The organism is Kribbella sp. NPDC054772 (assembly GCF_053611945.1).
Genome location: NZ_JBSHBJ010000034.1, coordinates 4883 through 62304, shown reverse-complemented (window position 1 = coordinate 62304; position 57422 = coordinate 4883). Strand labels below are relative to the sequence as shown.

Sequence of the window (57422 nt, the reverse complement as noted above, 5' to 3'; positions counted from 1 at the left end):
TGGCTCCGTCCAGGACGCGGAGCTCGACGAGAGAAGTGGCCACTACGCTCCCATCGCGTGGTAGCCACCGTCGACGTGCACGATCTCGCCGGTGGTCGCGGGGAAGAAGTCACTGAGCAGGCCGACGATCGTACGGCCGGTCGGCTCCAGGTCGGACGGGTCCCAGCCCAGCGGGGCGCGGTCCAGCCACGGCTCCTCGAACTTCTCGAAGCCCGGGATCGCCTTCGCGGCCAGCGTCTTCAGCGGACCGGCCGACACCAGGTTGCAGCGGATCCCCTGTGCGCCGAGATCGCGCGCCAGGTACCGGTTGGTGGACTCCAGGGCCGCCTTGGCGACCCCCATCCAGTCGTACCCGGGCCAGGCGACGGTCGCGTCGAACGTCATCCCGACGACGCTGCCACCGCGGCCCATCAGCGGCGCGCAGGTGACGGCCAGCGCCTTCAGGCTGTACGCCGACACGTGCACCGCCTGCGCCACATCGTCCCACGGCCCGTCCAGGAACTTGCCGCCGAGGATCGTCTCCGGGTTGCCGTAGGCGATCGAGTGCACGACGCCGTCGAGCCCGTCGACGTGCTCGCGGACGGCATCCGGGAGCGCGGCCAGGTGCTCGGCGTTCGTGACGTCGAGCTCCAGCACCGGCGGCTCGGTCGGCAGCCGCTTCGCGATCCGCTTGGTGATGCTCAGCGCACGGCCGAAGTTGGAGATCAGCACGGTCGCACCCTGCTCCTGCGCCACTTTCGCGGTCGCGAAACCGATCGAGGAGTCGAGCGTGACGCCCGCGACCAGGATGCGTTTGCCGTCGAGGATGCCCACCGGCATGCCCTTTCTCGTCGAGATGAGTTAGTTGCCCATGCCGATGCCGCCGTCGACCGGGATCACCGCACCGGTGATGTACCCGGCCTCCTCCGACGACAACCAGCGGACCGCGTTCGCGATCTCCTCGCTGAGCCCGAACCGGCCGAGCGGGATCTGGCTCAGGTACTGCTTCTGGGTGTCTTCCGGCAGCACCGCGGTCATGTCGGTCTCGACGAACCCGGGGGCGACCACGTTCGCGGTGATGCCCCGGCTGCCGAGCTCGCGCGCGATCGACCGGGCCATCCCGATCAGGCCGGACTTGCTGGCCGCGTAGTTCACCTGGCCCGGCGAGCCCAGCAGGCCGACCACCGAGGAGATGAACACGATCCGGCCCTTGCGCAACCGCAGCATGCCCTTCGCGGCGCGCCGGGCGACCCGGAACGAGCCGGTCAGGTTGGTCTGCAGCACCGTGTCCCAGTCGTCGTCGGACATCCGCAGCAGCAGGGTGTCGCGGGTGATGCCGGCGTTGGCCACCAGCACCTCGACCGGGCCCTGCTGCTCCTGGACGGTCTCGAAGGCAGCGTCGACCTGCTCCTGGTCGGTGATGTCGCACTTGACCGCCAGGAAACCCTCCGGCGGCGGGCTGGAGTTGTAGGTCACGGCGACCTGGTCACCGGCCTCCTTGAACGCCGTGGCGATCGCCAGCCCGATCCCCCGGTTGCCTCCGGTCACCAGCACAGACCTGCCCACAAGCCCTCCTCACGTCGTCGGTCGGAGGAACGCTATCCCACTGGGGCCGGAGGTTCGGAGTCAGGAGTCTTCGAGGCGGAAGCCCACCTTCATACCCACCTGGTAGTGGTCGATCTCGTTGTCGACGAGGTGGCCGCGGATCTCGGTGACCTCGAACCAGTCGAGGTGCCGCAGGGTCTCGCCGGCCCGGGCGAGGCCGTTGGTGATGGCCTGGTTCACGCCCTCTTTCGAGGTGCCGACGATCTCGGTGACGCGGTAGGTGCGATCGGTCATTGCGACGTTCCTCTCCATCCAGCTGCGCGCGGGCGGACGACGCGGCGTACCGTTGTTCTTGCTGAGGAGGATAGATGTCAAGACGCCATGAGCGGAGTGGCGAGCACGTCGTTTCGGTGACGAGCGCGCAGCCGGGGCGGTCCGAGGACCTGGACAGCCGGATCGTGCGCTACGCGTGGATGATGTCGATCCGGATCGTGTGCTTCGTCCTCGCGGTCCTGACCCCGTCGCCGTGGCGCTGGCTGTTCGTCGTCGGCGCGATCGCCCTGCCGTACTTCGCGGTGGTGCTGGCGAACGCCCATCGGTCGACGACGGAGCCCGCCGCGGACCCCTATGTGGCGCCCGCGCGGCCCGCGATCGGGGAGCGTCCGACGGTCGTCGTACCTGCCGAGGAAGAGGCTCGTCAGGAGCCCCGTGACGACCTTCGGACCGACACCGAAAAGTGATCTGGGCCGGGACTGGAAAACTTGTGCTGATCCGTGTCAGAATCTCCCGCGTGCTCTGAAGTTCACGAGTGGAATTCAGAGACTTGATGCGGCGTCGGACGGCTCCCCCCGTGGCTGTCCGACGTCGCTTCATTTTGTCCGGGCTTTTGATTACTTGAGGCATCAGGAATGCAGAGGAATGGATGACTGAACACGCCTCACCGGCCGTCTGCTCGGCCAACGGCTGCGGCAACGCCGCCACCTGGTCCCTGCTGTGGAACAACCCGAAGATCCACACCCCGGACCGGCGGAAGACCTGGCTCGCCTGCGACGAACACAAGGAGAGCTTGTCCGACTTCCTCGGCCGGCGGTCATTCCTGCGCGAGGTCGAACCATTCACGGGGTGAATGCGCGACACCGAAAAAGTACATTTCCGGATTGGGCCGGTATCGCAACCGGTATCACTACAGCTATCGCGACAGGTTTCGCGACAGGTTTCGCGACCTGTTCGGCCTCAGCCGCCGATCGCTGACATCGGCCGCGCCGGTTGCAGGAAGCTCGGGTCGTTGATGCCGTGACCCGGCAGTTTGTTCCGCATCGCGCGCCGCCAGCGGTCGGCCAGTTCGGCGTCGTCGGCCCCGTCCCGCAGCGCGCTCCGCAGGTCGGACTCGGTGCGCGCGAACAGGCAGTCCCGGATCTGGCCGTCGGCGGTCAGCCGGACCCGGTCGCAGTCACCGCAGAACGGCCGGGTGACCGACGCGATGATGCCGACCGTCTGCGGACCGCCGTCGATCAGGAACGACTCGGCCGGGGCGCTCCCGCGTTTCGACGCGTCGTCCGGGGTGAGCGCGAACCGGGCGCCGAGTTTGTCGAGGATCTCGTCGGCGGTGACCATCGTCGACCGGTCCCAGCCGTGTTGCGCGTCCAGCGGCATCTGCTCGATGATCCGCAGTTCGTACCCGCGCTCGAGGCAGAACTCCAGCAATTGCGGCGCTTGCTCGTCGTTCACGCCGCGCATGAGGACCGCGTTCACCTTGACCGGCGTGAGACCGGCGTCGTGGGCGGCCTCGAGACCGGCGATCACGTCCTTCAACCGGTCCCGGCGGGTGAGCCGCTGGAAGGTCTCCTGGTCGACCGTGTCGAGGCTCACATTCACCCGATCCAGGCCGGCCTCCTTCAGGGCCCCGGCCTGCCGGGAGAGTCCGATCCCGTTGGTGGTCAGCGACACCTCCGGGCGGGGCGCGAGGGCCGTCGTACGGGCGACGATGCCGACCAGACCGCGGCGCAGCAGCGGTTCGCCGCCGGTGAAGCGGATCTCGTTCACACCGAGGTGGGTCACGGCCACCGAGACCAGGCGGACCACCTCGTCGTCGGTGAGCAGCTCGGGCTTGGCGAGCCAGTCGAGGCCCTCCTCCGGCATGCAGTACGTGCAGCGCAGATTGCAGCGGTCGGTGAGCGAGACGCGGAGGTCCGTGGCGACCCGGCCGTAGCGGTCCGCCAGCCCCGTCGCCGTGACTTCCTCGATCGCCGTCATCCCCTCAGCGTACGTGCCGCGCGTCGGGCATTTCAGGGTATGGCTTAAGTTCGAGACGTGGTCCGCTTGATGAATGTCCGCTGGGTAGCCGCCGCGCTGGGAGTCCTCCTGCTCGCCGCCGTGTGCGTGCAGCTCGGTCGCTGGCAGTTCCACCGCCTCGACGAGCGCAAAGCGCGGAACGAGGTCACCAGGTCCAACCTGGCCGCCGCGCCCGCGCCGATCGACCAGATCGTCGGGCCGCAGGGCGTCGTCGGTGACCAGCACGCCTGGCGCACGGCGGTCGTCAAAGGCCGGTACGACGCCTCGAAGCAGGTGATCCTCAAGTACCGCAACGTCCAGGACAAACCCGGGTTCGAGATCGTCACGCCGCTGATCCTCGCCGACGGGAAGGCGGTCCTGGTCGACCGCGGGTTCCTGGCGCGGCAGAGTTCCGAGCTGATGCCGACGCACGTTCCCGCCGTACCGACGGGTGAGGTCACGGTCACCGGCCGCCTGCAGCGCAGCGAACGCGGCGGCCACACCAACGGCGGCACCCCGGACGACGGTACGGCGCGACTCATCAACGGGCCCGACTTCGCGAAGGTCCTCGGGCTGAACCTGTACGACGGGTACCTGACCGTCGACAAGCAGGAGCCGGCCAACGACGCCGCGTTCAGCGGCTTCCCGGGGCCGGAGATCGACGATGGTCCACACTTCTTCTACGCCCTGCAGTGGTTCTTCTTCGCCCTGCTGGCCATCGGTGGGCTCGTCTACTTCTCCCGACAGGAGGCGCGCGTTGGCAAGTCCGCGAAGCAGGAACCAGAAGCCGCCGACCGGCCGCAGGCCCACGCCGGAACGCCGGATTGAGGACTATGCGCTGATCGGTGACCTGCAGACCGCCGCACTGGTGTCGAAGCAGGGATCGATCGACTGGCTGTGCTTCCCGCGCTTCGACTCGCCGGCCTGCTTCGCGGCGCTGCTCGGCAGCGACGACAACGGGCACTGGCGGATCGCACCCCGGGCCGCGGACGCGGTCAGCAACCGCCGGTACCGAGGCAACACGATGGTCCTGGAGACCGAGTGGACGACGCCCGGCGGAACGGTCCGGGTGATCGACTTCATGCCACCACGGGATGCCGCACCGGACGTCGTACGGATCGTCGAGGGTGTCAGCGGGTCCGTGGATCTGCGCTCCGAGCTGAAGCTGCGGTTCGACTACGGTCACGTGGTCCCGTGGGTACGGCGCTCTGATGGTCAGGTGGACGCGATCGCGGGTCCGGACGCGGTGTCGTTGCGGTCCGACGTCCACCAGTACGGGCGCGATCTCACGACGTACTCGGACTTTCGGGTCTCGGAGGGCGACCGGGCCTGGTTCGTGCTGACCTGGCATCCGTCGCACCACCCGGTGCCGGAGCCGACGGACGCGCTCGGGTCGCTGGAGCCGACCGAGTCGTTCTGGACGGAATGGGTCGCGCGCAGCACCAGCTCGATCACCGTCGGCGAGGAGGTCACCCGCTCGGTGCTGACGCTGAAGGCGCTCACCTATGCGCCCTCGGGCGGCATCGTCGCGGCGCCGACCACATCGCTGCCGGAGATGCTCGGTGGCGGGCGGAACTGGGACTACCGGTACTGCTGGTTGCGCGACGCAACGATGACGCTCTCCGCGATGCTGCGCTGCGGGTACAGCGACGAGGCGCACGCCTGGCGGGACTGGCTGCTGCGCGCGATCGCGGGCTCGCCGGAGGACCTGCAGATCATGTACGGCGTGACCGGTGAACGCCGGCTCCCCGAGTTCGAGGCCCCCTGGCTGCCGGGGTTCGCGGACTCGGCACCGGTGCGAGTCGGGAACGCGGCCGCGGAGCAGCTGCAGATCGACGTGTACGGCGAGGTGATGGACGTCCTCGCGCTCGCCCGGGAGGCCCAGATCGGGGCGACCGACGAGGCGTGGGAGGTGCAGCACGCTCTGATGCGGCACCTCGACGAGGTGTGGGACCAGCCCGACGAAGGGATCTGGGAGGTCCGCGGCGGGCGGCAGCACTTCACCTACTCGAAGGTGATGGCGTGGGTGGCGTTCGACCGGGCTGCACGGGCGGTCGAGCGGTTCGGGCTGCGCGGGCCCGCGAAACAGTGGCGCGCGCGGGCGGACGAGATCCATCGAGCGGTCCTCGAGCAGGCGTACGACGCGGAGCGGAACACGTTCACCCAGGCGTACGGGAGCAAGGCGCTCGATGCCGCCGTATTGCTGATCCCGCAGGTCGGGTTCCTGCCGGCCGACGATCCGCGAGTGGTCGGGACCGTGGACGCGGTCCAGCGGGAGCTGGCGGCGGACGGGCTGGTCCGCCGGTATCTGGCCGACCACACCGACGACGGGCTGACCGATGGCGAGGGGACGTTCCTGATCTGCTCGTTCTGGCTGGCCGACGCGCTGGCGATGACCGGGCGGGTCGGCGAGGCCCGGGACCTGTACGACAAGCTCGTTGCCCTCCGCAACGACGTCGGACTGCTCGCGGAGGAGTACGACGTGACCACGGGCCGGATGCTCGGGAACTTCCCGCAGGCGTTCTCGCACCTCGGTCTGGTGAACACCGCGTGGCACCTGACCACCGCCGAGTCACCATTACGGCGCTCGGCGTACTAGGAATCGCCCCGCCTGGGAATCGACGCCGCCGGCGCGGGTTCTTGCCGTCGGCCACGAACTGTCGAGGTGCGCTCCGGGGTGCGGTGCGGCAGGATGGTGACGTGGACCTCGGACTGCGCGATCGCACCTACATCGTCACCGGCGCCAGCGCCGGACTCGGCTTCGCCACCGCGAAGGCCCTTGCCGCCGAAGGCGCGCGGCTGGTCATCTCCAGCCGCAACGAGGAGTCGATCGCGCGGGCCGCCGCCGAGCTCGGGCCGAACGTCGTCGGGATCCCGGTCGACAACGCCGAGCCGGACAGCGCGGAACGGCTGGCGGCGACCGCGGTCGCGAAGTGGGGCGAGCTGCACGGCGCCCTGATCAGCGTCGGCGGTCCCCGGCCCGGCACCGCGCTGGACACCGACGAGGAGGACTGGCGGGCGGCCTTCGACAGCGTGTTCCTCGGCGGGCTGCGGATCGCGCGCGCCGTCGCGCGGACCGGCGCGGAGGGTACGTCGATCGCCTTCGTGCTGTCGTCGTCGGTGAAGTCCCCGATCAACGGGCTGGCGATCTCGAACGGTCTCCGCCCCGGCCTGGCGATGGTCGCGAAGACGCTCGCCGACGAGCTCGGCCCGAACGGCATCCGGGTGAACGGCCTGATGCCGGGCCGGATCGCCACCGACCGCCTGAAGGAGCTCGACGGCAAGGGCGGCGACCCGGACGCGGCCCGGCGGGCCTCCGAGAAGACCATCCCGCTGCGCCGCTACGGTGACCCCGACGAGTTCGGGCGGGTCGCCGCCTTCGTCCTCTCCCCCGCCGCCTCCTACCTGACCGGCACGATCATCCCGATCGACGGCGGCGCACTCCGAACCATCTGACCGTGAGCGGCGGACCGCCAGGCCATCACAATCCGGTTCTCCCCGCGAGAGTCACGCTTAGCGCGGCGCTTCACCGGCGATTGTGATGGCCTGCAGATCCGCACTCACCCCCACTGGCCCGGTACGTAATCGCCGGCCGGCTGCTGGGTGATGATGTTGATGCGGTTCCAGGTGTTGATGCCGGCGATCGCGATGACCAGGGCGGCCGCCTGGTCGTCGTCGTAGTACTTGGTGACGTTCAGCCACACGTCGTCGGGGACGCCCCCGGCGGCGTCGGCGATCCGGGTGCCGGCTTCGGCGAGCGCCAGCGCGGCGCGTTCGGCGTCGGTGTAGACGGTCGCCTCGCGCCAGGTCCCGACGAGGTTGATGCGGACCGCACTCTCGCCGTGGTGTGCGAGATCCTTCGAATGCATGTCCACGCAGACCGCGCAGCCGTTGATCTGGCTGACCCGCAGGTCGATCAGCTCGATGGTGCTGAGCGGAACACCGGCGTCCAGCGCGACCCGCGCCCCCGCGTTGAGGTGCTTGATGAACTTGCCGATCACCGGGTTGGTGAACAGGTTCAGACGAGCGTCCATAAGGGTGTCTCTCCTAGCGAGTGAACGTGTTGACACCCCACCCGACGAGACAGGCTCACGAAGTGTCAGTCCGGGATCCTGTTGCCCTGTTCGTCCCAGTGCTCGGCAACCTTCTTGCTCGGTTGCACGCGCGGCGGCTCCCCCGGCATCTTCGGATAGTCCGGCGGGAAGTTCAGCTCGCCGCCGGGCAGGTCCTCCCACAGCCGCAGCAACACGTCGAGCGAGTACGACGTCTCGTCCATGTCCGCCCACGGGTCGCCGTCGGCGAGGTACTCCGGAACCGTGTGCAGGTTGAACGCCCGCGGATCGTCGACCTCGGCCAGCCGCTCCCAGGTCAGCGGAGTACTCACCGGGGCTCCCGGTCGCGGCCGCAGCGACCAGGCGCCGGCGACCGTCCGGTCACGCAGGTTCTGGTTGAAGTCCAGGAAGATGGACGCGTCGCCGCGCTCCTCCTTCCACCAGGCCGTGGTGACGCCGTCGTCGCGCCGCTCGAGCTCCCGCCCCAGGCCGATCGCGGCGTGCCGGACCTCGTCGAAGGACCACTCCGGCCGGATCCGCACGTAGATGTGGATCCCCCGGTTGCCGCTCGTCTTCGGGTATCCGCGCAGCCCCAGCTCTTCGAGCAGTTCCCGAGCGACGCCGGCCACCCGCCGGGCATCCGCGAAGGTCGCGCCGGGCTGTGGATCGAGGTCGATGCGCAGCTCGTCCGGACGGTCGAGATCGCCCTTCCGCACCGCCCACGGGTGGAACGTCAGCGTGCCCATCTGGGCCGCCCAGACCACGGACGCGATCTCGGTCAGGCACAGCTCGTCGATCGGCCGGTTGTTCGGCGTCAGCACGCGGCAGGTCTCGAGCCAGTCCGGCGCGCCCTTCGGCAGCCGTTTCGAGTAGAACCCGTCACCCGTCTGGCGGCCGACCGCGTCCACCGACAGCGTCATCCCCTCGCGCCATCCGCCGGGCCAGCGCTCCAGCGCGACCGGGCGGTCGCCGGAGGCGTGCATGAACGCCGACCGCACCGCGATGAAGTACTCGCACACCTGAAGCTTCGTGACCTCCGGAGCCCAGTCGGTCGCCTCGTACACGATCCGCTCGGGGCTGGAGACCCGGACCTCCCGGTCCCCCGCGGTGACGACCACCGCCGTGCTCTTCGCCATCCCGTGACGGTATCGCCCCGGACCGACCAATTCCGTCGGCCACAGGGCGGAAAGGCAAGTTTTCTCGACCCCTGGCCACGCCACGTGACCGAGCGGTAACGTTCCAGCACCTCGTTCCTGGGGCGTGAGGCCCCCGGGACACCTGACAAGGAGCGCGAGGATGAACAGATCCGCCCTGTTCGCCGCTGCGACTGCAGTGGCGACCACCACCGCCCTCGGACTGACCAGCGCCACGACTGCCACCGGTGCTCCGGCGGCGTCACCTGTCCCCACTCCCGCTGCGGCCGTCGCCGACGCCAAGGCAGCGGTCAGCAAGAACCTGACCGCACTGCGGGCCACCACGGCCGACGCGTTCGTGGTCAAGGACGTGATCGTCGACAAGGACGGCAGCAGCCATGTCCGGATGGACCGCACCATCGGCGGCCTCCAGGTCCTCGGCGGCGACGTCGTCGTCCACCAGGCCAAGGACGGCGCCTTCAAGAGCGCCAGCCTGACCCTGAGCCGGAGCGCGAACGTCGCCCGTACGCCGAAGGTCAGCGTCGCGACCGCGACGTCCAAGGCGCTCACCAAAGGCCTGAAGACCAAGGGCAAGCCGAGTCTGGTGATCGAGGCTCGCAAGGGTGCACCCCGGCTGGCCTACCTGGTCACCACGGCCGGCACCCAGGTCGACGGTACGCCGAGCCGCGTCACCACCACGATCGACGCCCTGACCGGTGCGAAGCTGGTCAGTGAGCAGCACATCGAGACCGCGACCGGTGACGGCAAGAGCCTGTACTCCGGCACCGTGCCGCTCCAGACGAGCACGGCGACCGGCGGCTTCACGCTGACCGACGCGACCCGCGGGAACGGCTTCACCGCCGACGCGAACAACAAGACCGATTCGATCCTGTGCCAGCTGTTCCAGCTCGGCTGCCCGACGCCGACGAAGTTCGTCGACGCCGACAACCACTGGGGTTCCGGCAGCAACGCGGACCGGGCGACGGCGGCCGTCGACGCGCACTACGGCGCCGCGACCACGTTCGACTACTACAAGTTCGTGCACGGCCGGAACGGCATCTTCGGCGACGGCAAGGGCGTCCCGAGCCGCGTCCACTACGGCTCGAACTACGTGAACGCCTTCTGGGATGGCAAGCAGATGACGTACGGCGACGGCGACAACGTGGCTGCCGGTCCGCTCGTCTCGCTCGACGTGGCCGGCCACGAAATGTCCCACGGCGTCACCGAGCACACCGCGAACCTCACGTACTCCGGTGAGTCCGGTGGCCTGAACGAGGCGACCAGCGACATCTTCGGCACGATGGTCGAGTTCTACGCGAACAACACCTCCGACCCCGGTGACTACTACATCGGCGAGAAGATCATGAAGGACCGCCAGGCGCTGCGCTTCATGGACAAGCCGAGCCGGGACGGTACGTCGCCGGACTGCTACTCCTCCGATGTCGGCAACCTGGACGTGCACTACTCGTCCGCGATCGCGAACCACTTCGCCTACCTGCTCGCCGAGGGCACCGGCGCGAAGACGATCGGCGGTCTGCCGCACAACTCGCCGACCTGCAACGGCTCGACGCTCACCGGCATCGGCCACGACAAGCTCGGCAAGATCTGGTTCCGCGCGCTGACGACGTACATGACCAGCGGTACGACGTACGCGCAGGCCCGGACCGCGACGCTGAGCGCGGCCACCGACCTGTACGGCGCGAGCAGTGCCGAGCGGGCGGCGGTCGCCGCGGCCTGGTCCGCGGTCAGCGTGAACTGACGCTCTAGAAGGGTTCGCCGGTCCTGTCCCTCTGGGGTGGGCGTGGCCGGCGAACAAGCGTTTTGGCCATTGCCACCACGGTGGCGCGGACCTACCGTCACAAGCATGGGTGGGGAACCCGGAGGCGCTGTCCAGGCACGGCCGCAACTGCGTGCGGCCCGGCCGTTGCTGCTGGTCGTCGACGCCGACCCGGAGCGTCTGGAACGCTGCGAGACCGAGCTCGACCGAGCCTTCGGCGTGGATTTCAGGGTCCGCGGAGAGCTCACCGCCGACGCCGCGATCACTTGCCTACAGCAAGCACACGGCTGGGAACAGCGGGTCGCGGTGGTGCTCGTCGACCAGGCGCTCGCCGACGACGACCGGGCCCGGGTCCTGGCGACCGCCCGGACCGCGCACCCGGACGCGCGCCGCGCGCTGCTGATCGAGTGGGGTGCCTGGGCCGACCGGACGACGGCGTCGGCGATCCTGTCCGCGATGTCGGTAGGCGACATCAACTACTACGTGCTCAAGCCGTGGACCGTCCGCGACGAGTTGTTCCACCGGACCGTCGCCGAGTTCATCCAGGAGTGGTCGCGGTACGAGGTCGCGAACCTGCGGGAAGTGGTCGTGATCGCCGCGGAGAACTCGGTGCGCGGTCAGGCGATCCGCAGCCTGCTGGCCCGCAACGGGATCCCGAGCGCGTTCCGGCCGAGTGGCTCGAGTCTCGCGACCGACGCGCTGGAGTTCATCGGCGAGCCGGACCCCGGTCCTGGGGTGCTGGTCTGGATGCCGGCGATCGGCGGGCCGGTCCTGCACGACCCGACCGATGCGGAGATCGCCGAGGCGTGGGGCGTACCAACGACCTTGGAGTCCGAGGACAGTGCGTTCGACATGCTGGTGATCGGCGCCGGTCCGGGCGGGCTGGCGGCAGCCGTGTACGCGTCGTCCGAGGGGTTGCGAACGCTCGTCGTGGAGCGAGAGTCGATCGGCGGGCAGGCCGGGACGAGTTCGCTGATTCGTAACTACCTGGGGTTCTCGCGCGGTATCCGCGGGTCCGAGCTGGCGCAGCGCGGATATCAGCAGGCCTGGGTGTTCGGAGCGCATTTCGTGCTGATGCGCACGATCGAGAAGCTGGAGCAGCAGGACGGTGAGTTCCGCGCGGTGATCGGTGACGTGGGCGAGGTGACCGCGCGGGCCGTGGTCCTGGCGATGGGCGTGTCGTACCGGCGTCTCGAAGTACCGGCGCTGGAGGCGCTGGTCGGGAACGGCGTGTACTACGGCGCGAGCGTGTCGGAGGCCCACGGGTTGACGGGCCGGGACGCGTGCGTGGTCGGCGGCGGGAACTCGGCCGGACAGGCGGTGATCCACCTGGCCAAGTACTGCCGGCACGTGCTGCTGGTGATCCGCGGCGAAGACCTGACGGCGAGTATGTCGCAGTACCTGATCGACGCCATCGACGCGGCGGAGAACGTGACCGTGCGGGCGTCCAGCGAGGTCGTCGACGGTGGCAGTGACGACGGGCGGCTGCAGCACGTGACGCTGCGGGACCGCCGGACGGGCGCCGAGGAGTCGATCCCGATCGACGGGCTGTTCGTGATGATCGGTGCGGTGCCGGGGACCGACTGGCTGCCGGATCAGGTGGCGCGCGACCAGCGCGGGTTCGTGCTCACCGGTGCGGACGCCGGCGTGAATCCGTCGTGGGACGCGGGCCGGCCACCGCAGCCCTACGAGACGACGTTGCCCGGGGTCTTCGCCATCGGGGACGTCCGGTCGGGTTCGGTGAAGCGGGTGGCCTCGGCCGTGGGTGAAGGGTCTGTGGTGGTGTCACAGATCCACGCCCATCTCAAGGTCTCGGCGGATGGCTGATCGGGGCTTCGCCTACACACCGGCCATGGTCGGCCTGACCTCGCTGGTCCTCCTCGTCCCGATCGTCGGCCTCGGTCTACTGCTCGGAAGATCCCAGCTCGACGTGCACTGGGAACACCATCCGACGCATTTCTGGCTGGTGCTGCTCACCGCCGCGCTGGCTGCCGTGCTGGCCTACGCGACCGGCGCTGCGGCGCTGCGTCGTGGTGATGCGCGCGTGTTGTTCGTATCGCTCACGTTCCTGTCCGCGGCCGGGTTCCTGGGGTTGCACGCACTCGCGACACCGAAGGTCCTGCTCGACACACCCAACGCCGGCTTCACACTTGCGACACCGGTGGGTGTCGCACTCGGGTCGGTGTTCGCGTTCCTCTCGAGTCTGTCGATCTCCGGCGTCAAGTGGGGCCGAAGGCTGCGCGCGGGACTGCTCGTCCTGATGGCCTTGTGGGCGGCGGCATCGGTACTGCGGTTGCCGCCGCTGCACGCCACGTCCGTCCCGGAAGTTGCCGACGGCATCCTCGCGACGCTCGCCGTACCGGCCGTCCTCCTGTACGGCGTGACCGCGGGCCGCTACCTGCGGACGTGGTGGGACCGGCCGTCGCTGATGCTGCTGTCGATGGTCGCGGCGTTCGTGCTGCTCGGCGAGGCGATGATCGCGCTGGCGTTCGCCCGGAACTGGGCGCTGTCCTGGTGGGAGTGGCACGCGCTGCTGTTGCTCGCGTTCGTGCTGGTCGTCGCCGGGGTGCGGATCCAGTGGTACGAGGAGCGGTTCGCGGACCTGTACCAGGAGGACACGGTCTCCGGACGGCGCGAGCTGAGCGTGCTGTTCGCGGACCTGGAGGGCTTCACGACGTTCTCCGAGAATCACGACCCGGCCGAGGTCACCACGATGCTCAACACGTACTTCGAGGTCGTCGTCCCGCCGGTGGTCCGGCGGCACGGCGGCGACGTGGACCGGATCATCGGGGACGCGCTGATGGTCACGTTCAACAAGCGCGGGGACCAGCCGGACCACGCGGTCCGGGCGGCCGCGGCCGGGCTGGCGCTGCAGGAGGCGGCGGCCACCGTGCGGGCCGCGCATCCGAACTGGCCGCGGTTCCGGGTCGGGATCAACTCCGGCATCGCTTCGGTGAGCCTGCTCGGCACGGAGGGCGGACGCACCCACACGGTCATCGGCGACACGGTGAATGTCGCGTCCCGGATCGAGGGCAAGGCACCCGGCGGCGGCGTGGCGATCGGTCCGGCGACCAAGGCACAGTTGCCGACGGCGCGCACCGAGTCGCTCGGGCTGCTCGCGCTGAAGGGCAAGGCCGAGCCTGTCGAGGTGTACCACCTCATCGAGCTGCCGCCGCGCGAATGATCACCCGTGCCTTTCGCACGCACACCGGCTGTTCATGTGTTGGCCCTTGGAACGGCCCCTTGCCGGTGTGAGAATCCGGGCCATGTCTGCCCTGAACCAACCGCGGCGCCGCCTGGGCGCCGTAGTGATCTCGACGAGTCTTCTCGCCTCCGGGCTGGCGGTGGCGATCGCCGCCGCGCCCGCGCAGGCCGCTTCGACCGATGTGGTCGTCACCGAGGTGTACGGCGGTGGCGGGAACAGCGGCGCCCCGTACACCAACGATTTCGTCGAGCTGACCAACAACAGCTCGGCCCCGATCGACGTGAGCGGCTGGTCGATCCAGTACGCCTCGGCGAGCGGTAGCTCCTGGCAGGTCACCAAACTGACTGGCAGCATCGCCCCGGGTACGGCGTACCTCGTCCAGGAGGGTGGTGGCGCCAACGGTCAGCCGATGCCGACGCCGAACGCCACCGGGACGATCCCGATGTCGGCGACCGCCGGCAAGATCGCGCTGGTCACGAACCAGACCGCACTCGCCTGTGGAGCGACCTGCCACGCCGACCCGGCCGTCAAGGACTACGTCGGCTACGGCACCGCGAACGACTCCGAGACCGCGCCCGCGCCGGGCCTGTCGAACACCACCTCGGCCGCGCGGACCGACCCGGCCAAGGACACCGACAACAACGGCGCCGACTTCGCCGCGGGCAACCCGTCGCCGGGCACGCTGACCGGTGGTCCGGCCGAACCGCCCGTCGACGCGAAGATCCACGACATCCAGGGCGCCGCGCACCGGTCGCCGCTGGAGGGCAAGCAGGTCACCGGCGTCACCGGAGTGGTGACCGCGAAGAGCAGCAACGGGTTCTGGTTCCAGGACCCGCAGCCGGACGACAACCCGGCGACCAGCGAGGGCCTGTTCGTCTTCACCAGCACCGCGCCGACAGTGTCCGTCGGCGACGCGGTGACGGCCGAAGGATCGGTCGCCGAGTTCCGCCCGGGCGGCTCCGGCGGTACGACGAACCTGACCACCACCGAGCTGACCAACGCGAAGATCACGGTCACCGGGACCGCCGCCGTACCGGCAGCGACGATCGTGGGTCCGGGCGGACGGGTACCGCCGTCGACCGTGATCGAGGACGACGCCGCCGGTGACGTGGAGAAGACCGCGACCGCCTTCGACCCGGACAGCGACGGCCTGGACTTCTGGGAGTCGCTCGAGGGGATGTGGCTGGGCATCAACCAGCCCGAGGTCACCGGCCCGACGAGCTCGTTCCGCGAGCTGTCCGTCGTACCGGCGGGCTCGAGTGTGCGGACCGTGCGCGGCGGCATCCTGCTGCAGAAGACCGACAGCAACCCGGAGCGGGTGCTGCTGGACGACGTCCTGACGCCGATCCCGGACGCGAAGACCGGCGACAAGCTGGCCGGCACCGTCACCGGTGTCCTGGACTACTCGTTCGGGAACTTCAAGTTCCTGCCGACCACGACGCCGACCGTGGTCGACGGTGGGGTGAAGCGGGAGACCACCAAGGCCTCGTCGCCGGTGCAGCTGTCGGTTGCGACGTTCAACGTGGAGAACCTCGACCCGTCCGACGGTGACGCCAAGTTCGACGGCCTCGCGCAGGCGGTCGTGCACAACCTCGCCTCGCCGGACATCCTCGGTCTCGAAGAGGTGCAGGACAACGACGGTGCGGTCAACTCCGGTACGACGGCAGCGGACAAGACGCTGAGCATGCTCGCGGCCGCGATCGTGAAGGCGGGCGGGCCGCAGTACACCTGGAAGCAGATCGACCCGGTCAACAACGCCGAGGGCGGTGAGCCGGGTGGCAACATCCGGGTGGCGTTCCTGTACCGGGCCGACAAGCCGGTGAAGTTCGTCGACACCCCGGGCGGCAGCCCGACGGCCGCGACCACCATCGTCACCGACCGCGCCGGCCGGCCGCACCTGAGCTCGTCGCCGGGCCGGATCGACCCCGCGAACCCGGCCTGGGCCGCGACCCGGGTGCCGCTCGCGGGCGAGTTCAAGTGGCACGGGCAGACCGTGTTCGTGGTCGTGAACCACTTCAGCTCGAAGGGTGGCGACGACCCGCTGTGGGGCCGGTTCCAGCCGCCGGTGCAGTCGAGCGCGCCGAAGCGCCACCAGCAGGCCGCTGTGGTGCGCGGCTTCGTGGACCAGATCCTGGCGAAGGACAAGGGCGCGAACGTCGTCGTACTGGGCGACCTGAACGACTTCGACTGGTCGGAGACCGCGGACATCCTGGTCGGCTCGGGCAAGACCGCGCTGGTCGACCTGCCGCGGACGCTGCCGCTGAAGGAGCGGTACTCCTACGTGTTCGAGGGCAACAGCCAGATCCTGGACCAGATCCTGATCTCGCAGAACCTGCGCCCGGCCTCGGCGTACGACGTCATCCACATGAACGCGGAGTTCCCGGACCAGATCTCCGACCACGACCCGCAGGTGGTGAAACTGATCCCGCTGCCGTCCTGGGTCCGCTAACGCCACGCTTACGTCGTCGGCCCGGGCGGGTTTTTGCTTGTCCGGGCCGCGATAATCGGAAGCGTGACAGATTCCACCAAGCAGTACGCCGTCCAGAAGTCCGACGCGGAGTGGAAGGCGCAGCTCTCCCCCGCCGAGTTCCAGGTGCTGCGCCAGGCCGGGACCGAGCGGCCGTTCGTCGGTGAGTACACCGACACCAAGACGGTCGGGGTCTACAAGTGCCGAGCCTGTGACGCGGAGTTGTTCCGCAGCGAGACGAAGTTCGACTCGCACTGCGGCTGGCCGTCGTTCTTCGCCCCGCTCGCCGAGGACCGGGTCCAGTACATCGAGGACTCCACGCTCGGCATGAAGCGGGTCGAGGTCCGGTGCGCCAACTGCGGCTCGCACCTCGGGCACGTCTTCGAGGGCGAAGGCTACGGCACGCCCACGGACCTTCGTTACTGCATCAACAGCATCAGCCTCACCCTCACCCCCGCCTGATCGGCTCGCTGGGCCGCACCCGCACCCGCACCTGACCTGGGCGTGAGTCGGCCGGTGGGGCCCTAGACTGGGTCGGCTGGTGGCTCCCCTGGGGAAGGAAATTGGTGGCTGACGACATCCGTGCACCGCGGGTTCTGGATGTGCTGGCGGCGGAGGAGCCGTGGGAGGTGCCCGCCGAGTGGGCGGCCCGGGCGCGGGGTCAGCTCCGCGCGTGGTCCGAGGATCCCGAGGCGCTCAAACCGCTGCGGGCCGAAGCCTTCCCGAACTTCGTCAAGGGCACCCCGGCGGCGGTCTGGTTCACCCACCAGGTGGCCCCGCTGCTGACCGGGTGGATCCCGGTCCTGCACGGTGAGTACGCCGACCTGTCGACCGAGCTGACCCGGGAGTTCTACCGGCCGCCCGCGCGCCTCGGCGGCAACGGTCACGTGATCTACACGGCCCCGACGGACTGGCACCTGCAGGCGATCGCCGGGGCCCGTGGTTTCCGTGAGCACGGACGCCGGCAGGCCCTGAAGCTGTCCCGCGACGCGGTGGCGCTGTTCGCCGACGCGCCCCCGATGGCGGCCCGCTCGCAGGCGCTGACCGCCGCCTTCGACCGGGTGCTGGCCGACAAGAACACCACCGAACTGCACATCACCGGCGAGTACGACGAGATCGTCAAGTACTGGCGCACCGAGGCCCTCAAGGACCGCGAACGCGCCGTACTCCCGGAGTTGGCCGGCCCGAGCGCCGCCCTGCGCTACTCGCTGAACTCGGTCCGCGACACGCACGCCCGCCTGCTGATGGTGAGCCCGGACGAGTACGCCGGTGACTTCGCCCAGGTGATGGCAGAGCTGATCCTGGCGTCCGGCCTGCGCGGCATCCCGCAGTCGGTCGCGAACGTCCTCGGCGAAGCCACCATCGACGTCCACAAGGCGATGGAGGACATCCACACGACCTTCAAGCTGCAGACCTGGCACGGTCACGTCAACCAGTGGATGGCGCGCGCGATCCGCAACGGGCAGTCGGTGCTCGCCCGCTCGTGGGGCGCGTCCGCCGCGCGGGTCGGCGTACACCTGTCGGGCGTGCTCTCGAAGGGGCCGTGGCCGGACGCGGAGGTCCCGGACCTCACCACGCTGTTCCGGATGCTCGACCGGGAACGCTGGAACAGCCTCGAGACCGCGGCCGCGGCCAACCAGGAGGCGTCGTTGTCGGCCGCCTGGCAGGGCGTCAAGAACGACGAGGCCTCGAGGGCCGGCGGCGGTGCGGACGACGAGCCGCTGCCGGATGTGCTCGACTTCAGCGACAACCCGCTGGCCGAGCTCGACTCGCTGATCGGCCTGGAGTCGGTCAAGGACGCCGTCCGCAAGATGGTCGCCGAGGTGAAGACCAACCTTCGCCGCACCGAGCTCGGCCTGCCCAGTCATGAGCGGGCCCGGCACATGGTGTTCGTCGGCAAGCCCGGTACGGCGAAGACCACGATCGCCCGGCTGCTCAGCCGGATCTACCACCAGCTCGGCGTCCTGGAGAAGGGCCACGTGGTCGAGGTCGACCGCTCCGACCTGGTCGGTGCCGGGCTGGGCTCGACGGCACCGATGACCGCGGGCAAGTTCCGCGAAGCGCTCGGCGGCGTGCTGTTCATCGACGAGGCGTACAGCCTGACGCCGGAGAACACGCCCGGCGACTACGGCCTCGAAGCGGTCGCGACGATCCTGAAGATGATGGAGGACCACCGCAACGACTGCATCGTGATCGTCGCCGGGTACCACCGCGAGATGCAGCGGTTCATGGAGTCGAACACCGGTCTGCAGTCCCGGTTCCCGAAGCTGCTGTCGTTCAGCGAGTACGACACCGACCAGCTGGTCGCGATCTTCGAGCTGCAGGCGCGGCAGAAGGGCATGATCTACGGCGAGGAAGTGCTGGACAAGGTCCGCACCGTGATCCCGCCCGCGCCCCGTGGCCACAGCTTCGGTAACGGTCGTTTCATCCGGAACGTGCTCGAGGAGGCCGTCTCCAACCAGGCCACCCGGCTGTCCGCGAGCGACCCCGACAAGCTCACCGAGCGGGACCTGCGCGAGCTGATCCCGGCCGATGTACGGCCCCCGACGTCGATGCGCGCCGAGGACTACCTGCTGCAGAAGCCCGGGACTTAGACCGGAGTCGCGAGCGCCACCGGGTTGCCTTCCGGGTCGGCGAGGTACGCCTGGCGCTCGCCCCACGGCATCGTGGCCGGCTCCTGCAGGACCGGGTGGCCGGCCGCGCGGAAGCGTTCCACCTCCGCCTCGACGTCGTCGACGTACACGAACAGCTCGAAGCGGGGCGCGGTCCCGACGGTGATGCCGAGTTGCGCCTCCGGCCAGCTGGCGTCCGAGAGGCCGAGGGACGAGTCGCCGCGCTCGAGGCCGACGTAGTGCGGGTCGCCCTCGAGCGGGAACTGGTACGTCGACTCGTAGCCGAGCAGCGTGTAGAACTCGATGGCCCGGGGGACGTCGGTGACGTACAGCACCGGGAAGGCCTTGCGGTGCATCGGATTAGACCAGATTCGCGATCAGGTCGCCGAGCTCGGTCCGCTTGCCGGTGTAGAACGGGATCTCCTCGCGCACGTGCCGGCGCGCGGTGGACGCCCGCAGGTCGCGCATCAGGTCGACCATCCGGTGCAGCTCGTCGGCCTCGAAGGCGAGGATCCACTCGTAGTCGCCGAGCGCGAACGACGCCACCGTGTTCGCCCGGACGTCCGGGTAGGTGCGCGCCATCTTGCCGTGCTCGGCGAGCATGAAGCGGCGCTCCTCGTCCGGCAGCAGGTACCACTCGTAGGACCGGACGAACGGGTACACGCAGATGTAGCCGCGCGCCTCCTCGTCGGCCAGGAACGCCGGGATGTGGCTCTTGTTGAACTCGGCAGGCCGGTGCAGCGCGAACTGCGACCAGACCGGCACCAGGTACCGCCCGAGCCGCGAGCGGCGGAGCGCGTGGTACGCCTGCTGCAGCGCGTCGGAGGTCGGCGCATGCCACCAGATCATGAAGTCGGCGTCGGCCCGGAAGCCCTCGACGTCGTAGAACCCGCGGATCACCACGTCGTCGGCGGCCAGCTTCCCGACCAGCTCGGTCAGCTCGGCGGTCAGCTCGTCGCGGTCCACGTCACCGAGCGGCGTCTCGACCTTGAAGACCGACCACAGGGTGTAGCGGATGACGTCGTTCAGTTCACGGGCCTTCGGCTTACCAGTCACGATTTCATTGTCTCCAATGCCTCCAGGTGCTCCCGCACCCGGGTGGCCGCCTTGCCACCCGACGCCACACACGCCGCGATCCCGACACCCCGGTACGCCGCTCCGCAGACCGCGAGCCCCGGTACGCCGGCCACCGCGCTCTCCACCCGATCGACGCGATCCAGGTGCCCGACGGCGTACTGCGGGAGGCCGCCACCCCAGCGTGTCACGAGCGACCCGACCACCTCGGCGCGCAGACCGATCGCTGTGCGCAGGTCCGCGGCCGCGAGCGCGACGAGCTCGTCGTCGGAGCGCTGCAGCACGTACTCCTCGCCGAGTCGGCCGACCGAGGCACGCAGTACCGCAAGCTCTCCCCCGGCCTCGGCGGACCAGGCCCACTTGGCGTGTGAGTACGTCGACGCCTTGATCGTCCGCTCCTCGACGGACGGCACCAGGAACCCGGAGCCGGTCGCGTCAGCCGGCCAGTCGCGTTTGCGAACGGCCAGCGTGACGATCGCCATGCTGGCGTACTCGATCGTCGCCAGGTCGGTCGACGCCGCCGGAACCACCTCGGCCAGCATCCGCGCCGCGGGCGCCGCCGGGACCGCGACGACGACGGCGTCGGCGGTCAGGTACGTCGGGTCCGGGACCGGGCCTGCCTCCAGCGCGTAGCCGTCCGCCTCGCGCGTGATCCGGCGTACGGCGAGCTTCCGGCGGATCTCGACGCCTCGGGCGGTCAGATCCTGCTCCAGGGCGCCGATGAGCCGGTTGATCCCGCCGACGAGGCCCGCGAACACCGGCTGGCCGGCACGTTTCTGGCTGAGCTCGCGTAGTTCGGCGGTCGCGGCGAGCAGGCTCGGCGCGGTCCGCAGCTTCGCGTAGAGGTCGGGGACGGCCGCCGCGAGCGAGATCTCGTCCGCCTTCCCGGCGTACACCCCGCCGAGCAGCGGGTCGATCAGCTTGTCGGTGACCGCGGAGCCCATCCGCTCGGCGACGAACCGGCCGATCGCCACGTCCTCGGTCAACGCCGGCGCCGGCAGCTCCGCCTCGCGCGCGACCTGCTCCGCAGCCGCAGGCCCGAGGACGTCGGTTGTCGCGGACGGGTCCGCCGGGACACCCATCACGGTCGGCGGGATCGCGCGGATCCGGTCGCCGACCCACAGACCGGCGGTCAGCGTGGCCGGGTGTACTACGTCGTCACCGAGCCCGACCGCGCGGATCAGGTCCACCGCCTCCGGCCGCCGGGCGAGCACCGACTCGGCGCCAAGGTCGACCGGGACGCCCTCGACCTCCGCGCCGGCCAGCTTGCCGCCGAGTCGCGGCGACCCTTCGAGGACCGTGATCTGCGGCGGGTTCGGTCCGGTCGCCAGCGCGTGCGCCGCCGCCAGCCCACTGATCCCGCCACCGACCACGACAACCCGGCTCACGCGTCCTCCAGCATCAGCTCGTACTTCTTCCCCGGCCCGAGATCGGTGCTCGAGGTGCCCACCACCTGGAACCCGCAGCGCGTCAGCACCGCCTGTGAGGCCGGGTTCCGGTCCGAGGCACCGGCCGACAGCGCGGTCAGCCCGTACTCCGTGGCGGCGACCCCGATGATCGCGCGCACCGCGGCCGTCGCCAGCCCCTGACCGGCCCACTTCTCGGCGATCCGGTAGCCGAGCTCGGCCGCCCCGTTCTCGAGGTCGACGAGGTTCACCCGCCCGGCGATCGCGCCGGTGTCGTCAACCAGCACGTGGAACCGGCAGATCCCGGCCGCCTGCTCCGCCAGCATGGCCGCGTGCCGCTCCGCGAACTCCGCGAAGTACTCGTCGCCACGGTCCCAGATCCACGAGGCGAAGTACTCGCGGTTCTGCAGCTCGAAGGCCAGCACCGCGTCCGCGTGCGCGGCGGACAGCGGTTCCAGCGTCACCGGGTGATCCGGCAGCCGGATCACTCCGCGGCCGCCGCTGAGCCAGCCGCCGACTTGGACTGGACGTACTTCGTGACTCGCTCCAGCACGGCGGGGTCGGCGTCCGGCGGGACCCCGTGGCCGAGGTTGAAGATGTGGCCAGGCGCGGCCTTGCCTTCGTCGAGGATCCGGTCGATCTCGGGCTCGATCGCGTCCCAGCCGGCGAACAGCAGGGCCGGGTCGAGGTTGCCCTGGACCGGTTTCGGGCCGGCGCCCGCAGCGGTGATCCGGCGTACCGCCTCGTCCAGCGGGACGCGCCAGTCGACTCCGACCACGTCCGCGCCCGCTGCGCTCATCAGGCCGAGGAGCTCACCGGTGTTCACGCCGAAGTGCACCCGCGGGACGCCGTACGAGGCCATCGCGTCGAAGACCTTCGCGGAGTGCGGCTGGACGAACCGTTCGTAGTCCCGCGGCGACAGACCGCCCGCCCACGAGTCGAACAGCTGGATCGCCGACGCGCCGGCCTCCACCTGGACGCTCAGGTACGCGATCGCGACGTCGGCGAGCCGGTCGGCCAGCGCATGCCACAGCGTCGGGTTGCCGTGCATCATCGCCTTGGTCTTCGCGAAGTCCTTGCTCGGCCCACCCTCGACCAGGTACGACGCGACGGTGAACGGTGCACCGGCGAACCCGATCAGCGGCGTAGCGCCGAGCTCGGAGACGAGCTGCTGGACGGCCTCCGTGGTGTACGGCACATCGGCCGGGGTGATCGGGCGGACCGCCGCGATGCCGGCGGCGTCCCGGATCGGGTCCCCCGCCACCGGGCCGATGCCGGGCTTGATCTCGATGTCGTACCCGGCGAACTGGAGCGGCGCGACGATGTCGGAGAAGAAGATCGCCGCGTCGACGCCGTAACGGCGGACCGGCTGCAGCGTTATCTCGACGACGAGGTCGGGGCGCATGCAGGACTCGAGCATCGAGATGCCCTCCCGCGCCGCGCGGTACTCGGGCAACGCCCGCCCCGCCTGTCGCATGAACCACACCGGAGTGTGCGGCGGACGCTCCCCCCGGGCAGCGAGCAGGTACGGCGAACTGTCCGGCGGAGCGGGTGACGTCGAAGGCACACAGCGATGATCCCACGCTGCGAATCCGGCCCAGGTAGCTGGTCGCCCCCCGTTAACGGCGCGTCTAAACAAGCGTCTGTGAGTAATCGGTCGTAGGCTGCCAACCATGGGTGCCCGCAAGCAGGTCGACGCGCCACCCGCGGAGTTCGCCGAGGCAGTCTCGCAATTACGAGGTGCCCGGTTCCGGCCCGAGGTTTTCGTCGAGGAGATGCCCGCGCCGCAGCGGATAGCACCGCACGCGGCCGCGGTCAGCGCCGACGTGACGGTCGACGGCGACGATGTCGCCACCGGCCGGCTCGTCATCCTCTACGACCCGGCCGGGAACGACGCCTGGCAGTCGACCTTCCGCTGTGTCGCATACGTGCGCGCCGCCGTCGAACCGGAGATGGTGACCGACGCGCTGCTCGGTGGCGTGGGCTGGACCTGGCTGATGGAGGCTCTGGCCGACCGGGGTGCCGAGTTCCTGGCGCCGAGCGGTACCGTCACGAGGGTGGTATCCGAGAGCTTCGGCGGAATGGCCGACGACGACGCGACGGCGGAGATCGAGATCCGTGCGTCCTGGAGTCCCGTCCCTGGGCCTGGTGGCCAGGTGGACGTGACCGGGCACGCGGAGGCCTGGGGTGAGGTGCTCTGCACGGCGGCCGGGCTGCCGCCGGTGCCGCCGGGGGTGGTCGCGATGCCGACCCGGCGTGGACAGCGGGGCCGATGAGCCCAGTAGAGACCCAGCCGTCGACACCGGACGACCCGACCGCGAGCCTCCCTCTGCTGGAGCTCAGGGACGGGCTGTCCGAGGTGATCGACACCGATCCGGCGCTGACCGGCACCGTCGAGGCGTTCCGCTCCGGCAGCGGGCCGGTGGCCGTGGATGCCGAGCGCGCGTCCGGCTATCGGTACTCGCACCGCGCGTACCTGGTCCAGCTGCGCCGCGAGGGCTCCGGGTCCGCGCTTGTTGACCCGATCCCGTTCGGTGACCTGTCCGCGCTCGGTGACGCGATCGTCGACGCCGAGTGGATCATCCACGCCGCGAATCAGGACCTGGCGTGTCTGGCCGAGGTCGGGATGGTGCCGCGGCAGGTGTTCGACACCGAGTTGGCCGGCCGCCTGCTCGGGTACCCGAAGGTCGGGCTCGCCTCGCTCGTGAGCGAAGTACTCGGCTATCGGATGCGCAAGGAGCACTCGGCCGCCGACTGGTCGACCCGGCCGCTGCCGTCGCCCTGGCTCGTGTACGCCGCCCTGGACGTCGAGATGCTGATCGAGCTGCGGAACGCGATCGAGCAGGAGCTGCGCCGCGCGGGCAAGTGGGAGTGGGCCGAGCAGGAGTTCGCCGCGATCCTGGACGCTCCCCCGCGGGAGCCGAAGCCGGATCCGTGGCGCCGTACGTCGGGGATGCACCGGGTCCGCAACCGCCGCAGCCTGGGCGTGGTGCGGGCGCTGTGGGAGGCCCGCGACCAGATCGCCGAGTCCGCCGACACCTCCCCCGGCCGCGTGCTGCCGGACGCCGCGATCGTCGAGGCAGCGTCCGCGATGCCGACCGACCGCGACGCGCTGCAGAAGCTCACCGCGTTCAAGGGCCGTGGCGCGCACCGGCACATGCGCACCTGGTGGGAGGCGGTCGACCACGCCCGCCGGCTCCCCGACTCCGAGCTCCCCAAACAAGGACCGCGGTACGACGGTCCGCCGCCGGCCCGCGCCTGGGCCGACCGTGACCCGGACGCGGCGGCCCGGTTGTCGGCCGCCCGGACCGCGGTCGCCGACATCGCCGAGGCGCACCGCCTGCCGACCGAGAACCTGCTGGCTCCGGACACGATCCGACGTCTCGCCTGGTCGCCCCCGAAGGACCTCGACCTGGACGTGGTCACGACGTTCCTCCGCGACCACCACGCTCGTCCCTGGCAGATCGGCCTGACCGCCGAGGTGCTGACCGACGCGATGTCCTCCGAAGCCGCAGCCAAGCCCCTCGACTAGCCAGAGACCTCCGGACGTTCGCCTCCGGTGGGTTCAGACCCCTTCTCGGGGGCGGGCACAGGTAATAGCAGGTCTCCGGTCCCCGGATCTTGTCTCAACCCCAGCTGGTCGCGGAGGGTGAGGACGATCTGGAGCGCGCCTAGCAGGATGACGACTGCGATGATCGCGAAGATCTGGCGGTAGCTGAGCAGGCTGACGAGCAGACTGCCGAGTGCGAGCGAGATCGCCTGCGGCGTGGAGACGAGTACCTCGACCGCCGTCGACACCCGGCCGATGAGATGGCTCGGCGAGCGGCGCTGCAGCAACGTCGTGAACGAGATGAACGTCCACGGCAGCCCGACACCGCAGATGGCCGCGCCGACGAGTACCACGGCGATGGTCGGTGCGGCGATACAGACCACGGTCGCCACGGCAAGCGCCGTCAGACCGGCAGCGCAGACGGCCACCTCACCAAGTCGGCGTACGGCGCGACTCGCGGTGAGACCGCCGAGGATGGCGCCGACGCCCTGGCAGGTCACGAAGACGCCGGAGAATGTCGGCGGCTTGCCGAAGGCGTCCATCAGCGCGTAGATCGATGACTCGAAGAAGCCGATGACGAGGATCGAGATCGCGAGACCGGCGAGCACATGCCGCAGTACCCGGTCGTCGATCAGGAAGCGGATGCCGCCCAGCACGTCCTCGCGGAAGGTGTTCTTGGCCGCGGCCGGAGTCTCGGTGATCTTGAGCGTCGCGATCAGCAGCCCGGCGATCGCGAACGTCGCCGCGTCGACGACTGCCACCAGCCAGCCGCCCGCGGTCGCGAAGATCGCGGCGCCGACCAGCGGGCCGAACAGCCGGTAGCCCTCCTTGATCGTAGCGAGACTGGAGTTGGCGTCGACGAGCAGCTCGTCCGGCAGCAGTTCCTTGAGCAGACCGTTGACCGCGGCGGGCAGCACCACGAACGAGACGCCGTACAAGAAGGAGACCACCCAGATCAGCCAGACGTCGCCCGCGTCCCGGACGAGCACGAGCGGCAGTACGGCGAGGGCGCTGGCGAAGTTGCCCCAGACGAGGATCGCCTTGCGGGGCAGCCGGTCGACCCAGACACCGAGCAGCGGAGCACCGAGCGCCGGCAGCACCATGAAGAAGAACGTCAGCCCGGCGAGCGCGTTGGAGCCGGTGAGGGTCTTCACCCACATGCTGAGCACGAGCAGCATCACCGAGTCGCCGAGCATCGACGTACTCAAGCCACCGAACAGGCGCGGGAACCCGGGCTGCGCGAACAGTTTCCTCATGCCGGATCGACCCCCGGGAAGTATGCCGGCACGCCCCAGGACACGAACTCGCAGAGTCGCGCGCCCGCCGGTCGTTGCGCCGGGTCGGTCAGCCGCTCGAGATGACGTTCGAGCACCGTGGCGATCGCCTCGTTCATCTCCCTGAGCTCGTCCGCGGTCAGCCAGGCGACCATCTCGGTGTTGTTCTGCGCCGCCCGCCACTGCTCGGACTCCTCCGGAGCGCGCTGCTGCGCCTCCCGGAGCCGGTCGGTGGCGCGGCCCAGCATCACCTCGGACAGCGCCTGCGCCGCCCGGCGTTCCTCGATCGAGCTCGACGCGAGCTCGTCGTCCCAGCGGAACCCGAGCCCGGGCACCTTCCACGGCCGCTGGCGGCCCTTGCCACCCTCGGCCTCCACGACGAACCCGTGCTGCGCCAGCTTCCGGAGGTGCCAGGAGCAATTGGCCGGCGTCTCGTCGAGTCGGTCGGCGAGCTCGGTCGCGGTCAGAGGGCCACTGATCGACAGCAGTTCGACGATGGCCATCCGAACCGGATGGGCCAGGGCGTTGAGTTCACGCGGGTCGCTGAGGCGACGGTGCGGGATCGACATGCATGGAAAGTACTCTTTCGAAAGAGTCGTTGCAATGGCTCGCAAAGAAATCCCCCGCCGCGGTTACACGACGGGGGACGCCTGGTTTATTTGGTCGGACTACGCCGGGAGCTGCGCCTCGATGGCGGCGACGACCTCGTCGGACTCCGGCTCGGTGCGCGGACGGAATCGGGCCGCGATCGTGCCGTCGGTGCCGATCAGGAACTTCTCGAAGTTCCACTGGATGTCACCGGCCTCACCGGCCGCGTCCGGAGTCAGCGTGAGCTCGGAGTACAGCGGGTGCCGGCCGTCGCCGTTCACCTCGAGCTTGTCCAGCATCGGGAACGTGACGCCGTACGTCGTCGAGCAGAAGGTGTCGATCTCCTCGGCGGTTCCCGGCTCCTGCCCGCCGAACTGGTTGCACGGCGCACCGAGCACGGTGAAGCCGCGGGCCTCGTACTTCTTCTGCAGGTTCTCCAGGCCCTCGTACTGCGGCGTCAACCCACACTTCGACGCCACGTTCACAACGAGAACCGCCTTGCCCTTGTACTCACCGAGCGAGGTCGGCGCACCGGACAGGGCGGTCAGCGGGATGTCGTACAGGCTCATGCTCATCCTTGGGAGGTTGGGAGGTGACGGGTGAGGAAGTCTTCGGTACGGCGCCACGCCAGCGCGGACGCCTCGGCGTGGTGGAACATCGGCAGGGGGTTGTCGAACGCGTGACCGGCGCCGTCGTACCGGTGCACCTCGGCATCAGGCAGCGCGGGCACGATCGCGTCCACGTCGAGGTACGCGTCGGTGTTGCCGAAGTGGTGCAGGCTCGTCGCGGTGACCTGCGGCGCGAGCTCGAGCAGGCCGGGCAGCGCGGAGCCGTAGTAGCTCACCAGCACGTCCGGCGACGACTCGGCGGCGACGTTGAAGCCCAGGCCGCCGCCGAAGCAGAAGCCGACGACCGCGGTGCCCTTACCGCGCGCCTTCAGGTACTCCAGCGTGGCGACGGCGTCCTTGACGGCCTGGTCCCAGTCGAGCCGGCCGACGATGCCCATCGCCCGCGGGAGCAGCTCCGGGGAGGACTCGTCCAGCTCGGTGTCGTCCAGGCGCCAGTAGATCTCCGGCGCGAGCACGTAATACCCGAGGGCGTGCAGATCCGCCGCGCGTCGTTCGATGTACTCCGAGACGCCGAAGATCTCCTGCAGGAGCAGAACTCCCGGCGCCTCGCTGTCGGCGGATCCCCACTCGTGGACTGGGATGAAACCTGAACCGGTATCGATCTCCGATGTCACACTGTGAAGCGTACGACCTCGGGAGCGACCGGCTTCGGTGCGGGTGCCGGCATCCAGGCCTTCGTCTCCGTGATCGCGTCGACGAGCAGCTTGTACAGCCGGTCGTCCGGATCCGGCACGCAGGCCTGCGAGATGCCCTCGACCGCGCAGGACACCGCACGCGGTGCCGTCCGGCGGGCGAAGTCCGGTGTGGCGCGGCGGGCCCGCCCGGTGAACGAGCGTGCCCACTTGGTCGCCGACGGCACCGCTTGCAGCACCGCCAGCGAGTCCGGCTCGATGTCGTCGTACGGCCGGCCGTCCAGCGCCGCCAGTTGCTTCTCCCCCACCAGCAACGCGACGGCCAGGATGTACTGGCGCTCCTGCGAGACGATCGGCAGCGCCTGCTGGATGCAGCGTGCCGTCACCCGCGGTACGACGTGTGGGTCGTCAGGCGTCAGCCCGATCACCGACGGGATCAACGGAGCGAGCCTGGAGCGCCCGGAGTCCGTCGTGCAGTCGTTGACGTCCCGCGCGACACCCGCCAGCAGCGCGTGTGTGCACGCTGGATGGTCGGACCAGGGTTCGCCGGCCAGATACGAGGCGAACTCCATGAAGCAGGCGCCCTTGCGCGGATTGCGATGTTTCCCCCGGCTGAGGACCGGTACGGCCAGATCAAAATTGTTCATGGAACAACTCCAGACACGCGGACCTTGACCACCAGCATGCGCCCAAACCGCCCGCATTGCCACGGGTTACGGCTGAGTGAGCACACCGGCGTGATCTGTGAGCGGATCCACAACCCCCGGTTCTTTGGCCGTTCGGTTACCGACGGGTAGCATCGGCGGTAGCTTTCCCGACCCCCAGAGGAGGGCCCTCGTGCCCCGTGAGATCCGCGATGTCGTGTTCGTCGACGGCGTTCGCACCCCGTTCGGCAAGGCCAAGGGCCAGTACGCCGAAACCCGCGCCGACGACCTGGTGATCAAGTGCATCCGGGAGCTGCTGCGGCGGAACCCGGGTCTCCCCCCGGCGCGGGTGGACGAGGTCGCGATCGCGGCCACCACCCAGATCGGCGACCAGGGCCTGACCATCGGCCGCACCGCCGCGCTCCTGGCCGGCCTGCCGAACACCACGCCCGGCTACTCCATCGACCGGATGTGCGCCGGCGCGATGACCGCCGTGACGACCACCGCCGCCGGCATCGCGTTCGGCGCGTACGACGTCGTGGTGGCCGGCGGTGTCGAGCACATGGGCCGGCACCCGATGGGCGAGGGCGTCGACCCGAACCCGCGGATCATCAGCGAGAAGCTGGTCGACACCTCCGCGCTGGTGATGGGCTCCACCGCCGAGAACCTGCACGACCGGTTCCCGGGGATCACCAAGGACCGCGCCGACGCGTTCGCCGCGGCGTCCCAGGAGAAGGCCGCGAAGGCGTACGCCAACGACCTCATCCAGCCGGACCTGGTCCCGATCGCGACCCGGTCGGCCGAGCAGGGCTGGGGCTACGCGACCACCGACGAGCCGATGCGGCCGGGCACCACGGTCGAGGACCTCGCCACGCTGAAGACCCCGTTCCGCCCGCACGGCCGGGTGACGGCCGGCAACTCGGCCGGGATCAACGACGGCGCGACCGCCTGCGTGCTGACGTCGGCCGAGGCCGCGGAGGAGCTCGGGCTGACGCCGAAGATGAAGCTGGTCTCGTACGGGTTCGCCGGTGTCGAGCCCGAGGTGATGGGCGTCGGCCCGGTGCCGGCGACCGAGAAGGCGCTCAAGCTGGCCGGGCTGACCATCGACGACATCCAGGCCTTCGAGGTGAACGAGGCGTTCGCGGTCCAGGTGCTGGCGTTCCTGGAGCACTACGGCATCGCCGACGACGATTCCCGGGTCAACCCGTACGGCGGCGCGATCGCCTACGGCCACCCGCTGGCGTCGTCCGGGGTCCGGCTGATGAACCAGCTGGCCAAGCAGTTCGAGCAGCGCCCCGAGGTCCGCTACGGCCTCACCACCATGTGCGTCGGCCTCGGCATGGGCGGCACGGTCATCTGGGAGAACCCGAACTGGGAAGGTGCCGCGTGAGCGCAGCGAACAGAATGTTCAGCAGCCCAAAGGCTCATTTGAGCTCGGAGCGAAGCGGAGAGTTCAAATGAGCCTGCAGGAACTGATCGACGGCGCTTCTGCCCTGTCGACCGACGAGGTCGTCACGCTGGCGCACTCGCGGGACGTCGTACTGCCGAACAAGGCCGGCCTGATGGCGCTCATCACGCTGGACAACGGGCACGACCACACCAAGCCGAACACGTTCGGGCCGAAGGGGCTCGGGTCGCTGAACGCCGCCATCGACGCGGCGCTGGCGCGGGACGAGATCGTCGCGATCGGAGTCACCGGCAAGCCGTTCATCCTGGCCGCGGGCGCCGACCTGACCGGCGTACCGAAGCTGGCCGACCGGGAGCAGGCGCTCGCGCTCGGCAAGATCGGGCACGGCGTGATGCGGAAGCTCGTCGACGGCGGGAAGCCGTCGTTCGGCTTCATCAACGGGGTCGCGCTCGGTGGTGGGCTCGAGGTCGCGCTGCATGCAACGTATCGGACGGTTTCGGTGGCGGCCGGGATGCTGTCGACGCCTGAGGTGTTCCTCGGGCTGCTCCCGGGCTGGGGCGGCAACTTCCTGCTGCCGAACCTGATCGGCGCGGACAACGCGGTCAAGGTCGTCGTCGAGAACGCCTTGAACCAGAACAAGATGCTCAGTGGTCCGGAGGCCGTGAAGCTCGGGATCGGCGACGTACTGCTGGAGTCGGCGGACTTCCTCGAGCAGTCGCTGCTGTGGGCGTCGAAGGTGCTGACCGGTGCTGTGGTGGTCGAGCGGCCGGAGATCGACCGGGGTGAGACGTGGGACGCGGCCGTTGCCCGGGGCAAGGCTTTTGCGGACGTCAAGGTGAGTGGCGCGGCGCCGGCGCCGTACCGGGCGCTGGAACTGATTGCGGCGGCGAAGGACAACGATCGCGACCGTGGGTTCGCGGCCGAGGACGAGGCGCTCGCCGATCTCATCATGAGCGAGGAGCTGCGCAGCGGGCTGTACGCGTTCGACCTGGTGAACAAGCGGGCCAAGCGGCCGGCTGGTGCGCCGGACAAGTCGCTGGCGCGTCCGGTGGACAAGGTCGGTGTCGTCGGCGCGGGCCTGATGGCGGGTCAGTTGGCGCTGCTGTTCGCGCGGCGGCTCGAGGTGCCCGTCGTACTGACGGATCTCGACCAGGAGCGTGTCGACCGGGGCGTCGGGTACGTGCACGGTGAGATCGACAAGCTGCTCGGCAAGGGCCGGATCCGTCCGGACAAGGCGAACCAGCTGAAGGCGCTCGTCACCGGGTCGGTGGACAAGGGCGCGTTCGCGGACGCGGACTTTGTGATCGAGGCCGTGTTCGAGGAGTTGCAGCTGAAGAAGACGATCTTCGCCGACCTGGAGAAGATCATCCGGCCGGACGCGATCCTCGCGACCAACACGTCGTCGTTGTCGGTGACCGAGATGGCCGGGGACCTGGAGCACCCGGAGCGGGTCGTCGGGTTCCACTTCTTCAACCCGGTCGCCGTACTGCCGCTGCTGGAGATCATCCGTGCCGACAAGACCGACGACGCGTCGCTGGCGACGGCTTTCGCGGTCGGCAAGAAGCTGAAGAAGTCGTGTGTGCTGGTGAAGGACGCGCCGGCGTTCGTGGTGAACCGGCTGCTGACCCGCTTCCTCGGCGAGGTCAGCGCGGCGGTCGACGAGGGTACGCCGATCCTGGAAGCCGATCGCGCGCTCTCCGCGCTCGGGTTGCCGATGCCGCCGTTCGTGCTGCTGCAGCTGGTCGGGCTGCCGGTCGCGCTGCATGTCGCGGAGACCATGAACCGGGCGTACCCGGAGCGGTTCGCAGTGTCCGAGAACCTCGCGAAGGTTGTTGCTGCGGGCAAGAGTTCGTTCTACGTGTGGCCGGAGGGTAAGCCGGTCGTCGACCCGGAGGTCGAGGCGCTGGTGACGGTCGGCGACAAGCCGTCGACCGCCGACGAGCTGCGCACCCGGGTGCTCACTGCCCTCGCCGAAGAAATCAAGATCATGCTCGACGAAGGCGTGGTCGCGGAGGCGCAGGACATCGACCTCTGCCTCCTCCTCGGCGCCGGCTGGCCCTTCCACCTCGGCGGCATCACGCCGTACCTGGACCGCAGCGGAATCGCCGAAAAGGTCAACGGCACCCGCTTCCTCCCCAAGGGCATCGCCAGCCTCGCCTAGTCCGCTGGGGGTCGGTGCAGAGCCGGAAGCCCGCTCCGGCCCCCAGCAAACTCAGCCTTTGAACTTCTTGGCAGCTGTGACTATTTGGGTGGTGGTGAGGCCGGTGTCTTTTTTGAGGACCGACTCGCCGTGGAGGGAGAGGTCTACGTACAGGGTGGCGAGTTTTTTCTCGCCTAGTTTGTCGGCCAGGTACTCCGTGATCCACCAGCTGGTGCCGTAGGCGCGGTCCGCGTCGGCGGCGAAGGTGGTGGTGTCGGGCAGCGTGGTCAGCTTCGCGAGGTACTGCGTCTTCACGCGCTTGCGATACGGGTCGACGCTCCAGTGCGGATCGTCCTCGATCCCCCAGCAGCGCACGTACTCCGCCAGTCCCTCGACGGCCCAGATCGGCGCGCGCAACCCGAGCGTCGCTGTCGCCACGTGCGTCATCTCGTGGACCAGCAGATCCTTGTCGAGCCGCTTGCGCACCGCCGGGTTGACGACGATCCGGCTCCCGATCGGACGGCCGACCGGCTTCCCGAGCTGCTCCCCCTCGAACAGCGTCACGGCCTTCGCCGCGATCGTCCACCCGTCGCCGCTGCCGGCGGTCCAGAGCGTCGACATCACCCGCTCCTGCGGCATCGCGACCACCAGTACGGCGCCGTTCCACGGCCGCGCCCAATGCTTGTGGACCGACTTCACCGCTTTCTCGGAGACGACCGCGACCTTCGTGCCGAGACTCGCTTCCCGCTTGTCCACCACGACCACGACCGAGCCCCGGCGTACCACCTGGACCTCGTCGAAGTCCCACGGCTGGCGATGCCCGTCCTGGCTCAGGTTCTCGTCGGTGCCGCTGTCGTCGACGAGCACCCACGCGCCGGCGCGCTGGACGAACGTGTACCCGAGATCGGTCTGGACCGGCAGCGGATCCAGCCCGGAGAGCTGGTAGCGCATCATCACCCGGGTCGAGAACGTCGTCGGACCGAACTTGTCGACCAGCCCCGGCACCGGACGGAAGGCATCAGCCGTCAAGTACCGCAGAGAGCTGAACCCGAACTTCCGCAGGTTCGTGAAGAGCAACCGCTGCCGCGCGACCAGCTCGGTCTGCTTCGGGTCGACCGGGGCCATGAAGCCCTTCAGATCGCCGGCCAGCAGCGCTGTGGAGCGCCGGGCCAGCACCGCGTCGATCGCCTTCTTGCGAGCCGCGTCATCGGCAGCTGGAGGACTCGGCGTGACCTCGGCAGCGGCCGCGCCGACGCCGGGTGGTGGTTCCTCGCCGCGTCGGACGTGGACGGCGACGACCGCGCCGGACGCCGCGAGCGCCAGCACGGCAACGCCCGCGAACAGGCGTTTCGGGTGGTTCATTGGTGGTCCCCTCGGATGGTCGGCTGATCCTACCGGTCGCCGACCACCCGAGGGCCAGAGTGCTGCGGGCCAGGGTCAGGCCTTCTGGACTTCGCCGGTGCGCTGCTCGATCCCGACGCGGCTCTTGCGGTAGCCGTACACGCCGTAGATCACGAAGCCGAGCACCATCCAGATCGCGAACCGCAGCCAGGTCTCCAGCGACAGGTTCAGCATCAGGTAGATGCAGATGATCGCCGACACGATCGGGATCACCGGGCTCAGCGGCACCCGGAACGAACGCTCGATGTCCGGCCGGCTCTTGCGCAGCAGCGGTACGGCGATCGACACCAGCGTGAACGCGGCGAGGGTACCGATGTTCACCATCTCCTCGAGCTTCCCGATCGGGGTGACACCGGCGATGATCGCGACGACCACACCGATCCCGATGGTGAGACGGTACGGCGTACCCCACTTCGGGTGCGTCTTGCCGAGCTGCCGCGGCATCAGGTGGTCCCGGCTCATCGCGAACACGACGCGCGCCGCACCGATCATCAGGGTCAGGACGACGGTGGTCAGACCGGCGACCGCGCCGGCCGAGATCAGCGTCGCGAACCCGCCCTTGCCGACCGAACGGAACGCTTCCGCGAGCGCTGCCTCACCGTTGATGTCGGAGTACTTCACCATGCCGGTGATGACGATGCAGACCAGCACGTACAGCACGGTGCAGATCGCCAGCGAGCCGATGATGCCGCGCGGCAGGTCGCGCTGCGGGTTCTTCGCCTCTTCGGCGGTGGTCGCGACGACGTCGAACCCGATGAACGCGAAGAACACCAGCGAGGCGCCGGACACCAGACCCATGATCCCGAAGGTCGATGGTGTGAACCCGAAGACCGCCTGGAACAGCGGCGTGGTCAGCTCGACGCCACCACCCGGGGACGGGACGCTCGGCGGAATGAACGGGGTCAGGTTCGAGCTCTTGATATAGAACAGGCCGGCGATGATCACGAACAGCACCACGAACAGCTTGATGCCGACCAGCACCAGGTTGACCCGCAGCGACTCCTTGATCCCGATCGTCGCCAGCGTGGCCAGCACCAGGACCAGCAGCATCGCGAGCACGTTCACATGGCTGTCCGGCCCGATCGAGTCCGGCCAGCCCAACCCGATCTCGTCGAGGAACAACTTGGCGTACGTCGACCAGCCCTGGGCCACGACGCTTGCCCCGAGCATCAGTTCGAGCAGCAGGTCCCAGCCGATGATCCAGGCGAAGATCTCACCGAGCGAGAAGTACGAGAACGTGTACGCCGAACCCGACACCGGCACGGTGGACGAGAACTCGGCGTAGCAGAGGGCGGCCAGCGCACAGCAGACCGCGGCCAGGACGAACGACAGGGCGATGCCCGGACCGGCGTACAGCTTGGCGGCGCGCCCGGTCAGGGTGAAGATGCCGGCACCGATGATGACACCGATACCGAAGACGGTCAGGTCGACCGCTGTGAGGCGTTTCTTGAGCTGGTACTCCGGCTCGTCGGTGTCCGCGATCGATTGCTCGATCGTCTTCTTCCGGACAAGACTCATCTGCGCCTCCTCGAGGTGGACGGAACCATCCGAGACTGCCCCTCTGACACCGCGAGGTCAAACCGCCACTCAGCGTTGTGGCCGGTATGTTGCCAGTGCGGTCCACAGCGTGGCCTCGGTCAGACCGGTGCGGCTGAGCAGAATCCGGTCGCGGGCCGTCTGATCGGTGCCGTTGCGCGCGAGGTCCTCGTACAGTTCCTCGACATTTCCGAGTCCGATCTGGTGCACCAGGTATCGGACGGCCAGCCAGCTGACGCCGTACACGTCGGCGGAGTTCTGGTAGAAGCCGGCGTCGGTCGGCAGCGCGGACAGTTGGGGCAGCGCCTCGTCGATGACCTCCTGCTCCCACTTGGCGACCTCGCCCGGTCCGCTGATCGCCTCGATCCCCCGCCAGGACACGTATTCCGCCGAACCTTCGGCCAGCCACAGCGGTTCGTACCCGCCGAGATCCGCGGTCGCGACATGGGTGATCTCGTGCGACAGCAGGATCTCGTCGACCCGATCGCGTTCGTTCGGATTGACCACGACGTAGCCGCCGGCGACCGTACCGTCGGCGGTGTCCTGACCCGGCAGCGAGGAGAACGTCGAGCCGGTGCTGGCCGCGGACTCGATGTCCTCGTCGGCGAACCGCGCGTCCCGGACGTCGGTCTCGTCGAGCGCGATCACGAACACCGAGCCGGCCCACTTCCGCGGCCAGTACCGGGTGACCTCCCCGAGCCCTTCGGCCGCCGCGTGCACGATCGCGCGACCACGCTTCGTGTCGCCCTTCTCCACCACGACGAGCACGCGGGGACCACGCTGGACCTCGATCCGGCCGAGGTCCCAGGCCTCCCGGTGCGCGCCCGGACCGAGATCGGCGTCCAGGTCGTCGTCGTCGGTGAGCAGCCAGTGGCCGCCTCGGGCGATGAACGTGTAGCCGAGCTCGGTCGTCACCGGCGTGAAGTCGACCTTGGGGATCTGGTACCGCATCAGGACCCGGACGAGGTACGTCGTACCGCCGTGGGCCCGCACCGCGGCGGGATCGAACCGTTCCTCGGCCTGGCTGTAGCCGAGCTCGCTGAAGCCGATCTCGACCAGGTTCGCGAACAGGATCTTCTGCGCGGCGATCAGCTTCTTGTTGGTCGGGTCCACGTCGGCCAGGAACAGCGGCTCGTTGCCGGCTTCCACGGCCTGCGCGCGGCGCAGCAGGATCGTGTCGACGGCGACCCGGCGGGCGGCGATCGCGGCGGCGATCCGGGACGGCTTCGTCGCCTTCGGCGTCCCCGGGGTCGCGGTGCGGGTGGCGACCGGATGCTCGCGGGCGTCCTGCTCGCGTTGTTCAACGGTGTAGACGATGCCGCCACAAACCAGGGCCACCGCGGCCAGCAAACCCAGCCAGCGGCGGGGGCCGGTCGGTGCCCCGAAATTGGGCGGCGTTGCACTCACTTCGGGTCGATCCCTCCGAGTACCCGATGGTCGCAGCCGGGCTACCCTACTCGACCGTCGCGGTTTTATGCTGCCGCGGCAGCCTTCAGGGCCCGGAAAAGTCCTGCCTCGGTCATCCCGAGGTGCTCGAGCATGATCCGGTCGCGGTCCTTCTGCGTCGAACCGAGCGACGCCAGCTCGCGGTACAGGGTGCCGACCTCGGTCCCGCCGAAGCGCGTGAACAGGTAGTCGAGGGCGAGCCAGGACAGCGGGTACGAGCTGTCGGCCTGGTCGAAGAACGTCGCGTCGGCGGGCAGCGCCTTCGCCTTCGCGAGGTACTTCGTCCGCACGTCCAGCCGGTACTGCGCCAGCGCGAGATCCTTCTGCCCGTCCATCGGCAGGAACTCGACGTACGTCGCGGCGCCCTCGACCAGCCACCGCGGCGCGTACGGCCCGTACGGCGCGGTCGCCACGTGGGTGAACTCGTGGGCCAGCGTGCGCGCGTCCACCTTGTCGCGGTTGTGCGGGTTGACGACGACGTACGAGTCGGCCCGCTCCCCCGCGGCGGTGACCTCGCCAGGCAGCGTGCGGTACACCCAGGTCGCCATCGCGAGCGCGTCCTCGGCGTTCTTCGGCTGGGTGTAGTCGGCGCCGCGAACGATCTTGTCGTTGAGCGCGATCACCACACCGGCGCCCTTCCAGCCGCCGGGCCAGCTCTTCGAGACGGCCTGGACCGCGCTGAGCGACATCGTGACCAGCTTGTTCGCCAGGGCGTCCTGACCTTGCTCGACGACGACCAGGACCCGCGGTGCGCGCTTGACCAGGACCGGGCCCATGTCCCAGGCCTCCTGATGCGAGCCACGTGGAAGGCGCTTGTCGAGATCCGAGTCGGAGACCAGCATCCAGGAACCGTTCGACCGCTGGGTGAACGTGTAGCCGAGCATCGCGCGCACCGGGACCAGGTCGATGTTGCTGATCTGGTAGGTCATCGCGACCGCCACCGGGTACGTCGTCGGGCCGTACTTCTGCACGAGACCGTCGTCGTACTGCTGGGCCAGCTGCTGGTACGTCAGCTTCGCGAAACCGAACTGCCGGAGGTTCGAGAACAGGGACCGTTGCCCCGTGACCAGCTTGGTGTCCGCGGCGTCGACGTCTGCGAGGAACTCCTTCTCGTTGCCGGTGAGGACCGCCTGCGCGCGGCGCTTCAGCAGCTGGTCGACGGCCGCGGACCGCGCGGCCAGGTCGACCGTCGGGCCGCTCGCCACGGTCTCCGCCGAGCCGCCCGTACTCCGGCTCGACCAGTGCAGCGCCAGACCGCCGCCGACCGCGGCCGCCACCAGGGCCAGGGACAGCAGGACCGGCCAGATCCGCGAGCGACGCTTCGTTGCCGCGTGCCGGCTGTGCCGCCCTCCCTCAGCCACGGTGGCCCTGCGTCCTGATCGATGTGCCTAGGAGCTGCCCGGGCGATCGCCCGCCCGGTCCGGCTCGCTCAGAGCGTCGTCGTGGTGCTCCGAGATCAGCTCGGTGATCTCCCTGGCCAGCTCCTGCCCGGTGAGACCGATCTCCTGCAGTACGACGGGACGCTTGGCGTGCTGCAGGAACTGCTGCGGGATGCCGAAGTCGCGGATCGGGGTCTGCACCCCGGCGTCACGCAGTGCCTGCGCGATCATCGCGCCGCAACCACCCGCACGGCCGTTGTCCTCGACCGTCACGACCAGCTTGTACTTCGGAGCCAGCTCGACCAGCTGCGGGTTGATCGGCTTGACCCAGCGCGGGTCGACCACCGTGACACCGAAACCGTGGGCCTCGAGGCGCTGCGCGACATCCATCGCGGTCGCGGCCATCGCACCGATGCCGACCAGCAGGACGTCGTCGCCGGAGCGCTGCAGGATGTCCAGGTCGCCGATCCGGTCGATCGCCTCGATGTCCGGACCCACCTCGCCCTTGGCGTAGCGCAGTACCGTCGGGGCGTCGTCCACGTCGATCGCTTCGTTCAGCAGCTCCTGCACGCGCTTGCCGTCACGCGGCGCCGCCAGCCGCAGACCGGGAACGAGCTGCAGCAGCGACATGTCCCACATGCCGTTGTGGCTCGGGCCGTCATCACCAGTGACACCCGCGCGGTCGAGCACGAACGTGACACCACACTTGTGCAGCGCGACGTCCAGCAGGACCTGGTCGAAGGCACGGTTCAGGAAGGTCGCGTAGATCGCGACCACCGGGTGCAGGCCACCGATCGCCAGACCGGCCGCACTCGTCACCGCGTGCTGCTCGGCGATACCGACATCGAACGTCCGGTCCGGGAACTCCTCGGCGAACTGGGCGAGCCCGGTCGGGTGCAGCATGGCCGCGGTGACCGCGACCACATCGCTGCGGCGGTGACCGATCTTCACCAGCTCGTCGCTGAACACATCGGTCCAGCCGCGCGGCTTGTTGGCCGGCCGGACCTGGTGGAAGTTGTCTTCCTCGTCCTGCTCGGCGGCCGCGAAGCCATAGCCCTTCTTCGTCACCGCGTGCACGATCACCGGTCCGCCGAAGGCCTTCGCGGACCGCAGCGCGTCCTCCATCGCCTCGCGGTCGTGGCCGGGCACCGGACCGACGTACTTCAGGCCGAGGTCCTCGAACATGCCCTGCGGGGCGAGCATGTCCTTCAGGCCCTTCTTGATGCCGTGCAGCACCTCGTACATCGGCGGACCGACGTACGGCGTCCGGCCGAGGTTCTTCTTGATCAGGTCGAGGACCTTCTCGTACCGCGGGTTGGTGCGCAGACTGGTGAGGTGCGTGGCCAGGCCGCCGACCGTGTCGGAGTACGAACGGCCGTTGTCGTTGACGATGATCACCAGCTTGAGGTCCTGGGCGGCGGCGATGTTGTTCAGCGCCTCCCAGGCCATCCCGCCGGTCAGGCCGCCGTCACCGATCAGCGCGACCACATGCCGGTTCTCCTGGCGGAGCCGGTACGCCTTCGCGAGACCGTCGGCGTACGACAGCGCCGTCGAGGCGTGGCTGTTCTCGATGATGTCGTGCTCGGACTCGTCCTGGTTCGGGTAGCCGGACAGGCCGCCCTGCTGCCGGAGCGTGTCGAACGTCGGGGCCCGGCCGGTCACCAGCTTGTGCACGTACGCCTGGTGCCCCACGTCGAACAACAACCGGTCTCGCGGCGAGTCGAACACGCGGTGCATCGCCAGGGTGATCTCGACCATCCCCAGGTTCGGACCGAGATGGCCACCGGTCTTGCTCACGGTCTCGACCAGCACGTCCCGGATCTCCGCCGCGAGATCGGTGAGCTGCTGATCGCTCAGCTTCTTGAGGTCCGCCGGACCGTCAACCGTCTCCAGCACGCCCATCGAGCTCCTCCCGCAGGTCTTCCTCGAATGCTTGAGTCTATGCACGCCTCGCCCGGAATCCGAACTCGGCGACAGCGCACGACACCGGTGTTGCGCAATCTCACACACCAAGACGCCGCCCGGGAGTCGCTGGTTCGACGTGGTGTGCGTCTCACTTAGGGTGATCGGCATGGAGATGGTGACGACTCTCTTTCGCAAGTACGACGGGCAGCCGCACCGGCTGGTCGAGGCGGTGCGCCTCGGCGAGGACGAGTACGGCCTCTGGGTCGGCTCCGTCCCCGGCACCCGCGGCCAGCGCGCCGACGGCAGCTGGACCACCATCGACCACCACCGCGTGCGCCTGTTCCCACACGGGCAGTGGTGGAGCGCACTTTTCAACGACACGCCGCACAACACCGCGATCTATTGCGACATCACGATGCCGGCGGAATTCGGCGTCGACAGCGTCACGGCCGTGGACCTGGACCTCGACATCCGCCTACTCCGCGACGGCACGGTGCACGTGATGGACGAGGACGAATTCCGGGCTCACCAAGTCCGCTACGGCTACCCACCCCAAATCGTCGCCACCGCCGAGGCGGTGTGCCAACAGCTAGCCGCCACCATCACCACCGCAGAACCCTTCACCACGGCCTACAAGCCCTACCTCGAACAAATCCGCTCCCTCAGCACCTGAGACCCCCGCACGGCGCTACGCGCGACTCCTCCGTCACCGTGCTGCGAGAGACCTGTGGAGAGGCTCTCTCGTGACGGGGCAGGGAACGAGGCGGTGGGACGGGAGTGCTCGCGTACTCAAGCTCACGACGTGCTGGGGCGCGCGCCTCGCGCCATCGCGGGGGTGTTCGGCTGCCGCCGACGAGTGCGCGCCGCTGCCCGGCGGCGAGCGGAGCGTCGTACCGCCAGGTGCGGGCGATCCCACCCACACACGTCGAGCCTCTCCAGCCCCGATCACCGTCGAGTCGTGGGCTCTGGCTGGTGAAGTCGCGCCTGAACTCACGACTCGCGGATCGGGGCAGGAACCAAACGCCACGACTCGGTGGGGTTGGGCGGTAATCGACCCCCGTCGGCTAGGAGCCCCCCTGAGCCGACGAGGGCCGATCTGGATGCTGGCCAGGGCCGGCACCTCATCTATGCTCCGTCGCATTGCGCGACGGGTCCACTCCCGACAGCAAAGTTGCATCAACCTGCAAAGGTCCGGGGGCGCACCCGGTGCGGGATAGGTTGGGGGTTATGCGTGATGTCCGGGTGGTTTATCGCAAGTTCGACGAGAAGCTGCACTGGCATCAATGGATGCGGTACCTGGGCGAGGACGAGTACGGCGTCTGGCTCGGGGCGCCGGCGGGATCGGTGTCGCAGCGCGGGGACGAGCCGGTCGTGACGCAGGAGCAGGCGCATGTGCAGCTGTTCCCGCGGGACAAGTGGTTCACGGCGATCTTCAACGACGAGCCGCGGTACACCGAGATCTACGCCGACATCACGACCCCGGTCGATTTCTCGGACGACGTGCTGACGATGATCGACCTCGACCTGGACGTGATCAAGCGCCGGGACGGGACGGTGTTCATCGACGACGAGGACGAGTTCGCCGAGCACCAGGTGCGGTACGGGTACCCGGCCGACGTGATCGCCACGGCGCGGCAGACGTGCGACTGGCTGTTCAAAGCGGTGTCGACCGAGGAGCCCTTCCTGACGGTCTACAAAAACCACCTCGACAAGGTCCGCTAAGGCCTTGGCCCGAACGCCCAGGTGACCATCAGCGGGAGCTCCTCACGCCAGAACGGGTCACCGTGTGAACCGGTCCGCTCGGTCATGACGACGTCGGCGTCCGCGGCCCGCAGTGCGTCGGCCCAACGAGCCGCGTTCTCCTGGAAGAACGGCTCCTCCGTGCCCGCGACCAAGTACGTCCGCGGCAACGTGATCTGCATGTCCCCCGGCGGTTTGTAACCCCCACCAGGCGACGCGCAGAAGATCGCGCCGTAGACATCCGGATGCCGCAGCCCGGCAGCCAGCGCCAACTCGCCACTCGCCGACACCCCGAACACCGCCGTACGGTCAGCCGGCAACCCAACACCGAAACGCGACGACACCCACTCGCGGATGTCGTCGACGAAGAACTTCTCGTGCGCCGCGAACCGTTCCGCGTCGAAGATCGGCGAGTACTCGTGCAGCCGATCCATCTCGTCGTCCAGCCGATCCGCGGCGACGATCATCGTCGGGATGTCGGACGTCGCGGCGAGGTAGTCGCCCCACTCCGAGATCAGCTGACCGTCACCGGCGTACACCACAGCCTGCGGTGTTTCCGAGGGCAGGTACGCCGTGACGCGGCGGCCGCCGTCGTACTCGAACGTCTCGGTGACGAGTTCTCCCGTGCCGGACGACATCGTGCTACCTCCCGAGATGCACGCTCAAGGTCCCGTTCTTGAGCATCATGACGCCGGGTAACGGGCCGCGCTGGCCGGCGTACATGTCCGCGACCGGGGCGACCGTGAGGTACAGGTTCTGCCCCGCCGGGACGTCGACCGCGATCGCCGGCAGCTCGATCGTGCGCTGCACACCCCGGGCGGTGTGCTTCTCGCGCAGCGGCATGGTGTTGTTCTGCACGACCCTAGCGGTCAGCGGGCTCTTGCCGACGCTGAGCGCGAAGTACGCCGCGGACTGCGGGATCACCGTGTAGACGGTCGCGGTGAGCTTCGGCGTACCGGCGATGGTGAGCGGGCCTTTGGCGATCGGCAGGTTCACCGGCAGGCCGACGCCGGTCGGGGCGACGATCTTGCCGAGTGGGTAGCGCTTGTTCGGCGTCAGGCTCTGCTGGGTGAGGCACCGGCCGCCGGCGGTGGACAGGTGGTACGCGCCGAACCCGCTCAGCCCGGTCGACCTGTGCAGCAACTGCAGCTGCATGAACCGGATCGACAGGCTGGAGAAGTTCGGCGACCCGAGCGCGATCGAGCACGGGTCGCCGGCCGTCGCATACCCCGGCGGTACGACGGCGGGCAGCGTGTGACCGCCGTTGTACCCGACGAAGAGCGAGCGGGCCCGGGCTCGGGACGTGAGCGCCCGGTCGAAGTTCGCCAGCCCCTGGTTGAGGTTGAACAGGTTGTCCGAGATCCCCTGCCCGAACAGCACCGGGATGTCGAGCTTGCGGCCCTCCTTGACGTGCCAGGCCGGTCCGTTGTGCGCGAAGAACGCGTCGAGATCCCGGCCGGCCTTCCCCGCGGGCCACGCGCCGGTCGAGATCAGCGCGACGAACGCCGCCGACACCGCGGGCGGCAGGTGCGTCCCGCCGCCCGCGAACAGGATCGACAGCCACATCGTCCGCGCGGCCTCCTGCGGCGCGAGGCTCTGCTTGAGGTCCCACCAGGTGACCTCGGGAGCGAGCGCGTCGAACCGGGTCCGGCCGCTGTCCCGAAGCTCGGTGAAGGCCCCGGCGAACTGGTACCCGCCGCCGTACGAACCACCGATGGCGCCGATCAACGGGTCGCCCGGCGCCTGCTTCGTGACCCAGTCCAGTCCGGCGACCAGGTCGACGAGCTTGACCACGTCACGACCCTCGAAGTCGGGGTTCATCACGTGCGCGACGCCGGTGCTTTCACCGAAACTGCGCTGATCGAAGCTGAGCACGCCGAACCCGGCGTCGAGCCAGTCCTTGAACGCGGCCGGGTCCTTGGTCCGGCTTCCGCCCCACCCGTGGCTGTGGAAGATCAGCGGCACGGTGTGCTGGGCGGAGGCGCCGGCGGGTTGGAAGAGCGAGTAGCAGATCCGTACGGGCGTCGTCGTACCAGGTTCCGGCACCGAGTCCACGCAGCCGTTGGTCACCGTCGTCGCGGCGGCGGCCGGGACGACCGGCGACAGCAGCAGCGCGATCACTCCGAGAAGGCTCGGTACTCGACGACGCATCAGTCACTCCCGGTGATCGACGGCTTCCGCTCCGCACACGCTAGAGGACCGGCGTACCGCTGACCAGACCCAGAGCGGATCGTCAGGCCGTGCTGTACGAGAAGCCGTGCGAGGACCAGTGAGCGAACCAGGGAGCGGGCCAGTGGGCGGAGCGGCGTCCGCGCTGGGACACTATCCGCGTGCATATCGCGATCGAGGTCGTGGCCCTCATCGCCGTCGTTGCGGCGGGCGCCGCGCTGGCGCGGCGGATAGGGATCTCGGCTCCCCTGCTGTTGGTGGTCATCGGGATCGCCCTGTCGTACCTGCCGTTCATCCCACGGGTCGAGCTCTCGCCCGAGGTGGTGCTGGTCGGCTTCCTGCCGCCGCTGCTGTACTCGGCCGCGATCAAGACCAGCCTGCTCGACTTCACCAAGCACCGCCGATCGATCGGGCTGCTGTCCGTCGGCCTGGTGGTGTTCACCGCGCTCGGCGTCGGTGTGGTCGCCTGGTGGCTGCTCGGCGTGGTCGCGGAGTCGATCGGTCAGGAGCCGCTGCCCTTCTGGGCCGCGTTCGCGATCGGCGCCGTGGTGGCGCCGCCCGACGCGGTCGCGGCGACCGCGATCGCCAAGCGCGTCGGGATGCCCCGCCGGGTGGTCACGATCCTCGAGGGCGAGAGCCTGATGAACGACGCGACCGCGCTGGTCTGCCTGCGGACCGCGATCGCCGCGGCCGTGGTGGCGCCGACGGTGCTGCACGTCGGGCTGGACTTCCTGCGCGCGGCCGGTGGCGGCGTCCTGGTCGGCATCATCGTGACGTTCGTGCTGGCGAAGATCCGCCGGCGCTTCACCGACCCGGTGCTGGACACCACGCTGAGCCTGACCGCGCCGTTCATCGCCTACATCGCGGCCGAGAACCACTACGTGCACGCATCCGGCGTACTCGCGGTCGTCGTCACCGGACTGCTGCTCGGGCACAAGGCGCCGATCATCCAGTCGGCCAAGTCCCGGATGTCGGAGCGCACCAACTGGAGGACGTTCCAGTTCCTCCTGGAGAACACGGTCTTCCTGCTCATCGGTCTGCAGACCCGGTGGATCCTGGACGACCTCACCGCGAGCCCGTTGCCGGGCTGGCTGATCGCGACGACGACGATCGCGGTGTTCGTCGCGGTCGTGCTGCTGCGGCCGATCTGGATCGTGCCGACGACGCTGTTGTCCCGCCGGTTCCTCGGGCCGTCGCGGCCGGGACCGGTGCCGTTCCGCGCACTCATCGTGGTGTCGTGGGCCGGGATGCGCGGCGTGGTCACGCTGGCCGCCGTCTTCACGCTTCCCGAGGCCACCCCGCATCGCGAAGTACTCGTGTTCATCGCCTTGGCCGTCACCGCTGGCACGCTGCTCGTCCAAGGCTCGACCCTGCCCTGGCTGGTACGACGGTTGCGCCTGCCTGGCCCCGATCCCGCGGAGGACGCACTGCAGGAGGCCGCCGTACTGCAGGGTGCTCATCGGGCCGCGATCGAGAAGCTCGAGGAGCTCGCGACACCGTCCGATCCGCCGGCCGTTCTCGACGTACTGCGGCAGCGTGGCGAGGCGCGGGCGCAAGCGGCCTGGGAGCGGCTCGGGCGTCCGGAGAGCGAGTACGAGACCCCGAGTGAGGCGTACCGGCGGTTGCGGATCGCGATGCTCGAGGCGGAACGCTCACACATCCTCAAGGTCCGCGACGCCGGCCTGGTCGCGGACGAAGTACTGCAGCGGGCGCAGAACGTCCTCGACATCGAGGAGTCGATCCTGGACCGCGACGAGGACGACGACGTCGGCGGGCGCTCGGAGGACCTGCGGCCGAAGACGACGCCCGGCGGGGCCTGCGAGCACCTCGAACACTCGCCGCTCGTCGTCACGCCGAACACGCCGGAAGGCTGCGAGGAGTGCCTGGCCGAGGGCGGAACGTGGGTGCACCTGCGGTTGTGCCTGGGGTGTGGTCACGTCGGGTGCTGCGACTCCTCGGTGATGAAGCACGCGAGCAAGCACTTCGACGCGACGAAGCACCCGGTGATGCGGAGCTTCGAGCCCGGCGAGACGTGGCGCTGGTGCTTCCTCGACGAGAAGCTGGGCTAGGTTGACCTGGTGGCCGACTGTCTGTTCTGTTCCATCATCGCCGGCACCACACCGGCGCAGATCGTGCTCGACACCCCGGAGGTCGTCGGGTTCCTCGACGTCCGGCCGGTGTTCAAGGGGCACACGCTGATCGTGCCGCGCGCCCACGTGCCGACGCTCGTCGAACTGCCCGACGAGCTCACCGTCCCGCTGTTCGGCGCGGCCCGTTCGGTCGCCGCCGCGGTACGGACCGCGTTCGACGCGCAGGGCTCGTTCGTTGCCGTCAACAACGTCGTGTCCCAGTCGGTGCCGCACCTGCACGTCCACGTCGTACCCCGGACGAAGGGTGACGGGCTGCGCGGTTTCTTCTGGCCACGCACGAAGTACGCCGACACGGCCGAAGCCGAGGAGTACGCCGGCAAGCTCCGCGCGGCGCTGGCCGGCTAACCGGTGCCGCGCTCGTACTCGACCTGGGGCAGCGGGGTGCCGTCGCCGAAGTCGCGGCTCTGGGTGGCGCCGGTCTCGGCGAAGCCTGTCTTCACGTAGAAGCGGCGGGACTGCGGGGTGTCGCGGAGCGTCCAGAGGTGCACGCGGTCGTAACCGTCGACCCGCAGCTGCCGCAGAGTCGCCTCCATCAGGGCGGCCGAGACGCCGCTCCCCCAGCCGTCGGGGTGGGTGTAGAAGCTGTAGATCTCCGCAAGACCGGGACGTGTCTCCGACGGCCTGGACCACGACATCGCGAGTGGTTTGTGGTCGACGATGCCGAGCAGGATCAGCCCGTCGCCGTCCGCGATCCGCGCGTGCCAGCGGGTCAGGCGATCCGCGATCCCCGCCTCGGCGAACTCGGCCGGGAAGCGCGGCGCATACGCCGCGGCCCACGAGGCAGCGTGGATCTCGCCGACCGCGGCACCGTCGCTCACGGTCGCCGTGCGGGTGGTGATCTCAGTGGACTGGCCGGTCAAGGCGTTCCTCCAACTTCTCCAGCGCACGCTCGACCGCGGCGCGGACCGTCTGGTCAGGGTCGTCGGCCAACGGCCGGATCGCGGCCGCGTGCTCGAACTCGCCCGCCGCCCCGATCGCCCGGACCGCCGCGACCCGAACCCGCGGCAGCTCGTGGTCGAGCATCGGCAGCAACGCGTCGACGAGCTGGCCGAGCTCGCGTTGCGCGGTGATCCGCGCGACGTGCTCGCGGACCCGCCAGGCCGGATCGTTCGCGGCGATCTGCAGCGCGTCGACCACGTCGTCCCGCCAGACGTACAGGAACACGCGGCCGGCCCACACCCGGATCCAGTAGTAGTTCACCGGGTCGACCGGCGCCTTCCACCCACCCGGGTTGTCCGAGCCGGTGATCGCGACGAGCTTCGGCAACTCGACCTCGTACGCCGCCTCGCCCGAGATCTCGCCGGTGAGGAAGGCGACACACCAGTCGATCACCGCGTCCTCGCCGTACTCCGAGCACGCCGCGAGGATCACGTCCTTGGGTTTCTCCCGTTCCACGGACACGGACCCAGTAAATCGCCTGCCACCGACAACTTCCGATCACACGCTGACCCAGGTCCTCACTACGCTCATCGGGTTCACCAGCGACGAAAGGCAGTGCGGATGGCCGACGGACGACAGCTCGACCCGTCATCGGACGAGTACCGGATCGTTGCCGGACTCATCAGGTCAGCCCACGAGTCTGTCGGGGTCACCGATTCACACTGGTGGAACGGCCGGGTCGGCGTATTGCCGACGACCAGCCGGACCTACAGCCGCACGGATCGCGACGGCACGATCCACCTGCATCCGCGGAACGTGATCGCGCCGCTGCGCCGAGCGGGTGCCGGCGGGCACGACCGGTGGTGGAACCCGAAGGCGACCCGCGACGCGTCGTACAGCGTGATCTACGAGGCGCTGCGAGTGGCCAGCCCGACGAGCGCACGGGGCGAGGCCAACAAGCCGCTCGACAGCGCGTTGCCGGCCGGCGTGCGCGACCTGGATCGGGCTCTCACCGAGCAGCGGACGTACGAGATCGCGGAGCACGTGATGACCCAGAACGGGTTGGGCGACGCGTACGAACCCGACGCGCCGGAAGTTGCGCTTGGCGGTCACGGGTTGTCGGCCGGGCCGTTGAACACGTCCGCGTTCCGCCTGAACAATCTCTCGACAGTGTCCACGGCCGCGGCCCGCGGCCTGGTCGACGGGATCACCGACGCGACCGGCATCCCCCGCGACCGAGTGTTCGACACCTTGCTGCGAAGCGCGAAAGGGAACCGCTGGGCGTTCGCGACAAGTCTGGTGGCGGAGTCCCGGCACCGCGGCGTGGTGACCGAGCTCGCGGCCAAGGGAATCGATGTCGATGCCACCGAGGTGCAGCGCGCCGCGGGCCGCGAGTGGGCCCGGACGTCCTCGTTCAGGAAGCTCACGATCAGCACCATCGAGGCTGCCGAGCAGTACGGCTACGCGATCGGTCAAGACGCGGCCGGGGTCGTGATCAAGGCCGGACAGGACCTCGCCGCGATCGAACCCGAGAACGTCGAGCGGAGCGGCGCCGACCTGTCGAAGCCGGTCACCATCCGGGAGCTGAGCCCGGCCGAAGTGCTCGCTCCGCAGACACCGCCCACGGGTACGCCGTCGGCTCCGGGCACCGCCGCGACGCAGCGGAGTGGGGCCGAGCGGCCGGAGCATCAGGTGGACAGGTAGGCCTTGGCCCACTCGGCACGGTAGTCGTACCCGTCCTGGCCGGGCGCTTCCCAGCGCACCCGCACCACGGCGCCCTTCGCCAAGGACCGGAAGCCCTCGGCCTCGATCACCGAGAAGTGCGTCCAGCAACCGCCGGGAGTGCTGGGGCAGTCAATGACGCCCCAGCCCTCGTCGTCGTGCCAGAACCGGACGAAGCCGTCGTCCCCGCCGGTCCGGCGCTGCATTCGTCAGCCCGCGATCAGCGACCGCAGGACGTACTGCAGGATGCCGCCGTTGCGGTAGTAGTCCGCCTCACCGGGGGTGTCGATGCGGACGACCGCGTCGAACTCCTTGACCGCACCATCCGGCGACGTGGCCTTGACGTGCACCGTGCGCGGGATCGAGCCGTTGTTGAGCTCGGTCACGCCGGTGATGTCGAAGGTCTCCTCGCCGGTCAGGCCGAGCGACTCCGCGGTCTCGCCGTCGGGGTACTGCAGCGGGAGCACGCCCATGCCGATCAGGTTCGACCGGTGGATGCGCTCGAAGGACTCCGTGATCACGGCCTTCGCCCCGAGCAGCGCCGTACCCTTGGCGGCCCAGTCGCGCGACGAGCCCGAGCCGTATTCCTTGCCGGCCAGGATCACCAGCGGAGTGTTCTGCTCGGCGTACGCCTGGGCGGCGTCGTAGATCGTGGTGACCGGGGCGTCGTCCTGGGTGAAGTCGCGGGTGAAGCCGCCTTCGGTGCCCGGCGCGATCTGGTTGCGCAGCCGGATGTTGGCGAACGTGCCCCGGATCATCACCTCGTGGTTGCCGCGGCGGGAACCGTACGAGTTGAAGTCCTTGCGGTCCACACCGTGCTCGGCGAGGTACTTGCCGGCCGGGCTGTCGGCCTTGATCGACCCGGCCGGCGAGATGTGGTCGGTGGTGACCGAGTCGCCCAGCTTGGCGAGCACCCGGGCCCCGGCGATGTCGGTGACCGGCGACGGGTCCTTCGCCATGCCCTCGAAGTACGGAGGCTTCCGCACGTACGTCGACTCGGCGTCCCAGGCGAACGTCTTGCCCTCGGGCGTCGGCAGCGACTGCCAGCGCTCGTCACCGGCGAACACGTCCGCGTAGTCCTTCGCGAACATCTCCTTGTTGATCGACGTCGCGATCGTCGCCTCGACCTCGTCGGCGGTCGGCCAGATGTCCTTCAGGAACACGTCGTTGCCGTCGGTGTCCTTGCCCAGGGCATCGGTCTCGAAGTCGAAGTCCATCGTGCCGGCCAGCGCGTACGCGATCACCAGCGGCGGGCTGGCGAGGTAGTTCATCTTCACGTCCGGGTTGATCCGGCCCTCGAAGTTCCGGTTGCCGGACAGCACACTCACGACCGCGAGGTCCGCTTCCTGCACGCCGGCCGAGATCGGCTCGGGCAGCGGGCCCGAGTTGCCGATGCAGGTCGTGCAGCCGTAGCCGACCAGGTGGAAGCCGAGCTTCTCCAGGTACGGCGTGACGCCGGCCTTCTCGTAGTAGTCGGTGACGACCTTCGACCCCGGCGCCAGCGACGTCTTGACCCACGGCTTCGAGGCCAGGCCCTTGTCGACCGCGTTCTTCGCGAGCAGCGCGGCGGCCAGCATGACCGACGGGTTCGAGGTGTTGGTGCAGGAGGTGATCGACGCGATCACGACGTGGCCGTGGTCGAGCTCGATCTCCTGGCCCTCGAGCGAGACCGTGGTCTTCTTCGACGGGCGGTCCTTCGCGGCTGCCACCTCGTGCGGGTTGTCGTCCGGGTGGCCGTGGCCGTTCGGCGCGTCGCTGGCCGGGAAGCTCCCGGTCTCCGACGGGTCGACGTCCTTCTCCTCGGCCGCGTAGTCCGGCAGCACGCCGCGGAACGACTCCTTGGCCTTGCTCAGCTCGATCCGGTCCTGCGGGCGCTTCGGGCCGGCGATCGACGGCACGACCGTCGACAGGTCCAGCTCGAGGTACTCCGAGAACCGCGGCTCGACGGCCGGGTTGTGCCAGAGGCCCTGCTCCTTCGCGTACGCCTCGACCAGCGCGACGTCCTGGTCCGCGCGGCCGGTCAGCCGCAGGTAGTCCAGGGTGACGTCGTCGATCGGGAACATCGCGGCGGTGGAGCCGAACTCCGGGCTCATGTTGCCGATGGTGGCGCGGTTGGCCAGCGGCACCGCCGCGACACCGTCACCGTAGAACTCGACGAACTTGCCGACCACGCCGTGCTTGCGCAGCATCTGGGTGATCGTCAGTACGACGTCGGTCGCGGTCACGCCGGTCGGCACCGCGCCGGTGAGCTTGAAGCCGACGACCCGCGGGATCAGCATGCTGACCGGCTGGCCGAGCATCGCGGCCTCCGCCTCGATACCGCCGACGCCCCAGCCGAGCACGCCGAGGCCGTTCACCATCGTGGTGTGGCTGTCGGTGCCGACGCAGGTGTCCGGGTACGCCTGGCCGTTGCGGACCATCACGGTGCGGGCCAGGTGCTCGATGTTCACCTGATGCACGATGCCGGTGCCCGGCGGGACGACCTTGAACTCGTCGAACGCCGTCTGGCCCCAGCGCAGGAACTGGTACCGCTCCTTGTTCCGCCCGTACTCGAACTCGACGTTGCGCTCGAACGCGTCCGGCGTACCGAACACGTCGATGATGACGGAGTGGTCGATGACCAGCTCGGCCGGCGCCAGCGGGTTGATCTTGGTCGGGTCACCACCGAGCTCGCCGACCGCCTCGCGCATCGTGGCCAGGTCGACCACGCACGGGACACCGGTGAAGTCCTGCATGATCACCCGAGCCGGGGTGAACTGGATCTCGGTGTCGGGCGCCGCGTTCTGGTCCCAGTTGCCGAGCTTGGTGATGTGCTCGGCGGTGATGTTCGCGCCGTCCTCGGTGCGCAGCAGGTTCTCCAGCAGGACCTTCAGGGAGTACGGCAGCGTGTCCGCACCCTCGATGCCCGCCAACCTGAAGATCTCGTACGACTGCCCGTTGACCTCGAGTGCCCCCTTGGCACCGAAGCTGTCGACGCTCGCCATCAACCCGCTCCTCTGTCCGTCCTGTGTTCGCTCAGGCCCATCCTGCCGAGCGCACCGCCCGGCCGCGAGGTCAGGTTGCCCTAACCTCGCGCCGCAAACTCTCTCGACATCAAGATACACGACATCGAGCCAACTTTTCCGGCGATCAGGAAACCTGTGGAAGAACCTCGGCGGCGATCAGGTCGAGGTGGGCGAGATCCTTCAGGTCCATGATCTGGACGTACTGGCGGTCGGAACCCACCGCGGCGAACTGGCCGAGGCGGTCCACGACCTCGGCCGGCGTACCGGCGATGCTATTCGCCTTCAGGTCCTCGACGTCGCGGCCGATCGCCTCGGCGCGCTGCTTCACCTCGGCGTCGTCCTTGCCGACCACGACGGTGTGCGCGGTCGAGAGCGCCAGCGTCTTCGGGTCGCGTCCGATCGCGTCGCAGGCCGCGCGGACCCGCTTGAACAGCGTCTCGGTCTCCTCGACGCCACGGAAGCCGGCGTTGAACTCGGCGGCGTACTGCGCGGCGAGCGCCGGCGTCCGCTTCTTGCCCGCGCCACCGATGATGATCGGCGGGTGCGGCTGCTGGACCGGCTTCGGCAACGCCGGCGAGTCGGAGATCTGGTAATGCTCGCCCTGGAAGTCGTACGTCTCCCCCACCGGCGTGTCCCACAGTCCGGTGATCAGCTCGAGCTGCTCGCTGAAGATGTCGAAGCGACCCTTGGTGTCGGGGAACGTCAGGCCGTACGCCTTGTGCTCCTGCTCGTACCACCCGGCGCCCAGACCGAGCTCGGCGCGGCCGCCGCTCATCTGGTCCACCTGGGCGACCGAGATCGCGAGCACGCCCGGGTTCCGGAACGTGGCGGAGCTGACCAGCGTGCCGAGCTTGATGCGCTGGGTCTCGCGGGCCAGCCCGGCCAGCGTGATCCAGGAGTCGGTCGGGCCCGGGAGGCCGTCGTTGTCGCCCATCACCAGGTAGTGGTCCGACCGGAAGAACGCGTCGAAGCCGTTCTCCTCCGTCTTCCGGGCCACCGCCAGGAGGTCGTCGTACGAGGCGCCTTGCTGAGGTTCGGTGAAGATCCTGAGAAGCATGGCGCCAACGCTATCTCGCGCTGGTGTACAGCCTCTCCAGGTACGACGGTTGCCATTGCGGACCGCGGTTGTACAAGCGGCGTACCAGCCCGTCGACGTCGAGGCGCTCCTCGACGGGGTTGTCCCACCAGTCCGGCACCTGGTCGTACCAGCGGTCGATGCGCAGCGTCCGCCCGGCCGCGTCGAGCCGCGCGAACAGCCAGCCGCCCTGCTCGTTCTGCGCCTCGGTCAGCCAGAGGTCACCCAGCAGTCCCGTCAGCTTGTCGGCCGCGAACTCCGGGTCCTCGACCTCCGGCGGCTCCAGATCGAACCGGTACGACGGCGCGTTCGGATCCAGCACCTGCACCTGGATCGTGAACCCCGACGGCACGATCTTCGTCCGCGCCCGGCACCAGTCGTGCAACGCCCGAAACGCCTCCGACTTCTCCGGCCGCGGCCGAGGCCGCTCCACCTCGGCGCGCATCGCTTCCTCGAGCGACCCAGCCGCAGGCGCGACCCGAGGCCCCGCATCCCCGATCAGTCCAAGCCCCGGAACCCCCATGCCAGCTACGGCGGCCGCAACATCCCCCTCAAGACCGTTCGCACGCCCGGCGCCATTCAGCCCATGCGCATCACCAGAGCCGACGCTTCGATCCGCTCCGAGGCCATACGCCTCGCTCTCGCGGTCCGCGTCCTCCGTGCGGTACGGGTCGCTCTCGCGATCTCCGCCGTACGGGTTCCGCTCGCGGTCCTCGCCACGGTCGGCAGCGTCCCACGCCGGCTCGTCCGGCTCGTCCGACTCACCGAACTCATCGGCGAACCCGACGGCTTGCATCACACCGGTCGGCTCGTCGTCCTCCACCACAGGCACGAACCCGGTGGGAACCTCATCGTCCGGATCACCCCCGAACGCACCAGCCCCGTTGGCAGCTCCGTCGGATGCTTCCTCCGACGCGAACTCGGCCGACGCGTCGGAACGGCCAGAGCCCATGACCCAATCGCCATCCGACCGCTCCGAGTCCGCCCGCGCAGCAGGCCGCGACTCGCCGTATCCGGCTCCCGGCTCGTCGCCGGGTCCGGGCGCCGAGTCAGCCTCGTACCCAGGTGTCGGTTCGTCGCGGTACCTCGACGTCGCCTCGGCGTCGTACGTGGGCGTCGGCTCAGCGTCGTACCAGGGCTTTGACTCGGCGTCGTATTCCAGGTCAGCCCGGCCATCGTCGGATGCGGCGGGTTCAGCGTCGTAGCTCGGCGCAGGTTCGGAGTCGTGGGACGGCGCGGGCTGGTGGCTGGGGCGCTCGTCTGGGGTGGGTTCGGGGTCCGGCCTCGGGATGCGCTCCGGGTCGGGGTATGGCTCGGGCCAGGGCTCGGGTTCCGGTTCGGGAGCCGGGCCGGGCTCCGGTTCCGGCATGGGCTCTGGATCGGGCTGGGGGTACGGCTCCGGCTCGGGTTCCGGCAGTGGCTCCGGCTCCGGAGCGGGCACCGGCCGCGGAGTCGGCTCCGGACCCGGGATCGGGCTCGGACCTGGCGTCGGGATCGGGCCGGGGCCTGGGGTCGGCTCGGGGCGACCTGGGAACGGCTCGGGGCTCGGTTCCGGGGTCGGCGGGGACGGTTCAGGCCATGGGGCCGGGTGGGGTTCTGGTTGCGGCCACGGACCTGGCTGAGGTTGCGGTTGCGGCCAGGGCTGGGGTTGCGGGTGAGGCTCTACTTGAGCTTTAGCTTCGGGGCCTGAGGCATCGAGTGCCGCAGCGGACGCTCCGAAGGTTTCGTGGTCGTCTGCATCCAACGCGTCGCCGCTCGACGTACGGCCGCCCAGGACGTCGTCGCGCCGGTACGTCGGCCGCTCGGCTCTATCTGCGGCTTCCTCCGGCTGGCGCTCGGATGCCTCGACGTACTCCGGTACGTCGAGCGCCTGCGTCTTCCCCGGCGCGTCGACCACCGCGGGAATCTCCGCGGTCTGGTCGTCCGCATCCAAGTCCGCGGCCACCGGATCCGAGTCCTGCTGCCCCTGCACATGCTCGGGGGCGCTGGGCTCGGCCTGGGCTACCGGGGCGAACGGCGACGGACCAGTGAAGGAAGCCGGCTCCTCCTCATGGTCGACCGGGTCAGCGTCGAGAACCGCCTCGATCTCAGCCGTAGGCGCGTCATCGTCCTCAAGATCCGCACCCACGTCGTACTGCGAGTCACCCGAGCCTGCGTCGTACTGCGAGTCACCCGCGTTCGCGTCGTACGGTGCGCCTCCCGCAGCCGCGTCGTACTGCGAACCGCCCGAGGCCGCGTTGTACTGCGAGCCTCCGGCGCCCGCGTCTCGGCCTGGCGCGAACGGCGAGTCGCTCGCGCCAGCGTCCTCGGCTGATCGCGCCGACGCGAGCGGAGCATCGTTTGAGTCTCCGAAGGCGGTCTCCGCGAACGGCAGATCCCCGGGCGCTGCGTCCCCGTGCCGGGTCGGTGCGAATGGCGAGTCGGCAGGCCCGGCGTCCCCGCGAGCCGTCGGATCGTGTCGGGAGTCCGCGGTCGTCGAGTCTCCGCGCGCGTTCGGCGCGAGGTGCGAGTCGGCGGGGAGCGCGTCGTGGGGTGCCGTCGGGGCGAACGGGGAGATGCCAGGTGGCACGTCTCCAGTGGGATCCGCGGACGGTGTGTCCGGGCCGCTTGCGTTCCCGGGGTTCGGCGCGAGGCTCGGGTCTCCGGTTGGGGCGAAGGGGGAGGTTGTCGGAACCGTGGGCTGGTTGAGGGCCGCCGGGTCTTCTACCCATTCGCCGTTGATCCAGGCTGGGCCGGTCCAGTCGTTGTGTGGTGACCGGGCGGAGGGCTGGGGTGTGGCGGCGGGTGGGTGGTTGGTGGTGTCTTCGGCGAAGGGGTCGTACTGGCTGGTGGATTCCTGGTCGGACCAGGACGACTGTTCGGCGGTTTCCCAGTCCTGGTCGGCGGTGGGGGTCGCCGAGGCGGGGGCGTCGGCGAAGAGGCTGTTGTAGAAGTCCTCGCCTTCGTAGCGGCCGCCGCCTACGCGTGGGGGTTCGGAGGACGGGAGGACCGGGTTGTACGGCGGGTGCGCGGTGGGGAGACCGGGGGCGGAGATGCCGTCCGGGAGGTATGCGCCGGGTGCGGCGGGGTCCTGCGGGCGGTGGGGTGGGTACGTTCCGTTCCGAGCCTGAGGCCCGGCATGCGGGTCCGCGTACGCCTGGTCCTGCTGGGCGTGCGGGCCGGCCTGGGCGCGTGGGTCGTGCTGCGCGTGCGGACCGTAGTAGCCCTGAGGGCTGGGTTGGCCGTGCGGGTCCGCGTAGGCCTGGGAGCCCGGGCCGGGCTCGGATTGCGGGTCGGGTTGCAGACCGAAGAACCCGTGATCCTGCTCAGACCGCGCGCCGGACTCGGCGCGAGACTCGGGCTGCAGGCCGAGGAAGCCGTGGTCCTGCTCAGAGCGCGCACCGGACTCGGCGCGAGACTCGGGTTGCAGGCCGAAGAAGCCGTGGTCTTGCTCGGGATCGGCCCCTCGGTTGGGGTCTTCGGTGGGGTCTTGTTTGCGGCGGCGGAGCCAGCCTTGTCGTTTGGAGGTGACGCCGTACTCGTCGTCGGCGGAGGGCGTCGGGGCCGGAGACAGGTCGGTCGACGGCTGGGCGCCGGGTGGCGGGTCGTCGATGGGTTGGCCGGTGAAGGGGCTGATGCCTGGGGGTACTACGAAGGATTCTTCGTCCTCCGCAGGCCGCTGGTCTCCGATCACGTGGTCTTCAACGACCGACACCTCGGCCGTGTCAGGGTCTTCGGCGAAACTTGCCGGTACTGCAAAGTTTCGGGTGAAGTCCTCGGCCGCGGCGGCACCGGCCGGGAGGTCGGGCTGGACCGGGGACCGCGGGTCGATCGCGAAGTGCGCGAAGAACGCGCCGAGCGCCTCGGGCGACACCCCCGAGCGGATCAGGTCGACGCCGTATGGGCGGAGTTCGTCGAGGCCACCGAGATAGTCGGACCACTCGGCGACCCACTCGATCATCTCGTCGGCGGCGGCCTCGTCGGACGTGATCCACTGGCCGATCGTGGCGAACCCGTCCTCGGCCGGCTGCCACGGATCGCCGGGGTACGACGCCCGCGCCCAAGTCCCGTTGAACGCGCCGTACACGAATCCCAGCTCGCCCGCCGACTGCCGCTGCCGCACCTCAGGCTGCGCGATCCAGTCGGGTGAGCCGGCCAGCAGGTCGGCGCCGGCGGTCAGGCTGTGCTGGGTGTGGAAGCCCCACAGCACCACTCGCCCGTCGCCGAGGCGCACCATCCGTAGCACCGAGGCGGTTTCGTCCTGGTGGTGGTACCCGTCGCCGTCGGCATACCACCGCCGGTCGAAGCCCGTGGCATGGGCGACCGCGGCGAGGGCGGTCCAACGAGCCCGCAACTCCTCCGGGTCGTCCAAGTCAACGAGCGGCATCAGGTCTCCAGCGCATTGGAATCCAGGGCCAGAACGCTACCCGAGGCCCCCGGTACTCACCACTTCCGGTCATGGGGCCTCCCGTCCTGGACTGAGGAGCGGAGGGAGCGAAGCGACTGGAGCGAAGCGACTGGAGCGACGAGGGAAGGACGGGAGTTACAGCCCCATGACCCGGGGCGGGCCGTGGTCGGGGGGCGGCGCACACGCCCCCCGGGGGCCGCCCCCCCCCGCGGTGGGGGGGGGGGTGGGGGTGGGGGTGTAGA

Annotated in this window: 50 protein-coding genes (1 of these 50 cut by a window edge); 20 read left to right on the top strand and 30 right to left on the bottom strand. The window is 69.4% G+C overall.

The annotated features are described in order from the left end of the window. The 4 genes in view from ACWGID_RS34580 to ACWGID_RS34565 are tightly spaced (at most 60 nt apart) and all read right to left on the bottom strand, a layout consistent with a single transcriptional unit that may run on beyond the window. On the bottom strand, window positions 1–43 hold the 5' end (the start) of the coding sequence (locus ACWGID_RS34580; RefSeq protein ID WP_452203547.1) for a Mur ligase family protein. The gene continues 1643 nt to the left of window position 1, outside the view; only the first 43 of its 1686 coding nucleotides appear in the window; the start codon lies at window positions 41–43; its stop codon lies beyond the left edge, outside the window. Next, window positions 43–819 (bottom strand): enoyl-ACP reductase FabI, encoded by a 777-nt coding sequence (gene fabI, locus ACWGID_RS34575; RefSeq protein ID WP_452203546.1) that lies wholly within the window; start codon window positions 817–819, stop codon window positions 43–45. The genes ACWGID_RS34580 and fabI overlap by 1 nt, the downstream gene beginning before the upstream one ends. A gap of 21 nt (window positions 820–840) precedes the next feature. Next, entirely contained in the window at window positions 841–1545 is a 705-nt protein-coding gene (gene fabG / locus ACWGID_RS34570) for a 3-oxoacyl-[acyl-carrier-protein] reductase (RefSeq protein ID WP_452203545.1), read from the bottom strand. Between the two features lie 60 nt (window positions 1546–1605). Next, complete coding sequence (locus ACWGID_RS34565) at window positions 1606–1818, bottom strand: dodecin (RefSeq protein ID WP_452203544.1); 213 nt, start codon at window positions 1816–1818, stop codon at window positions 1606–1608. Between the two features lie 74 nt (window positions 1819–1892). Here ACWGID_RS34565 and ACWGID_RS34560 point away from each other — a divergent pair, with 74 nt between their 5' ends. Next, the gene (locus ACWGID_RS34560; RefSeq protein WP_452203543.1) at window positions 1893–2264 is read left to right on the top strand and encodes a DUF3099 domain-containing protein; all 372 of its coding nucleotides are present in this window, start codon (window positions 1893–1895) and stop codon (window positions 2262–2264) included. A gap of 182 nt (window positions 2265–2446) precedes the next feature. Beyond that, the gene (locus ACWGID_RS34555) at window positions 2447–2650 is read left to right on the top strand and encodes a hypothetical protein (RefSeq protein WP_452203542.1); all 204 of its coding nucleotides are present in this window, start codon (window positions 2447–2449) and stop codon (window positions 2648–2650) included. Window positions 2651–2757: 107 nt separating this feature from the next. On the opposite strand, the gene moaA is transcribed toward ACWGID_RS34555, so the two are convergent. Further along, window positions 2758–3777: a GTP 3',8-cyclase MoaA gene (gene moaA, locus ACWGID_RS34550; RefSeq protein ID WP_452203541.1), complete on the bottom strand. Its 1020-nt coding sequence runs from the start codon at window positions 3775–3777 to the stop codon at window positions 2758–2760. A 57-nt stretch (window positions 3778–3834) separates the two neighbouring features. On the opposite strand from moaA, the gene ACWGID_RS34545 reads away from it, so the two are divergent. From ACWGID_RS34545 to ACWGID_RS34535, 3 genes are all read left to right on the top strand, one after another. Continuing rightward, a complete protein-coding gene (locus ACWGID_RS34545; RefSeq protein ID WP_452203540.1) occupies window positions 3835–4623 on the top strand; it encodes an SURF1 family cytochrome oxidase biogenesis protein in 789 nt (262 codons plus the stop codon). Next, window positions 4553–6394 (top strand): glycoside hydrolase family 15 protein, encoded by a 1842-nt coding sequence (locus ACWGID_RS34540; protein WP_452203539.1) that lies wholly within the window; start codon window positions 4553–4555, stop codon window positions 6392–6394. Before ACWGID_RS34545 ends, ACWGID_RS34540 begins: the two co-directional genes overlap by 71 nt. 101 nt (window positions 6395–6495) lie before the next feature. After that, the gene (locus tag ACWGID_RS34535; RefSeq protein ID WP_452203538.1) at window positions 6496–7251 is read left to right on the top strand and encodes an SDR family oxidoreductase; all 756 of its coding nucleotides are present in this window, start codon (window positions 6496–6498) and stop codon (window positions 7249–7251) included. 104 nt (window positions 7252–7355) lie between these two features. Here the strand turns inward: ACWGID_RS34535 and ACWGID_RS34530 are convergent, their stop codons facing one another. Both ACWGID_RS34530 and ACWGID_RS34525 read right to left on the bottom strand, forming a co-directional pair. Continuing rightward, window positions 7356–7829 carry a carboxymuconolactone decarboxylase family protein gene (locus tag ACWGID_RS34530; protein ID WP_452203537.1) on the bottom strand — a complete coding sequence of 158 codons (474 nt, stop codon included), beginning with the start codon at window positions 7827–7829 and terminating at the stop codon, window positions 7356–7358. A 65-nt stretch (window positions 7830–7894) separates the two neighbouring features. Beyond that, window positions 7895–8983, bottom strand: a complete 1089-nt coding sequence (locus tag ACWGID_RS34525; RefSeq protein ID WP_452203536.1) for a DNA polymerase domain-containing protein — start codon at window positions 8981–8983, stop codon at window positions 7895–7897. Window positions 8984–9143: 160 nt separating this feature from the next. Between ACWGID_RS34525 and ACWGID_RS34520 the strand changes: the two genes are divergently transcribed. The 6 genes from ACWGID_RS34520 (at window position 9144) to ACWGID_RS34495 (ending at window position 19023) form a co-directional block, all read left to right on the top strand. Further along, window positions 9144–10739, top strand: coding sequence for a M4 family metallopeptidase (locus ACWGID_RS34520; RefSeq protein ID WP_452203535.1), 1596 nt, complete (start codon window positions 9144–9146; stop codon window positions 10737–10739). Window positions 10740–10844: 105 nt separating this feature from the next. Then, entirely contained in the window at window positions 10845–12584 is a 1740-nt protein-coding gene (locus tag ACWGID_RS34515; RefSeq protein WP_452203534.1) for an FAD-dependent oxidoreductase, read from the top strand. Next, on the top strand, window positions 12577–13941 hold the full coding sequence (locus tag ACWGID_RS34510; RefSeq protein ID WP_452203533.1) for an adenylate/guanylate cyclase domain-containing protein: 1365 nt from the start codon (window positions 12577–12579) through the stop codon (window positions 13939–13941). Before ACWGID_RS34515 ends, ACWGID_RS34510 begins: the two co-directional genes overlap by 8 nt. Before the next feature lie 82 nt (window positions 13942–14023). Continuing rightward, the gene (locus tag ACWGID_RS34505) at window positions 14024–16411 is read left to right on the top strand and encodes a lamin tail domain-containing protein (protein ID WP_452203532.1); all 2388 of its coding nucleotides are present in this window, start codon (window positions 14024–14026) and stop codon (window positions 16409–16411) included. 63 nt (window positions 16412–16474) lie between these two features. Continuing rightward, window positions 16475–16891, top strand: coding sequence for a peptide-methionine (R)-S-oxide reductase MsrB (msrB, locus tag ACWGID_RS34500; RefSeq protein ID WP_452203531.1), 417 nt, complete (start codon window positions 16475–16477; stop codon window positions 16889–16891). A 104-nt stretch (window positions 16892–16995) separates the two neighbouring features. After that, entirely contained in the window at window positions 16996–19023 is a 2028-nt protein-coding gene (locus ACWGID_RS34495) for an AAA family ATPase (RefSeq protein WP_452203530.1), read from the top strand. On the opposite strand, the gene ACWGID_RS34490 is transcribed toward ACWGID_RS34495, so the two are convergent. Genes ACWGID_RS34490 through hemE form a run of 5 tightly spaced genes read right to left on the bottom strand, consistent with a single transcriptional unit; the run spans window position 19020 to window position 23088 of the window. After that, window positions 19020–19397, bottom strand: coding sequence for a VOC family protein (locus ACWGID_RS34490; protein WP_452203529.1), 378 nt, complete (start codon window positions 19395–19397; stop codon window positions 19020–19022). The genes ACWGID_RS34495 and ACWGID_RS34490 overlap by 4 nt on opposite strands. A gap of 4 nt (window positions 19398–19401) precedes the next feature. Next, window positions 19402–20100, bottom strand: a complete 699-nt coding sequence (gene hemQ / locus ACWGID_RS34485; RefSeq protein ID WP_452203573.1) for a hydrogen peroxide-dependent heme synthase — start codon at window positions 20098–20100, stop codon at window positions 19402–19404. Then, on the bottom strand, window positions 20094–21503 hold the full coding sequence (gene hemG / locus ACWGID_RS34480) for a protoporphyrinogen oxidase (RefSeq protein WP_452203528.1): 1410 nt from the start codon (window positions 21501–21503) through the stop codon (window positions 20094–20096). Before hemG ends, hemQ begins: the two co-directional genes overlap by 7 nt. Then, window positions 21500–21985, bottom strand: a complete 486-nt coding sequence (locus tag ACWGID_RS34475) for a GNAT family N-acetyltransferase (RefSeq protein ID WP_452203527.1) — start codon at window positions 21983–21985, stop codon at window positions 21500–21502. The genes hemG and ACWGID_RS34475 overlap by 4 nt, the downstream gene beginning before the upstream one ends. Window positions 21986–22005: 20 nt before the next feature. Beyond that, window positions 22006–23088, bottom strand: a complete 1083-nt coding sequence (gene hemE, locus ACWGID_RS34470) for a uroporphyrinogen decarboxylase (protein ID WP_452203526.1) — start codon at window positions 23086–23088, stop codon at window positions 22006–22008. A gap of 106 nt (window positions 23089–23194) precedes the next feature. On the opposite strand from hemE, the gene ACWGID_RS34465 reads away from it, so the two are divergent. After that, window positions 23195–23797 (top strand): DUF3000 domain-containing protein, encoded by a 603-nt coding sequence (locus ACWGID_RS34465; protein WP_452203525.1) that lies wholly within the window; start codon window positions 23195–23197, stop codon window positions 23795–23797. Beyond that, the gene (locus ACWGID_RS34460; RefSeq protein ID WP_452203524.1) at window positions 23794–25053 is read left to right on the top strand and encodes a ribonuclease D; all 1260 of its coding nucleotides are present in this window, start codon (window positions 23794–23796) and stop codon (window positions 25051–25053) included. Before ACWGID_RS34465 ends, ACWGID_RS34460 begins: the two co-directional genes overlap by 4 nt. Here the strand turns inward: ACWGID_RS34460 and ACWGID_RS34455 are convergent. The 5 genes from ACWGID_RS34455 to ACWGID_RS34435 form a co-directional block, all read right to left on the bottom strand. Beyond that, the gene (locus tag ACWGID_RS34455) at window positions 25050–26327 is read right to left on the bottom strand and encodes an MFS transporter (RefSeq protein WP_452203523.1); all 1278 of its coding nucleotides are present in this window, start codon (window positions 26325–26327) and stop codon (window positions 25050–25052) included. The two genes, ACWGID_RS34460 and ACWGID_RS34455, sit on opposite strands and share 4 nt — an antisense overlap. After that, window positions 26324–26914, bottom strand: a complete 591-nt coding sequence (locus ACWGID_RS34450; RefSeq protein ID WP_452203522.1) for a winged helix-turn-helix domain-containing protein — start codon at window positions 26912–26914, stop codon at window positions 26324–26326. The genes ACWGID_RS34455 and ACWGID_RS34450 overlap by 4 nt, the downstream gene beginning before the upstream one ends. A 99-nt stretch (window positions 26915–27013) precedes the next feature. Continuing rightward, entirely contained in the window at window positions 27014–27502 is a 489-nt protein-coding gene (locus ACWGID_RS34445; protein ID WP_452203572.1) for a glutathione peroxidase, read from the bottom strand. Between the two features lie 2 nt (window positions 27503–27504). Beyond that, entirely contained in the window at window positions 27505–28176 is a 672-nt protein-coding gene (locus tag ACWGID_RS34440) for a dienelactone hydrolase family protein (protein WP_452203521.1), read from the bottom strand. Continuing rightward, window positions 28173–28841, bottom strand: coding sequence for a hypothetical protein (locus ACWGID_RS34435; RefSeq protein ID WP_452203520.1), 669 nt, complete (start codon window positions 28839–28841; stop codon window positions 28173–28175). The genes ACWGID_RS34440 and ACWGID_RS34435 overlap by 4 nt, the downstream gene beginning before the upstream one ends. Window positions 28842–29031: 190 nt before the next feature. Here ACWGID_RS34435 and ACWGID_RS34430 point away from each other — a divergent pair, with 190 nt between their 5' ends. Both ACWGID_RS34430 and ACWGID_RS34425 read left to right on the top strand, forming a co-directional pair. Then, entirely contained in the window at window positions 29032–30228 is a 1197-nt protein-coding gene (locus ACWGID_RS34430) for a thiolase family protein (protein ID WP_452203519.1), read from the top strand. 67 nt (window positions 30229–30295) lie between these two features. Beyond that, window positions 30296–32407 carry a 3-hydroxyacyl-CoA dehydrogenase NAD-binding domain-containing protein gene (locus ACWGID_RS34425; RefSeq protein WP_452203518.1) on the top strand — a complete coding sequence of 704 codons (2112 nt, stop codon included), beginning with the start codon at window positions 30296–30298 and terminating at the stop codon, window positions 32405–32407. A 51-nt stretch (window positions 32408–32458) separates the two neighbouring features. On the opposite strand, the gene ACWGID_RS34420 is transcribed toward ACWGID_RS34425, so the two are convergent. From ACWGID_RS34420 to dxs, 5 genes are all read right to left on the bottom strand, one after another. Then, the gene (locus ACWGID_RS34420) at window positions 32459–33748 is read right to left on the bottom strand and encodes a hypothetical protein (RefSeq protein ID WP_452203517.1); all 1290 of its coding nucleotides are present in this window, start codon (window positions 33746–33748) and stop codon (window positions 32459–32461) included. Window positions 33749–33823: 75 nt separating this feature from the next. Further along, on the bottom strand, window positions 33824–35305 hold the full coding sequence (locus tag ACWGID_RS34415) for an APC family permease (RefSeq protein WP_452203516.1): 1482 nt from the start codon (window positions 35303–35305) through the stop codon (window positions 33824–33826). Between the two features lie 69 nt (window positions 35306–35374). Then, window positions 35375–36730, bottom strand: a complete 1356-nt coding sequence (locus ACWGID_RS34410) for a hypothetical protein (RefSeq protein WP_452203515.1) — start codon at window positions 36728–36730, stop codon at window positions 35375–35377. 65 nt (window positions 36731–36795) lie between these two features. After that, a complete protein-coding gene (locus tag ACWGID_RS34405; RefSeq protein ID WP_452203514.1) occupies window positions 36796–38130 on the bottom strand; it encodes a hypothetical protein in 1335 nt (444 codons plus the stop codon). Window positions 38131–38157: 27 nt separating this feature from the next. Beyond that, window positions 38158–40050: a 1-deoxy-D-xylulose-5-phosphate synthase gene (gene dxs / locus ACWGID_RS34400; RefSeq protein ID WP_452203513.1), complete on the bottom strand. Its 1893-nt coding sequence runs from the start codon at window positions 40048–40050 to the stop codon at window positions 38158–38160. A 169-nt stretch (window positions 40051–40219) separates the two neighbouring features. Between dxs and ACWGID_RS34395 the strand changes: the two genes are divergently transcribed. Together ACWGID_RS34395 and ACWGID_RS34390 are read left to right on the top strand one after the other, a co-directional pair. Continuing rightward, on the top strand, window positions 40220–40726 hold the full coding sequence (locus tag ACWGID_RS34395) for a DUF402 domain-containing protein (protein ID WP_452203512.1): 507 nt from the start codon (window positions 40220–40222) through the stop codon (window positions 40724–40726). 554 nt (window positions 40727–41280) lie between these two features. After that, window positions 41281–41775 (top strand): DUF402 domain-containing protein, encoded by a 495-nt coding sequence (locus ACWGID_RS34390; protein ID WP_452203511.1) that lies wholly within the window; start codon window positions 41281–41283, stop codon window positions 41773–41775. Here the strand turns inward: ACWGID_RS34390 and ACWGID_RS34385 are convergent. Beyond that, entirely contained in the window at window positions 41772–42431 is a 660-nt protein-coding gene (locus ACWGID_RS34385) for an alpha/beta hydrolase (protein ID WP_452203510.1), read from the bottom strand. The genes ACWGID_RS34390 and ACWGID_RS34385 overlap by 4 nt on opposite strands. Before the next feature lie 4 nt (window positions 42432–42435). Then, window positions 42436–43944 carry a CocE/NonD family hydrolase gene (locus ACWGID_RS34380; protein WP_452203509.1) on the bottom strand — a complete coding sequence of 503 codons (1509 nt, stop codon included), beginning with the start codon at window positions 43942–43944 and terminating at the stop codon, window positions 42436–42438. A 179-nt stretch (window positions 43945–44123) separates the two neighbouring features. Here ACWGID_RS34380 and ACWGID_RS34375 point away from each other — a divergent pair, with 179 nt between their 5' ends. Then, the gene (locus tag ACWGID_RS34375) at window positions 44124–46031 is read left to right on the top strand and encodes a Na+/H+ antiporter (RefSeq protein ID WP_452203508.1); all 1908 of its coding nucleotides are present in this window, start codon (window positions 44124–44126) and stop codon (window positions 46029–46031) included. A gap of 9 nt (window positions 46032–46040) precedes the next feature. Then, entirely contained in the window at window positions 46041–46457 is a 417-nt protein-coding gene (locus ACWGID_RS34370) for an HIT family protein (protein ID WP_452203507.1), read from the top strand. Here ACWGID_RS34370 and ACWGID_RS34365 read toward each other — a convergent pair. Then, entirely contained in the window at window positions 46454–46972 is a 519-nt protein-coding gene (locus tag ACWGID_RS34365; protein WP_452203506.1) for an N-acetyltransferase family protein, read from the bottom strand. The genes ACWGID_RS34370 and ACWGID_RS34365 overlap by 4 nt on opposite strands. Next, window positions 46953–47513, bottom strand: coding sequence for a HEAT repeat domain-containing protein (locus ACWGID_RS34360; protein ID WP_452203505.1), 561 nt, complete (start codon window positions 47511–47513; stop codon window positions 46953–46955). The genes ACWGID_RS34365 and ACWGID_RS34360 overlap by 20 nt, the downstream gene beginning before the upstream one ends. Before the next feature lie 99 nt (window positions 47514–47612). Here ACWGID_RS34360 and ACWGID_RS34355 point away from each other — a divergent pair, with 99 nt between their 5' ends. Next, window positions 47613–48695, top strand: coding sequence for a hypothetical protein (locus ACWGID_RS34355; RefSeq protein ID WP_452203504.1), 1083 nt, complete (start codon window positions 47613–47615; stop codon window positions 48693–48695). On the opposite strand, the gene ACWGID_RS34350 is transcribed toward ACWGID_RS34355, so the two are convergent. From ACWGID_RS34350 to ACWGID_RS34335, 4 genes are all read right to left on the bottom strand, one after another. Continuing rightward, window positions 48680–48919: a cold-shock protein gene (locus ACWGID_RS34350; protein WP_452203503.1), complete on the bottom strand. Its 240-nt coding sequence runs from the start codon at window positions 48917–48919 to the stop codon at window positions 48680–48682. The genes ACWGID_RS34355 and ACWGID_RS34350 overlap by 16 nt on opposite strands. Before the next feature lie 3 nt (window positions 48920–48922). Next, window positions 48923–51697, bottom strand: coding sequence for an aconitate hydratase AcnA (acnA, locus tag ACWGID_RS34345; protein ID WP_452203502.1), 2775 nt, complete (start codon window positions 51695–51697; stop codon window positions 48923–48925). Window positions 51698–51842: 145 nt separating this feature from the next. Continuing rightward, window positions 51843–52775 carry an LLM class F420-dependent oxidoreductase gene (locus tag ACWGID_RS34340; RefSeq protein WP_452203501.1) on the bottom strand — a complete coding sequence of 311 codons (933 nt, stop codon included), beginning with the start codon at window positions 52773–52775 and terminating at the stop codon, window positions 51843–51845. 10 nt (window positions 52776–52785) lie between these two features. Next, entirely contained in the window at window positions 52786–57159 is a 4374-nt protein-coding gene (locus ACWGID_RS34335) for a hypothetical protein (RefSeq protein ID WP_452203500.1), read from the bottom strand. Window positions 57160–57422 lie beyond the last annotated feature (263 nt).

Excerpts from the sequence above, each read along its gene's own strand:
- ACWGID_RS34505 (WP_452203532.1), top strand. The coding sequence starts at position 14,024 with ATGTCTGCCCTGAACCAACCGCGGCGCCGCCTGGGCGCCGTAGTGATC.
- ACWGID_RS34340 (WP_452203501.1), bottom strand. The coding sequence starts at position 52,775 with ATGCTTCTCAGGATCTTCACCGAACCTCAGCAAGGCGCCTCGTACGAC.
- ACWGID_RS34555 (WP_452203542.1), top strand. The coding sequence starts at position 2,447 with ATGACTGAACACGCCTCACCGGCCGTCTGCTCGGCCAACGGCTGCGGC.
- ACWGID_RS34465 (WP_452203525.1), top strand. The coding sequence starts at position 23,195 with ATGGGTGCCCGCAAGCAGGTCGACGCGCCACCCGCGGAGTTCGCCGAG.
- dxs (WP_452203513.1), bottom strand. The coding sequence starts at position 40,050 with ATGGGCGTGCTGGAGACGGTTGACGGTCCGGCGGACCTCAAGAAGCTG.
- ACWGID_RS34510 (WP_452203533.1), top strand. The coding sequence starts at position 12,577 with ATGGCTGATCGGGGCTTCGCCTACACACCGGCCATGGTCGGCCTGACC.
- ACWGID_RS34490 (WP_452203529.1), bottom strand. The coding sequence starts at position 19,397 with ATGCACCGCAAGGCCTTCCCGGTGCTGTACGTCACCGACGTCCCCCGG.
- ACWGID_RS34395 (WP_452203512.1), top strand. The coding sequence starts at position 40,220 with ATGGAGATGGTGACGACTCTCTTTCGCAAGTACGACGGGCAGCCGCAC.
- ACWGID_RS34380 (WP_452203509.1), bottom strand. The coding sequence starts at position 43,944 with ATGCGTCGTCGAGTACCGAGCCTTCTCGGAGTGATCGCGCTGCTGCTG.
- ACWGID_RS34450 (WP_452203522.1), bottom strand. The coding sequence starts at position 26,914 with ATGTCGATCCCGCACCGTCGCCTCAGCGACCCGCGTGAACTCAACGCC.
- ACWGID_RS34530 (WP_452203537.1), bottom strand. The coding sequence starts at position 7,829 with ATGGACGCTCGTCTGAACCTGTTCACCAACCCGGTGATCGGCAAGTTC.
- ACWGID_RS34520 (WP_452203535.1), top strand. The coding sequence starts at position 9,144 with ATGAACAGATCCGCCCTGTTCGCCGCTGCGACTGCAGTGGCGACCACC.
- ACWGID_RS34460 (WP_452203524.1), top strand. The coding sequence starts at position 23,794 with ATGAGCCCAGTAGAGACCCAGCCGTCGACACCGGACGACCCGACCGCG.
- ACWGID_RS34335 (WP_452203500.1), bottom strand. The coding sequence starts at position 57,159 with ATGCCGCTCGTTGACTTGGACGACCCGGAGGAGTTGCGGGCTCGTTGG.
- ACWGID_RS34560 (WP_452203543.1), top strand. The coding sequence starts at position 1,893 with ATGTCAAGACGCCATGAGCGGAGTGGCGAGCACGTCGTTTCGGTGACG.
- ACWGID_RS34385 (WP_452203510.1), bottom strand. The coding sequence starts at position 42,431 with ATGTCGTCCGGCACGGGAGAACTCGTCACCGAGACGTTCGAGTACGAC.
- ACWGID_RS34355 (WP_452203504.1), top strand. The coding sequence starts at position 47,613 with ATGGCCGACGGACGACAGCTCGACCCGTCATCGGACGAGTACCGGATC.
- ACWGID_RS34420 (WP_452203517.1), bottom strand. The coding sequence starts at position 33,748 with ATGAACCACCCGAAACGCCTGTTCGCGGGCGTTGCCGTGCTGGCGCTC.
- acnA (WP_452203502.1), bottom strand. The coding sequence starts at position 51,697 with ATGGCGAGCGTCGACAGCTTCGGTGCCAAGGGGGCACTCGAGGTCAAC.
- ACWGID_RS34425 (WP_452203518.1), top strand. The coding sequence starts at position 30,296 with ATGAGCCTGCAGGAACTGATCGACGGCGCTTCTGCCCTGTCGACCGAC.
- ACWGID_RS34435 (WP_452203520.1), bottom strand. The coding sequence starts at position 28,841 with ATGAACAATTTTGATCTGGCCGTACCGGTCCTCAGCCGGGGGAAACAT.
- ACWGID_RS34390 (WP_452203511.1), top strand. The coding sequence starts at position 41,281 with ATGCGTGATGTCCGGGTGGTTTATCGCAAGTTCGACGAGAAGCTGCAC.
- moaA (WP_452203541.1), bottom strand. The coding sequence starts at position 3,777 with ATGACGGCGATCGAGGAAGTCACGGCGACGGGGCTGGCGGACCGCTAC.
- ACWGID_RS34445 (WP_452203572.1), bottom strand. The coding sequence starts at position 27,502 with ATGAGCCTGTACGACATCCCGCTGACCGCCCTGTCCGGTGCGCCGACC.
- ACWGID_RS34415 (WP_452203516.1), bottom strand. The coding sequence starts at position 35,305 with ATGAGTCTTGTCCGGAAGAAGACGATCGAGCAATCGATCGCGGACACC.
- ACWGID_RS34515 (WP_452203534.1), top strand. The coding sequence starts at position 10,845 with ATGGGTGGGGAACCCGGAGGCGCTGTCCAGGCACGGCCGCAACTGCGT.
- ACWGID_RS34455 (WP_452203523.1), bottom strand. The coding sequence starts at position 26,327 with ATGAGGAAACTGTTCGCGCAGCCCGGGTTCCCGCGCCTGTTCGGTGGC.
- ACWGID_RS34525 (WP_452203536.1), bottom strand. The coding sequence starts at position 8,983 with ATGGCGAAGAGCACGGCGGTGGTCGTCACCGCGGGGGACCGGGAGGTC.
- fabI (WP_452203546.1), bottom strand. The coding sequence starts at position 819 with ATGCCGGTGGGCATCCTCGACGGCAAACGCATCCTGGTCGCGGGCGTC.
- ACWGID_RS34350 (WP_452203503.1), bottom strand. The coding sequence starts at position 48,919 with ATGCAGCGCCGGACCGGCGGGGACGACGGCTTCGTCCGGTTCTGGCAC.
- ACWGID_RS34565 (WP_452203544.1), bottom strand. The coding sequence starts at position 1,818 with ATGACCGATCGCACCTACCGCGTCACCGAGATCGTCGGCACCTCGAAA.